This is a genomic window from Streptomyces sp. NPDC048172, assembly GCF_043202595.1.
Classification (GTDB): Bacteria; Actinomycetota; Actinomycetes; order Streptomycetales; family Streptomycetaceae; genus Streptomyces.
In genome coordinates this window covers 1,670,028-1,724,792 of the sequence record NZ_JBIDAT010000001.1, presented here as the reverse complement: position 1 = coordinate 1,724,792, position 54,765 = coordinate 1,670,028, and the positions used below count along the sequence as shown (strand labels likewise).

Sequence of the window (54,765 nt, the reverse complement as noted above, 5' to 3'; positions counted from 1 at the left end):
CCCGTACCGGGTGAGCCAGTGGTCGCTGAGCCAGCGGGCGGCGAGGCGGCGCAGGCGGGCGGTCTTGCTGGGCGGCAGGGCCGCCATGGGATGTTCGAACACTCCGTGGCGGGTCGCGCGGCGTGTCTTGACCTCGCAGACGACGAGCGCGTCGGCGTCGCGTGCGATGAGGTCGATCTCTCCTTCGGCGCATCGCCAGTTCCGCACGAGGACGGCCATGCCCTCTTCTCGCAGCCGGCGTGCGGCCAGGTCTTCTCCATAGCGGCCGATTGCCACTCGGGCGTTCATCCGCACCACCTCCGGCATCGAATGTGCCGGGCCGGGAGGCGGCGCGGGGATCGGCTTTTTTTCCGGGGATAACCCGGCTCCTGTGGATAACTCGCTCACCCTGGCGGGTGAACGTGCAGGAGCCGGGGAGCTTCAGGCATGAACCTGGGCGCCTCAGGCGTGAGCCCGGGCGTCCTGGGCGCTTCAGGCGCCCCAGACGTCATCCCTTGAAGCCCGTGTCCTCCGGAAGGTCGAGGTCGCTCTTGTTGAGCTCCTCGATGTTCACGTCCTTGAAGGTGAGCACGCGCACCTGTTTGACGAACCGGGCGGGCCTGTACATGTCCCACACCCACGCGTCCGCCATCGAGACCTCGAAGAAGACCTCGCCCTGGACCGAGTGCACCTGCATCTCGTAATCGTTGGTGAGGTAGAAGCGGCGATCGGTCTCGATCACGTACTTGAACAGCCCGACGACATCTCGGTACTCCCGGTAGAGCTTGAGCTCCATCTCGGTCTCGTACTTCTCGAGGTCCTCGGCACTCATGGCATGTTCCCCTTCAGCCGTGCGTCCCCCTATTGTGCGTCACCCTGCCCGGTCCCGGGCCGAAGATGACATGCGCCGCGCGATCGGTCCGTACGCGGCTCCGCCGAGGATGAGGACGGCGCCCGCGAGGATCGCGGTCTCGATGAGCCGGAGCGGCCCGGGTTCCGAGGTGCCGCCCGGCAGCGCGGCGAAGCCGGGCGGCTCGGGGAGCGTCCCGAAACCGTTGATGGGCCAGGCCACGGCGTCGACACGCGCCTTCACGGCGGAGCGGGGCACGGCGCCCTTGTCGCCGTCCTCCAGGTGGACGCGCGAGTCCAGCGACTCCAAGCGGTTGTCGCCGAGCAGGAAGAGCTTGTCGCGGGGGATGGCCGTCGGCTCGAAGGCCCGCTGCCCGCCCTTGCTCGTCGAACGCAGATACGGCTCGTCGACGGACTTCCCGTTCACCGTCAGCCTGCCGTCCTTGTCGCAGCAGGCGACCTTGTCCCCGCCGACGCCGACCACCCGCTTGACCATGGGCGACGCGCCCCACACCGCGTCCTGGAAGACGACGACGTCGCCGCGCCGGACCGTGTCGCCGTCCGTACGTTCTGCCAGGACGCGGTCTCCGGCCTTCACGGTGGGGTGCATGGAGTCGGTCGGCACCGTGTACGGCTGGTAGAGCACGGCTCCCCAGATGAAGCCGCCCAGGAAGAGCACACAGCCGAGGGCCACGGCCGCTCCGGACAGCACTCCGCCCAGCCGGCCGCGGCCCTCGCCGCTCCGTACCGCCTCGCTCATCGCCGCACTCCCGGGTCGTCCGTCACGCTCCCGGGGCCCCGCCGAAGCGGGGCCCCGAAGATCTGCGCGCACCCTACCCGCGGGTACCCGACGGCGTCAGCCCTTGTCAGCCGCCGAGACGTCCCTGGCCGTGTCCATGGCCGCGTCGCTGACCTTGTCCCTGCCGAGCTCCCTGGCCGCGTCCTTGCCGAGCAGCCGCCTGCGGCGCCACAGCACCAGCGGGACGGCACCGGCCAGGCCGAGCGCGGCGGGCGCGGCGGCGGCCGCCTGGGCCGAGATGCCCTTCTGGTCGAAGGTGTCCGGCACCGGCAGCATGCCCCAGCGGTTGATCGGCCAGGCCTTGACGATGGCGCGGCCCACGACCTGCTGCTCGGGGACGAAGCCGCCGCCGGGCTGGTTCTGGTGGTACCGCGAGTCGAGCGAGTCCTGACGGTGGTCGCCCATGACCCACAGCTTGCCGTCCGGCACCTTCAACGGCCCGAACGGCTTGTCGCCGCAGGGCGTGTTGCCCGGGTACAGGTACGAGGTCTCGTTCAGGGCCGTGCCGTTGACCTTGACCTTGCCGTTCTCCTTGCACTCGACGGTGTCGCCGCCGACCGCGATGACGCGCTTGATCAGGTCCTTCTCGTTCGCCGAGGGCATCAGGCCGATGAAGCTGAGGCCCTTCTGGACGATGTTCTCCTCGATCTGCGCCTCGGGCAGCCAGCCGCCCGGGTCGTGGAAGACGATGACCTCGCCGCGCTCCGGGGTCGATCCGAACCACGGCGTGAGCTTGTCGACGAGCACCCTGTCGCCCCGCTGCAGGGTGTTCTGCATCGAGTCGGACGGGATGGAGAACGCCTGCACCAGGAACGTCTTGATCAGCAGCGCCAGGATCAGCGCGATGCCGATCAGGATGGGCAGTTCCTTCCAGAAGGAACGCTGCTTCTTGTTCTTGCCCGCGCCGCTCCGTGAGGTCGCGGCGGCGGTTCCGTCCCCGTCAGTCCCGGCGGCCGCGCCACCGGCCGCTCTCTCCACGGCGGGCGGCTCCTTGTCGCCCGTCCCGCCCCGTACGCCGGGACGCTCGTCCTCCGGATCGCCGGAACCGGACCGTGCGCCAACCGCCAAGTCCCCCACATCCACTCCTTACACTGCGCTGCCGCCTGTCCGAGAGCCGGTACAGGCCCACCACTCCCATAACGAGCGGGAGTTCCGCAGAGAACGGGAGTTGTACCACTGGATTGTTACTGGCCCCGGACGCCGAGGCGGGTGCGCCGCGCGCATCCGGTACCGAAGCATATGTCTCGGGTTCTTCCAGCCGCCGCCAGTGCCCGAACGGCCATGCGATCACGACCGCCCGTCCGACGACGAGGTCCTCCGGAATCGTCCCCTTGTCCGGCTCCCGCAGGTGATACCGGGAGTCGGCCGAGTTCGACCTGTGGTCACCCATCACGAATACCCGTCCGACGGGGACCTGCACCTTGAACTTGAGCTGCGAAGGCTTGTTCCCCGGATGCAGGTACGGCTCGTTCAGAGGTTCGCCGTTCACCGTCACCCGGCCCTGCTTGTCGCAGCACCGCACCGTGTCGCCGCCGACCCCGACGACCCGCTTGATCAGGTCCTGCTCGTCGTCGGAGGGCAGCAGGCCTATGAAGGTCAGGAATTCCTTCCCCTGCTTGATGCCGATCGGGGGGTCTTCCTTCTTTTTCTTCTCCTTCTCCAGCCAGCCGCCCGGGTCCTTGAAGACGACGACGTCACCGCGCTCCGGCTTCGAGCCGAACCACGGCGTGAGCTTGTCGACCAGCACCCGGTCGCCGATCTTGATGGTCTGCTCCATCGAGCCGGACGGAATGACGAACGCCTGCACGAGGAACGTCTTGAGCACCAGCGCGATCAGGAGCGCGACCCCGATGAGGATCGGTATCTCCTTGGTCGCCGAGAGCCTGCGGCGGCGCTTGATCCGCTTGGCGGCCCGCCGCCGGTCGGCCCGCCCCTGCCCGGGGCCGCGCAGCGAACGCCGCCCGGTCCCGGTCCCGGCCCCGGTCTCGGCCGGGTCCTCGCCGTCTCCCTCGGCGGGATCGGCGTAGGCGTCCGCCCCGGCCTCCGGCTCCCTCTCCGGTACGGGCGCGTGTACGGGCGCGGGCGCGGGTTCCGGCACAGGCGCGGGCGCCGGTACGGGCGCGGGCCGCTGCGCGTACGGGCCCTGACCCGGACCCGGGCCCGGCTGGGCCGGGTACCCCTGCTGGCCGGGAGGCGCGGAGTAGTCGAAGGGCTCGCTGTAGTCGTAACCGCCGTTGTAGTCGTACGGGCGGCCGTTGCCGTCGTACGTCCCTGCCCCGTTGCCGTTGTACGGGGCCTGTCCGTTGCCGCCGTACGGGCCCTGACCGTTGCCGTTGTACGGCCCCGATCCGTTGCTGTCGTACGGCTCGCCGTAGCCGTATCCGCCTCCCCCGTGCTGCCCGTGCTGCCCGTGCTGCTCATACGTCCCGTACGACTCGTACGACTCATACGCCTCGTACGTCTGCTGCGGAGGCGGCGCGTCGTACGGGACGGGGCCGCCCTGGACCGGGGGGCGGGGGGCCGGGGCCGGGGGCTCGGCGTCGTACTCGCTCGGGACGCCGTACGCGTACCGGCGGGGCGGCCGGGGGCCGGGGCCGGGGCCGGGGGGCCCGGGCGGGCCCTGGTGGCCTCCGGGCGGCCGCTGACCGCGGCGGTCAGCCATGGCGCACCGAGCCCATGCGGCCGAACGGCCAGCCGATCCAGTCGGCGCGGCCGATGACGCGGTCGACGGGGACGGTGCCGCCGCCCGGCTCTCCCAGATGGTCGCGGGAGTCGCTCGACATGGAGCGGTGGTCGCCCATCACCCACAGCCGCCCGCTCGGGACCTCCGTCTCGAAGGGAACGGCAGAGGGTGTGTCTCCGGGGTGCAGATAGCTTTCGTCCACCGGCTCACCGTTCACCTCGATCCTCCCCCGCTTGTCGCAGCAGCTCACCCGGTCGCCCCCGACGCCGATCACGCGCTTCACATAGTCCGACTCGGCGGGCTCGACCAGGCCGGTCACGGCTCCGGCCTTGCGCAGGAGAGTGGTCACAGGGTTCCCCTCGGAGCCCTCTTCCCCCGCGAAATTTCCGGTGCCGTCAAAGACCACAACGTCTCCGCGCCCCGGATGGTTGCCGAACCGGTAGGCGAGCTTGTTCACCATGACCCGGTCACCGACGCGCAGGGTCGGCTCCATCGAAGAGCTCGGAATCAGAAAAGGCTGCACCACAAAGGCGCTGGTCAGCAAGAGGACGCCGACCAGCACAGCGGCGCCGACGCCGACACGAAAGGAGCGCGACCGGCTCTTCCTTCCCTCTTCGGGGTCGGGAGAGCGATCGCGCTCCGGTTCGTCGTGCTGTGCGTCCGTGTCCATCGAGCCGAAGCCTAACCGGCGCCGGAACGGACGCGGCGGGAGATCAGCTCTCGCGCTTCTCCTTGATCTTCGCGGCCTTGCCGCGCAGGTCACGCAGGTAGTACAGCTTGGCGCGGCGGACGTCACCGCGGGTCACGACCTCGATCTTCTCGACGATCGGGGTGTGCACCGGGAAGGTGCGCTCGACGCCGACACTGAAGCTGACCTTGCGGACCGTGAAGGTCTCACGGACACCGGCGCCCTGGCGGCGGATGCAGACGCCCTTGAACTGCTGCACACGAGAGCGGTTGCCCTCGATGACGCGCACGTGCACGTTGACGGTGTCGCCCGGGCGGAAGGCCGGGAGGTCGCTGCGCAGGGACGCGGCGTCGACGCTGTCGAGAAGGTGAGACATGTGTGTCCGCTTTCCTCGCTGATGCCACAGGTCATCAGCGGAATGATCGTGATGATGAGTAAGGAGCCGCCACTCCGTGCGGGCGTTGGTCCCCCTGTGGCAGGGTCGCGCGCCGGACGTGAGGCAGCGGCCTATTCTTCCACGGCCTCCCCGGACAGCCAAAATCGGCCGTCCGTTCCCTGCCGCCAGCCCAGTTCCTCCAGGGTGGCGCGGTCGTGCTTGTCGAACGCCTCGGGGCCGCAGCGCCCGATCAGATCGGGCCGGTGCGCGGTCGTACGGGCGAGGGCCTGGTCGCGGCGCCAGCGGGCGATCTTCCCGTGGTGGCCGCTCACCAGCACCTCGGGGATGTCCCGGCCGCGCCACTCGGGCGGCTTGGTGTAGACGGGGCCTTCCAGGAGGTCGGCCATGGCGCCGGGCGCGAAGGAGTCGTCGCGGTGCGACTCGGCGTTGCCGAGCACCCCGGGGAGCAGGCGCGCGACGGCCTCGACCATGACGAGGACGGGTGCTTCACCCCCGGCGAGCACGTAGTCGCCGATGGAGACCTCGCGGACGTCGAGGCGCTCGGCGTACTCGTCGATGACGCGGCGGTCGATGCCCTCGTAGCGCGCGGGCGTGAAGACGAGCCAGGGCTTGCCGGACAGCTCGACGGCGAGCTCCTGCGTGAAGGGGCGCCCGCTGGGCGTGGGCACGACGAGAACCGGCTGAACCGGCTGACCCGGGCCCTCGGCCCCGCCCTCGGCGGTCCCGGATTCCAGTACGGCGTCCAGGGCCTCGCCCCAGGGGTCGGGCTTCATGACCATGCCCGGGCCGCCGCCGTAGGGGGTGTCGTCGACCGTGTGGTGCCGGTCGTGGGTCCAGGCGCGCAGGTCGTGGACGCGGACGTCGAGGTCGCCGCGGGCGCGTGCCTTGCCCACGAGGGAGACGTTCAGGGGCTCCAGGTACTCGGGGAAGATCGTGACGATGTCGAGTCTCACCGCTGCCTCCGCTGCCTCACAGGCCGCTGTCTCACGGGCCGCCGCCTCACAGCGAGTCGTTCTCGTCGAGGAGACCGGGCGGCGGGTCGATGACGACGCGCTGGGCCTCCAGGTCGATCTCGGGGACGATCTCGGTGACGAACGGGATCAGCGCCTCGCTCCCGTCCTCGCGGCGGACCACGAGCAGGTCCTGGCCGGGTGGGTGGGCGACCTCCTCGATACGGCCGACGGGCGTGCCGTCACGGGTGACCACGTCGAGGTCGGCGAGCTGGTGGTCGTAGAACTCCTCGGGGTCCTCGGGCCGCTCCTCGGGGTCGATCTCGGCGATGAGGAGGGTGTTGCGCAGGGCCTCGGCCGCCGTGCGGTCGCGGACGCCCTCGAAGCGCAGCAGGAGGCGCCCGCTGTGGACCCGGCCGGTCTCGATGGTGAGCGGCCCGGCGGAGGAGGGGTCGGTGGCGAGGACGGCGCCGGGGCCGAGCCGCAGCTCGGGCTCGTCCGTCCTGACCTCGACGGTGACCTCGCCCTTGATTCCGTGAGCGCGGCCGATGCGCGCGACGACTAGCTGCACTGTTGCTACTCCGTGCTCGGTTCCGTGCTCGGTCTGAGCTGCTCATGAGGACTCGGTCCGAGCCGCCCATGAGGAGGGTGCACCGGGGCGTGCCCGTGGACGCGACGACGGGCCGGGGTCGGCGGAATCGCCGTCCCCGGCCCGTGCCGGTGCTGCGTGGTGCGCTTCGGCTTCAGCGGACCTGGTCCACGTCGACGAGGTCGACACGGACTCCACGGCCGCCGAGGGCACCCACGACGGTGCGGAGGGCGCGGGCCGTACGGCCGTTGCGCCCGATCACCTTGCCGAGGTCGTCGGGGTGGACCCGGACCTCGAGAACGCGTCCGCGGCGCAGATTGCGGGAAGCGATCTGCACCTCGTCGGGGTGGTCGACAATGCCCTTCACCAGGTGCTCGAGGGCCTCCTCGAGCATCCTCACGCCTCGGTCGACTCGGAGGACGCCGACGAGTCGGCCTTGTCGCCCTCGTCCGTCTTCTTGTCGGCCTTCTTCGCCTTCGGGGTGATGGCCTCACCCTTCGGCTCGTCGCCGGAGTCCTTGGCGGCGGCCTCGAAGAGGACCTTCTTGTCGGCCTTGGGCTCGGCGACCTTCATCGGCTCCGGGGCCGGGAGGCCCTTGAACTTCTGCCAGTCACCGGTGACCTTGAGGATGGCCGCGACCGGCTCGGTCGGCTGCGCGCCGACACCCAGCCAGTACTGCACGCGCTCCGAGTCGACCTCGATGCGCGAGGGGTTCTGCACCGGGTGGTACAGGCCGATCTCCTCGATGGCACGGCCGTCACGGCGCGTGCGGGAGTCGGCGACGATGATGCGGTAGTGAGGCGAACGGATCTTGCCCAGACGCTTCAGCTTGATCTTGACTGCCACGGGTGTGGTGTCTCCTGGTCTTGACGTGGGTGGGCACGACGCTGCTCCACGTGGGGTTGTGGTGCGCGGGTGTCCGATGGACGCGTCAGCCGGAGGAGAGAGGGGTCCTGTGCGGCTGTCGAGTTCAGCCGTCCATGATGCCACACGCGTGGGTGCCTGCCGAACCGCGCCCCCGCTCCCTCCAGGGCCGCGCCCGGAGGCACGGCCCTGGGGGGAGCGCACACGCGAGGACGCCGCCGGTGCGGGTCAGCCGACCGCCGCGACGGGTTCGGCGGCGGGCTTGCCCTTGGCCTCGACGGGGTTGACGGGATTGACGGGGTCGACCGGGTCGACGGGGATACGGAACGGCTTGCCGCAGGCGCCGCACATGATCGGCGCCTGCGCCAGGACGGAGGGGACGACGCGGACGTTGCGCCCGCAGTCGCAGACGGCCTTGACCCGGACGCCTCCGCCGGAGGAGCCGTGCCGTGCGGCGGGGCCGCGGAAGCTGCGGCCGGTGTCGGTCTCGGTGGCGGCGCTGTAGGCCTTCAGGGCGCGCTGGAGGCGCTCGATGGTGGGGCGGTAACGCCGTCTGGTGTCGGGGGTGAGGACCACCAGGGAGAAGCCGCTGCTGGGGTGCGGCTCCTCCGGGTGGTCCAGACCCAGCTCCTCGGCGATCGCCAGGAAGCGTCGGTTGTGATAGCGGCCGGCGCGCGAGGTGTCCCGGACACCGCGCGCCGCGGCGATTCCGTGGACCGCCTCGTGAAGCAGCCGCTCGAAAGAGAGACCAGCGCCACAGGCGGACGACGACTCTCCGATCAGTGATTCGGGCGCGGCCAGATCTGGCAGCTCGGGGTGGTGCCGTTGAATGTCGGCCCAGGCGGCTGCCAGTTCGGCGGCGAGAACTGGTGGTGTCGTGCTCACGTCGTTCCCAACGAGCAGGAGTGCCCCAGTGTTCCGATTCCAGGGCATCCCAAATAATTTGCACGTACCAGTCAGTTCACACTGATGGGTCTGGACGAGGGCGGGTGCGCAGATCTGAGGAGAACCCTCGCACCCGGCCCAAGCCGGGACGTATCACCAGATCGCCCCGCTGGCGTAGTCCTCGCCCCACGGCGCCCCCGGCGCCCCTGTCGCCCCCGTCTCCTCAGTAGGCGCGGGCGACCACGGCCAGGTTCCCCGGCGCGTCGTCCGTCTCCGGGACGGAGCCGTCCTCGGTGACCAGGCAGCGCACGGTCACCGACCGCTCGGCGAGCTTCTCCTCGCCCTCCGGGCCGAGCACGGACCACGGGATACGGGCCCAGCCTCCGGCGGTCGCCGCCTCGGCGGCCTCCTCGATCGTACGCACGTCGCTCGTGCGGCTCTCGCGCAGCTCCCTCGACTGCCGCAGCAGCAGCGCCTGTTCCTCCTCCAGCAGGCCCGGGAGCAGGCCGGGGAGCGCGTCGGCGCGGACCGGCTCCTTGCCGCCCCGCGCGCGCCGGACGAGCACCGCGGTACCGCCGTGCTCCGGCTCGCGCTCCAGGTCACGGGGCCCGATCTCGATACGTACGGGGACGCCCTTGAGTTCCCGGTCGACGGCGCGGCGGCCGAAGGGGGTGTCGGTCCTGTCGTCGGCCTGGGCGCGGATCCCGGCGGCGCGCAGCGCGTCGGTGACCTCGCGGACCTTGGCGAGCACGGCCTCGTCGCCCTTGACGGCGAGCACGACGGCCTGGACGGGGGCGAGGCGGGGCGGCAGCCGGAGCCCGTCGTCGTCGCCGTGGGCCATGACCATGGCGCCGACCATGCGGGTGGTGCTGCCCCAGGAGGTCTGCCAGACGTACTCGCGGCCGCCCTCGCGGGAGAGGTAGCGGGTGCCGAAGGCGCGGGCGAAGTTCTGGCCGAGCTCGTGGCTGGTGCCCATCTGGAGGGCCTTGCCGTCGCCCATCATCGCTTCGAGGGTGAGGGTGTTGAGCGCTCCGGCGAACCGTTCGCGGGCGGTCTTGCGGCCGGGGACGACGTCGATGCCGAGGACGTTCACCATGAAGTCCTGGTAGACGTCGCGGTGGATGCGCGCCGCGTAGTCGCGCGCCTCCTCGTAGGTCGCGTGCGCCGTGTGGCCCTCCTGCCACAGGAACTCGGAGGTGCGCAGGAAGAGGCGGGGGCGCATCTCCCAGCGGACGACGTTGGCCCACTGGTTGATCAGCAGGGGGAGGTCCCGGTAGCTCTGGATCCAGCGGGAGAAGTGGTCGTTGATGATCGTCTCGGAGGTGGGGCGGATGACCGCGGGCTCCTCCAGCTCCTTGCCGCCGCCGTGGGTGACGACGGCCAGTTCGGGCGAGAAGCCCTCGACGTGCTCCGCTTCCTTCGTCATGTACGACTGCGGGATGAGGAGGGGGAAGTACGCGTTCTGTGCCCCCGCGTCCTTGATGCGGGCGTCCATGCCCTGCTGCATCCGTTCCCAGATGGCGTAGCCGTACGGTCGGATCACCATCGTGCCGCGCACCGGGCCGTTCTCGGCCAGCTCCGCCTTGCCGACCAGCTCTTGATACCAGCGCGGGAAGTCCTCGGAACGGGGCGTGAGGACGGGTGATTTCGCCATGCCGGGCATGGTACGGCCGCATGCGCTGCCCCGGAGCGCCGGTGGGCGCACATGGTGGCAGGGGCGCACAAGAGGAGCGCGGAAGACATCCGGGCGCACCCCCTGGACGCACGGACAGATGCGCTGTTCCCTGGGCATACGGGGGCGGGCACCACCACTCAGGGGATCCCTCCGGAGGATCCCTGCGGAACCCAGACGGCCGCGACAGAGTTCCAGCGGATTGGGGCGTTGCGATGACACCCGCGCTCGTGCACCACCGGCACCGGACCGCGTCTCCGACGGCGGAGCAGACCGCCCGGGCGCGGGACTGGGCGGAGATCCAGGAACGGATGCTGGTCCCGCTCTACGAGGCGGTGTACGAACGGCTGGAGATCGGCCCCGGCACGCGGGTCCTCGGCCTGGGCTGCGGTGCGGGGCTCGCGCTGCTGCTGGCGGCGGAGCGGGGCGCGGTCGTGCACGGGGTGGAGACCGATTCGGCGCGGCTGGAGCTGGCCCGGGAGCGGCTGCTGCCGGAGCCGGAGCGGGGCGCGCGTCCGTGGGAGGCGCGGCTGACCGGGGACGACCCGGAAGAGCGGATTCCGCCGGAGGGCGAGGGGCCCACGCTGGTGACGGCTTTCGACGCGCTGCCGGGCGCGGAGGCGCTGGCCCGTACGGTGGCCGGGCTGGAGCGCGGCACGCCCGTGGTGCTGGCGGGCTGGGGTCCCTCGGAGCGGTGTGCGACGGCGCCCGCGCTGCGGGTGGCGACGCGGCTGGCGGAGCCGGCGGCCGAGCCCGCCTCGGGGTGTGCGCACTGGTGCGGGCGGGACGATCTGGAGGACCTGGCGCGCCGTGCGGGGCTGCGGCTGGACGGTTCGGGCCGGGTCGCGTGCCCGTTCGGGTACGCGGGCATGGAGAGCGCCGTGCGGGGTCTGCTGTCGACGGGTCTCTACGATCCGGCGGTACGGGCGACCGACGAGGAGCAGGTCCTCAAGGAGCTGGTGGAGGCGCTGCATCCGTATCTGCGGGACGACGGGACGCTGTGGATGCCGAACCTGTTCCGGTATGTGATCGCCCGCGCGTGACGCGGCGGGACCCGTCGGCCGCGGGGTCAGACGCCGGTCCACTCCTCCGCGGTCAGCGCGTAGCGCTCGTGGTCGCGCCAGGCGTTGTTGAGGAAGAGCAGGCGGGGTGAGAAGCCCTCGTGGCGGAAGCCGAGGCGGCGGGCCATGGCGAGGGAACGCGCGTTGTCGGGCTGGATGTTGATCTCCAGGCGGTGGAGTCCGAGCCCCTCGGGTCCCTCGGTGAAGCAGCGGTCGACGACGAGTCTCAGTCCCTCGGTCATCCGGCCGGTTCCGGCGTAGGGAAGGTAGCTGTCGTAGCCGAGCGAGGCGTTGCGGAACCGTGCGCGCACGATGTTGGCGACGTTGACGCGTCCGACCAGGCCGCCGTCCTCGCGGTCGAGGACCATGAAGGTGCGCAGCGCGGGGCCCTGGCGGCGCAGCAGGTCGGGGAGGCCGTCGGGCTCCACCGGGTTCCAGGGGCTGAGGTGGTCGGTGGAGCGGACGACGGCGTCGCTGTACATGCGTTCGTCGTCGGGCCTGGGCGGGCGGATGTGGACTCGCGTCGTCGGCACAGTGGACATGGAGGCCATCATCCGCCCTTGGCCCGGAGGGCTCACTTCGGGGGCAGGATGTCCTTGAACTCCTGGGGGAGTTCGAAGTCGCTCGCGTCCTGTCCGGCGCCGGGGAGGCCGAAGGCGCCGCCCTGGCCGCCCTGACCGCCCGCTGCCTTCCGCTCGGCGGCCTCCTGCTCCTCCTGCTTGCGCTTCATCGGGTTGCCCGACTGGCGCTTGCCCTTGGCCTTCTTCTGCTGCTTGCCCTTCTTCCGGCCCGCGCCGCCGGGCATTCCCGGCATGCCCGGCATCCCGGGCATGCCGCCGCCCTGGGCCATCTTGGACATCATCTTGCGGGCCTCGAAGAAGCGCTCCACGAGGTTCTTGACGGCGCTGACGTCCACGCCGGAGCCGCGGGCGATACGGGCGCGCCGCGAGCCGTTGATGAGCGTGGGCTCGGCGCGCTCGCCGGGCGTCATGGACTTGATGATCGCGGCGGTGCGGTCGACCTCGCGCTCGTCGAGGTTGTTGATCTGCTCCTTCATCTGGCCCATGCCCGGCATCATGCCGAGCAGCTTGGAGATGGAGCCCATCTTGCGGACCTGCTCCATCTGGGCCAGGAAGTCGTCGAGCGTGAACTCCTTGGGCCCCTTCGCCAGCTTGGCGGCCATCTTCTCGGCCTCGGCCTGGCTGAAGGTCTGCTCGGCCTTCTCGATCAGCGTGAGCATGTCGCCCATGCCGAGGATGCGGGACGCCATGCGGTCCGGGTGGAACGCGTCGAAGTCGTCCAGCTTCTCGCCGTTGGAGGCGAACATGATCTGCTTGCCGGTGACCTGGGCGACCGAGAGGGCCGCGCCGCCGCGCGCGTCACCGTCGAGCTTGGAGAGCACGACGCCGTCGAAGCCGACGCCGTCGCGGAACGCCTCCGCCGTGGTGACCGCGTCCTGACCGATCATGGCGTCGACGACGAAGAGGATCTCGTCAGGGCTGACCGCGTCGCGGATGTCCGCGGCCTGCTGCATCAGCTCCTGGTCGATGCCCAGGCGTCCGGCGGTGTCGACGACGACCACGTCGTGCTGCTTCTCGCGCGCGTACGTGATCGAGTCCTTGGCGACCTTGACCGGGTCGCCCACCCCGTTGCCCGGTTCGGGCGCGAAGACGGCGACGCCCGCGCGCTCGGCGACCACCGAGAGCTGGTTGACCGCGTTCGGGCGCTGGAGGTCGGCGGCGACCAGCATCGGGGTGTGGCCCTGCTGCTGGAGCCAGCGGCCGAGCTTGCCCGCGAGGGTCGTCTTGCCGGCGCCCTGGAGGCCGGCGAGCATGATGACGGTGGGCGGGGTCTTGGCGAACCGCAGACGGCGGGTCTCGCCGCCGAGGATGCTGATGAGCTCCTCGTTGACGATCTTGATGACCTGCTGCGCCGGGTTCAGCGCCTGGGAGACCTCGGCACCGAGCGCGCGCTCCTTGACCTGCTTGATGAAGGCCCGGACGACGGGCAGGGCGACGTCCGCTTCGAGGAGGGCGATACGGATCTCGCGCGCCGTAGCGTCGATGTCCGCCTCCGAAAGGCGCCCCTTGCCCCGGAGGTTCTTGAAAGTGCTCGCCAAGCGGTCGGAGAGAGTATCGAACACGGCGGTCGCGGGTCCTTAGCGTTGTCGGTCAGGTCGGCATCGACCCCCCAGGGTATCCGCCCTTCGGGGGTACGGTCAGTGCCGGGCTTCTCCGCCGTCGCCGCGGGATCCGCGTCGGGGAGTCACCCCAGCTCCGCCTCCAGCGAGCGTGCCAGACCCGCCGCCTCCTCCGCTGCCAGGGGCGCCCCCTCGGGCCCTGTCACGTAGAACACGTCGACGGCGCTCGCGCCCAGGGTGCTCACCCGCGCGCTGCGCACCCGGACGCCCGCGCCCTCCAGCGCCCGGCCGATGCGGTGCAGCAGCCCCGGGGCGTCCTGGGCGCGGACCTCGATCACCGTGGCGAGCTCCGAGGTGTCCGGCGCGACGGTGACGCGGGGCGGCGGGGGCGGCGTGCCCCGGCGGCGCGGCCCCCGGTGGGCGGCCTCGCGCTCGGCGAGGCGCGCGGCGATCGCGAGGGAGCCGTCGAGCGCCCGTACGAGGTCGGCGCGGAGCCGCGCGGCCTGCGGCAGCGAGCCGTACGCGGCGGCGACCCGCCAGGTGAGCAGCAGCACGGAGCCGCCCGCGGCGTCCGTCACCCCCGGGGACAGCTCCAGCAGCCGCAGGTCCGCCGAGCGAACGGTCAGCCGGTGCAGGGCGAGGACGCCCGCGACGGCGGGGAGCACGCCGGGCTGGTCGGGCAGCGCGATCTGGAGTTCGACACCGACGGGTTCGGCCTCGCCGTCCGGCGCGTGCGCCGCGGCCCCGCGCGCCGCGGCTCCGTCGGCGTGGGCGCGCAGCGCCAGCACGGGTCCTGCCGTGCGCCATGCCTCGATGCCGAGCCGTTCGGCCTCGGCGGTCGGCGCGTACGGGGCGGCCGGGGCCGCGGGCGCGCCGGAGAGGACAGCCCCGGTCCGCGCGACCAGGTCGGCGACGAGCCCGGCGCGCCAGGAGGACCAGGCGGCGGGTCCTGTGGCGCGCGCGTCGGCCTCCGTCAGGGCGTGCAGCAGTTCGAGCGTCTCCGGGCTGCCGACGGCGCGGGCGACCGACCGGAGGGTCGCGGGGTCGTCCAGGTCGCGCCGGGTAGCCGTCTCGATGAGGAGCAGATGGTGGCGTACGAGCGTGGCCAGCGTCTCCGCGTCGGCGGCGCCGAACCCCATCCGGGCCGCGGCGTCCCGCGCGATCGTCGCGCCGGTGACCGCGTGGTCGCCGGGCCAGCCCTTCCCCATGTCGTGCAGCAGCGCGGCGACCAGGAGCAGGTCGGGGCGGTGCACCCGGCGCGCGAGGGCCGAGGCGCGCACGGCCGTCTCGACGAGGTGGCGGTCGACGGTGAACAGGTGCACGGGGTTGCGCTGCGGGCGGCACCGTACGCGTTCCCAGTCGGGCAGCATCCGGGCGACCAGTCCGGCCGCCTCCAGCGCCTCCCACACGGGCACGGTCGCCTCGCCCGCGCCGAGGAGGGTGACGAACTCCTCGCGCGCCTCCTGGGGCCACGGCACCGGCAGGGCGGGCACGGAGCGCGCCATCTTGCGCGCGGCGGGCAGCGCCAGCGGGAGTCCGGCCTGCGCCGCCGCCGCTGCCGCACGCAGCGGTAGCACGGGGTCGCGCTCGGGGCGCGCGCCACGGGCGAGCGCCGCCTCGCCCTCGTGTTCCACCACCCCCTCGGCCAGCGGCGTCCGCTCCCCCGCGCCGGACGCCGACGCCGGTCCGGCCCCCGGGCGCGGGCCCGGGCCCGCGCCCGAAGCCAGCAGTCCGCGCAGCCGCGTACGCCCCCCGCGGGCGCGCAGCACGCGTCCGACCTCGCGCCAGGTGACCTCGCTCGCGTACGAGAGGGCGCGTGCCGCCTCGTAGACGTGGCGCAGCAAGGTGTCGGCGTCCAGCAGGCCGAGCGCGGACGCGACCTGGTCCTGGTCCTGGAGCGCGAGCCTGTCGGTGGCCCGCCCCGTGGCCAGATGCAGCGCGTCGCGGACGTCGAGCAGGGTGCGGCGGGCCTCCTCCAGCCCCTCGCGGGGCGCGTCCGCGAGCCAGGAGGCGGCGACGGCGCGCAGCGCGGTCACCTCGCGCAACCCGCCGCGCGCCTCCTTCAGGTCCGGCTCCAGCAGGAACCGCAGCTCGCCGTGGCGCCGCGCCCGTTCCTCGCCCATCTCGCGCAGTTCGGGCAGCCGCCGGGGCGCCTGCGCGCGCCAGCGCGCGTACGCCGCCGTCCGCAGCCCGTCCGTGAGCGCGGGGTCGCCCGCGAGGTGCCGCGCGTCCAGCAGTCCGAGCTGCACCTTGAGGTCGTCCTCGGCGGCCTTCCGCGCCTCGGCGGGCGTCCGTACCGAGTGGTCGAGGGCGAGCCCGAGGTCCCAGACGGGGTACCAGACGCGGTCGGCCAGCGCCGCGATCCCGCCCCCGGCCGTACGCCCGTCGTGCAGCAGCAGAAGGTCCAGGTCGCTGCGCGGCGACAGCTCCCCGCGCCCGTACCCGCCGACGGCGACGAGCGCGACACCGTCCGGGATCCCGTCCCCGAGGAGCCCCGCCAGCCACGTGTCCGTCAGCCCGGACAGCGCGGCCCGCCGCGACGGCCCGTCCAGCGCGCCCTCCTGGAGGAGCCGCAGCCGCGCGGCGGCGTAACTCTCCTCTGCCGCCCCGGTCTTCTCGGTGGTCATGAAAGCGCCCTTCTGCTGTCGTGCCCCGAAGGGGCGCGGGGAACCGCGCGCCCGGCCACGGCGCTCCCGCAGCCGCGCACGTCCCTCCGCGGCACCCCCGTAGGCACCGCGGAGGAGGGAGCTACAGCGCGTCCGGCCCCCGCTCACCGGTCCGTACGCGGATCGCCGTCTCGACCGGCACCATCCAGACCTTGCCGTCGCCGATCTTGCCGGTGCGGGCCGCCTTGACGACGATCTCCGCCAGCTGCTCCGCGTCCTCGTCCTCGGCGAGGACCTCGATACGGATCTTCGGCACGAGGTCGACCTTGTACTCGGCGCCCCGGTAGACCTCGGTGTGGCCGCTCTGCCGCCCGTAGCCGCTGGCCTCGGTGACGGTGAGGCCCTGGACGCCGAAGGCGCGCAGCGCCTCCTTCACCTCGTCGAGCCGGTGCGGTTTGATCACCGCGGTGATGAGCTTCATGCGTCCACCTTCCTGGAGAGCGGGGCCTGGGCCGCGGGCACGCCGTCACCGGAGTGCGAGCGCGAGGCGGAGACGCCGCCGACGGCGCTGAAGTCGTAGGCGGTCTCCGCGTGGTACGCCTGGTCGAGTCCGGCCGTCTCGTCGTCCTCGTCGGCGCGGAAGCCGATCGTGGCCTGGACGAACCTCGCCAGCAGCCAGGAGACGACGAACGAGAACGCCATCACGGAGAAGGCTCCGACGGCCTGCTTGCCGAACTGGGTGAAGCCGCCCACGCCGTCGATCGCGAGGAAGCCGACGAGCAGCGTGCCGATGACCCCGCCGACGAGGTGGACGCCGACGACGTCGAGCGAGTCGTCGTACCCCAGCTTGTACTTGAGGCTGACCGCCCAGGAGCAGACGGCCCCGGCGACGACGCCGATGAGGAGCGCGCCCATCGCGTTGACGGCGGCGCCGGAGGGCGTGATGGCGACGAGGCCCGCCACGGCGCCGGAGGCGGCGCCGAGGGTGGTGAAGGCGCCGTGCCGGATCCGCTCGTAGACGAGCCAGCCGAGGACGGCGGCGCCGGTGGCGACCTGGGTGTTGACGGCCATGGTGGCGGCGGTGCCGTCGGCGGCGAGGGCCGAGCCCGCGTTGAAGCCGAACCAGCCGAACCACAGCAGCGCGGCCCCGAGGACGACGAGCGGCAGGCTGTGCGGGCGCATCGGGTCCTTCTTGAAGCCCGCGCGCTTGCCGACGACGAGGACGGCCGCGAGCGCGCCGATGCCCGCGTTGATGTGGACGGCGGTGCCGCCCGCGAAGTCGATGACCTCCAGCTCGTAGAGCCAGCCGCCCTCGGCCCACACCCAGTGGGCGACCGGGAAGTACACGATCGTGACCCACAGCGCGATGAAGAGCGTCCAGGCGCTGAACTTCACGCGGTCGGCGAGCGCCCCGCTCATCAGCGCGGGCGTGAGGATCGCGAACATCATCTGGAAGAGGACGAAGGCGAAGACGGGGATGCCGTCCTTGCCGGTCAGGGTGTCGACCGAGATGCCCTTGAGGCCGACGAAGTCGAGGTTCCCGATGACGCCGCCGGTGTCGGGTCCGAAGGCCAGCGAGTAGCCGTAGAGGACCCACAGGACGGTGACGACGCCGAGCGAGACGAACGACATCATCAGCATGTTGAGCGCGCTCTTGACCCGGACCATGCCGCCGTAGAAGAAGGCGAGGCCGGGCGTCATCAGCATCACCAGGGATGCGCTGATCAAGACGAATGCGGTGTCCGCGCCGTTCAATGGACGACTCCTCGGGTCACGACCCGTACAGCCGCTCTCCGTGATCTTCGCGGCGCGGCCCGGGTCCGGCGGGCGGTATGCGCGACAGGTTTCCGAAGGCCGGTTTCCGCCGATGCCGTGCGGTGTTTCGCGTCCGTGACGATGGCCGGGGACGTGTTACGCCGGGATGAACCACGGCCCCACGCCGCGCGCCGGGGAGTACGCTCCGCCGCCTCCCGCAGGGGGGCGGGCGCGCAAAGACCGGCCGCGGCAGATGCCCCGGTTGACCTGGCGTGGGGGGCCGAGTCGGGATCCGAGGGGCCGCTGCCGCGACCGGTTGTCCGCGCGCGGGGTGCGGGGCTAGCCCGCGACCGCCGCCTCGCTCTCCGGCAGCTCCACGCGGAGCCGCTCTCTGAGCTGCACGACGTCGGCGACCTCGCCGAAGTCCTGGACGGCGAAGGCGGCGGTGCGCCGCAGCCGGTTGTTGACCCGCTCCGAGCGCAGCCGCTTCGCGACGTCCATGGCCTCGCCCGCGCGCACCGCGCAGTGCTCGGGCTCGCGCTGGAGGAGGTGGACGCTGGCCATGCCGATCAGGTTCAGCGCGTACGACCTCTGGTGGCCGCCGTCCTCGCTCTCGGTGGACTCGCGCCGGAACAGCTCGACGGCGCGCTCCATGACGGGGCGGGCCAGCGAGGCGTAGGTGGGGCTGCGGCCCGAGGAGTAGGCCAGATCGCGGTACGAGTGCGCGTTCTCCGCGCAGAGCTCGGCCTCGGAGAAGAAGCGGATCCAGTCGGGGTCGCCGTCGGAGCGGTCGATCTCCTCGAAGGTCTCCTCGGCCATGCGGACGGCGCGCTTGCACTTCCCTGGCTGCCCCATGTTCGCGTACGCCCTGGCCTCCATCGCGTACAGCATCGCCTGGGTGCGGGGGGTGGAGCCCTCCCGGCTGCCGTACTGCGCGAGGTGGATCAGCTCCAGCGCGTCCTCGGCGCGGCCGAGATGGATCATCTGGCGGCCCATCTTGCTCAGCACGTACGACCCCAGGGGGCGGTCTCCGGCCTCTTTGGAGGCGTGGAGGGCGAGCACGAAGTACTTCTGCGCGGTGGGCTGGAGGCCGATGTCGTAACTCATCCAGCCCGCAAGCTCGGCCAGCTCGGCGGTGACGCGGAAGAGGCGCCGGGCGACGGATTCGGGGTGCTGCTCCTGGAGCAGGTCGGTGACCTCGTGGAGCTGGCCGACGACGGCCTTGCGGCGGAGCCCGCCGCCGCACTGGGCGTCCCACTGGCGGAACATCATCGTCGTCTGCTCCAGCAGCTCCAGCTCGGGCTCGGAGAGCCGGGGCCCGCGCCGCTGGCCGCCCTGCGCGGGGATGCCCGCGGCGGCGCGCAGCGCCTGGGACCCGGGGCCGCCGGCGGAACCGGCGCCCGGCACTCCGCCGCGCCCGCCGCGGCCCTGCGCGGGCACGGGGGGCCCGCCAAGGCCGCCCACGCGCCCCGGGAGACCGTGACCGCCGGACCCGCCGGACCCGCCGGACGCGCTGCCCGTACCGCCCGGGCCGCCCGCCGCACCCGCTCCCGCCGCGTCGGCGCCGCCGGGGCTGGGCACGAGCCAGCGCTGCATGGGCTCGATCAGCGCGGGGCCAGCCGACATCGCGAGCGAGGTCCCGAGGAAGCCGCGCCGCCCGAGCATCAGGTCGCCGCGCGTGAACTCGCTGATCATGGCGACGGTCTGGGGCCCGGCCCACGGCAGATCGACGCCGGAGGCCGCGGGGGACTTCCGCGCGGGCCGCAGCCCGAGGTCCTCGACGGCGACGACGCAGCCGAAGCGCTCGGAGAACAGCTCGGAGAGGATCCGGGGAATCGGCTCGCGGGGCTGCTCCCCGTCGAGCCAGCGGCGCACCCGCGAGGTGTCGGTGCTGATGTGGTGCGCGCCCAGCTGCCGCGCGCGGCGGTTCACCTGCCGGGCCAGCTCACCCTTCGACCAGCCGCTGCGCACGAACCACGATCCCAGCCGCTCGTTCGGGCACTTGTCGGCCTGCCCTCCCTCACCCACTGGCTAACGCCCCCATCCGCCCCTCCGCGACACCATGCCTCCGGCATACCCACGCCGCTGAGCTTCTCCACTGTGTGCACCGAAAGTAATCCTACGATCACCGGTCACGCGAGGGTGATTTCAGAAACGCCACCATTCGCCACCCCTTCGAATGAACCTTTCCGCGCTCGCACGCGATTGACTTGACACCGTGCAAAGCCAGCGCGGCGCGCCCGCCAACGCCCCAGCGTAGCCCGGCTGTCACCGCGCGCAACGCCGTCGTAACCATCACGAGACGGGACCCGTTGGAGGGGGCATGGGCTTCACGATCGGCGCCATCGGCGGTCTCAGCGGATTCAGGGAGATCAGGGATCTCCGGCCCGGTGCGCGCAGGCGCAGTCGTGCCTCCGCGTGCACGGCCGTCGCGGAGTACACGGGCCTGTGGGGCTGGGACGTGGTGCCCGGCGCCAGGGCGGTGCGCTCCGGCGGTGACCGGCCGGAGTGCTCCTGCGGCGCGAGCGCCTGTCCCGCGCCCGGCGCCCATCCGCTGGACGCGACGCTGGAGGTCCCCGCGGGCGCCACGCTCGACGAGGCGGGCGAGGCGTGGGCCGGGGTGCCCGGCGCGGCGCTGCTGCTGCCGACGGGCCGGTCGTTCGACGTGCTGGAGGTCTCCGAGGCGGCGGGCCGGTGCGCGCTCGTGCGGCTGGAGCGGATGGGGCTGCCGCTGGGCCCCGTGGCGCTGGCGCCGCACGGCCGGGTCTGGTTCTTCGTCGCGCCCGGCGCCGCCGCCGAACTCCCCGAGCTGCTCTACCGGATGGGGTGGGACGACGCGGAGCTGGACCTGCGCGGCCTGGGCAAGGGGGGCCATGTCACGGCGCCGCCCTCCGACCTGGGCGGCCTGGGCCCGGTGCGCTGGCTCCGCCCGCCGACCCTGGAGGGCGCGGGCCGCCCGCCCCAGGCCCGGCTGCTGCTCGGCACGCTCGGCTACGTCTGCCACCGTTCGGCGTCACTGGAGGCGTAGCCCCCGCGGCGTCCGTGCGTACGGGGGGCGGACGGCGCACGACGGCGCCGGGTGCCGGGTCCGCGAAGGAACCCGGCACCCGGCGCCGTCCCGTTGTGTGGGGGGTGTGTGCGAGGGGGCTCAGTCGCCGTCGACCAGCGCGTCGACGAACGCCTCGGGCTCGAACGGCGCGAGGTCGTCCGGACCCTCGCCCAGGCCGACGAGCTTGACCGGGACGCCCAGCTCGCGCTGGACCGCGACGACGATGCCGCCCTTGGCGGTGCCGTCGAGCTTGGTCAGCACGATGCCGGTGATGTCCACGACCTCGGCGAAGACCCGCGCCTGCACGAGCCCGTTCTGGCCCGTGGTGGCGTCGAGGACGAGCAGCACCTCGTCCACCGGGCCCTGCTTCTCCACGACGCGCTTGACCTTGCCGAGCTCGTCCATGAGCCCGGTCTTGGTGTGCAGCCGTCCCGCGGTGTCGATGAGCACGACGTCCGCGTTCTCCTCGGTGCCTTCCTTCACCGCGTCGAACGCGACCGAGGCCGGGTCGCCGCCCTCGGGTCCGCGCACCGTACGGGCGCCGACGCGCTTGCCCCAGGTCTCCAGCTGGTCGGCGGCGGCGGCGCGGAAGGTGTCGGCCGCGCCGAGCACCACGGACTTGCCGTCGGCGACGAGGACGCGGGCGAGCTTGCCGGTGGTGGTGGTCTTGCCGGTCCCGTTGACGCCGACGACGAGCACGACGCCGGGGCGGTCGACGGGGCCCTGGGTCTCGGTGTGGACGACGCGGTCCATGTCGGGGCCGACCAGGGTGAGGAGCTCCTCGCGCAGCAGGGTGCGCAGCTCCTCGGGGGTGCGCGTGCCGAGGACCCGGACGCGCTCGCGGAGCCGCTCCACCAGCTCCTGGGTGGGGCCGACGCCGACGTCGGCGGTGAGCAGGGTGTCCTCGATCTCCTCCCAGGTCTCCTCGTCCAGGTGTTCCCTGGACAGGAGGGTGAGCAGACCCTTGCCGAGGGAGTTCTGCGAGCGCGAGAGCCGGGCGCGCAGCCGGACGAGGCGTCCGGCTGCGGGCTCGGGGGTCTCGATCTCCGGCTCGGCCGGGGCCGGGACCTCGGTGACCGGTGCGCCGGCCTCCGCTTCCCTCGTAGGCAGGCCGACGTCCTCCACGGGCCTGCCGGGTGCCTCGGGCTTGCCCTCCGCGTCCTCGCCGACGTGCGGCTCGGCCGGAGGCGCTGTCTTGGTGGCGGTCGACGCGGGCGACGGGGACTCCCCGGCGCGCGGTGCCGCCTTCTTCTTACGGCCGCTGACCACGAGTCCGCTGATCGCGGCCAGCGCGACGACGGCGATGACTACAACAAGGATGACGATTTCCATAGCGGAACCAGTATCCGCCACCGTCAACACTTCCCGGCCATTCCCTCTTCGCGCGCGCTCCGCTACGGTCCCCGCCCTGTGACCGTGATGACAAGCGTGCGCTTCAATCTCGTCCACCCCGGCTCCGGCCCCGCCGCGCCGCCCGAGCCCCTCGGGGACCGCTACCGCGCGGCGCTCGACATGGCCGCCTACGCCGATGACCAGGGCATCACCTCGCTCGTCGTCGAGGAGCACCACGGCTCCCCCGACGGCTGGCTGCCCTCCCCGCTGCCGCTGGCGGGTGCCTTCCTCGGCCGTACGAGACGGATCGCGGTGTCCGCCTGCGCGGTGCTGGCGCCGCTCTACGATCCGCTGCGGCTGGCGGAGGATCTGGCCGTGCTCGATCTCACGAGTGGCGGCCGGCTGGTGACGGTGGCCGGGATCGGCTACCGGCCCGAGGAGTACACGGCGCTCGGTCTGGACTTCGCGCGCCGCGGGGCGCTCCAGGACGAGGCGCTGGAGACGCTGCTGGCGGCGTGGACGGGCGAACCGTTCACGTTCCGGGGGCGCGAGGTGCGGGTGACCCCGCGCCCGTACTCGCGCCCGCATCCGCCGCTCTTCGTCGGCGGCAGCTCGCGTCCGGCCGCGCGCCGTGCCGTACGCCTGGGGCTGCCGCTCTTCCTGCCCGCGCACCTGCCCGGCCTCAGGGCGTACTACGAGGAGCGCTGCGCCGCGGCGGGCGTCGCCCCGGTGTGTCTGATGCCGCCCGCCGAGATGCCCGCCGTGCATGTGACGGAGGATCCGGACCGGGCGTGGGCCGAGTACGGCGAGCACTTCCTGTACGAGGCCCGGCGGTACGCCGCGTGGCAGACGCCGGACGTGCACTCGCTGATGGCGTCGGGCGCGGGCACGGCGGAGGAGCTGCGGCGCGAGGGCGTCTACCGCTTCCTGACGCCCGACGAGTGCCTGGAGCTGGTCGCGAAGGAGCCCGAGGCGCCGCAGCTGCTGCTGCACCCGCTGGTCGGCGGCATGCCGGTCGAGGAGGGCTGGCGCTCCCTCCACCTGTACGCCGAACACGTGATCCCCCGCCTCCCCTGAGGCGGCGGAGGCGGCAGGGAAACGGCGTTGCCCCGCCCCGCGGGACGCGGGACGGGGCAGCGGCCGTACGAGGAGCCGGGCGGCGGGGGTGGGTTAGCCCATCTCCTCCAACGCCTTGCCCTTCGTCTCCGGCACCCACTTGAGGATGAACGGGATCGAGAGCACGGCGAAGACCGTGTAGAGGACGTACGTGACCGACAGGTTCCACTCCGAGAGGCTCGGGAAGCTCGCGGTGATGGCCCAGTTGGCGACCCACTGCGCGGAGGCGGCGATGCCGAGCGCGGCGGCGCGGATCTTGTTCGGGAAGATCTCGCCGAGCAGCACCCAGACGACGACGCCCCAGGAGAGCGCGAAGAAGAGGGTGAAGGTGTGGGCGCCGACGAGGGCGACCGTGCCCTCCAGGTTGGGCAGGGAGACCTTGTCCCCGGAGCCGGTCTTCGCGGAGAACGCCCAGGCGACCAGGCCGAGCGAGAGCGCCATGCCGACGGAGCCGATGAGCGCGAGCGGCTTACGGCCGATCCGGTCGACGAAGATCATGGCGATGACGGTACCGATGATGTTCACGATCGAGGTCGTGAAGGAGTAGAAGAACGAGCCCTCCGGGTTGATGCCGACGGACTGCCACAGCGTCGAGGAGTAGTAGAAGACGACGTTGATGCCGACGAGCTGCTGGAAGACCGAGAGGCCGATGCCGACCCAGACGATGGGCAGGAAGCCGAAGCGGCCGCCGAGCAGGTCCTTGAACGTGGACCGGTGCTCGCTGCGCATCGCGTGCTCGATCTCGCCGACCCGGTGGTCGAGGTCGGTGTGCTCGCCCTCGACGCCCGCGAGCACCGTACGGGCCTCGGCCTCGCGTCCGGCGGAGATCAGGAAGCGGGGCGACTCGGGGATCGCGAAGGAGAGCAGGAAGTAGCCGACGGCGGGGATCACCATGATGCCGAGCATCCACTGCCAGGCCTCCAGCCCGGCGAGGGTGCCGCGCTGGTCGCCGTCGGCGAGGTTGAGGATGCCCCAGTTGACGAGCTGGGAGACGGCGATGCCCAGCACGATCGCGCCCTGCTGGAAGGAGGCGAGCCTGCCGCGGTACGCGGGCGGGGAGACCTCGGCGATGTAGGCGGGCCCGATGACGGACGCCATGCCGATGGCGACGCCGCCCAGCACCCGCCACAGGGCGAGGTCCCAGAGGGCGAAGGGCAGCGCGGAGCCGACGGCGCTGATGGTGAAGAGGACGGCGGCGATCCGCATGACGGGGATGCGGCCCATCCGGTCGGCGACGCGTCCGGCGATGGCGGCGCCGATGGCGCTGCCGATCAGCGCGGCGGCGATGACCTGCGCGAGCAGGGCCGAGCCGATGTCGAACCGGCCGCGGACCGCTTCCACGGCGCCGTTGATCACGGAGCTGTCGTAGCCGAAGAGGAAGCCGCCCATGGCGGCCGCCGCGGTGATGAAGACGACGCGCCCGAGAGGTGGCGTCTCCACGCCGGCTCCGGACGGCGCGGCGTGCGCTGTGCTGGTCAACTCTCGCTCCTGGGGTACCGGCGGCTCTGCCGGGTGTGGGGGTCGGGCCGCTACAGCTTGAAGCTCTGAGCGGCACATCAGAGCGTATGCCTTCAATTATCGAAGTCAATAGTTCAGAGCCCACCACTCTGAGCGCGCGCATCCGCACGTCGAGTTCATCTTGTGAAGAAGTAAAGGGTGGAGCTCGCTTCGCGTGTGCGCGTGTCAGCTCAGCCGCTGGCTGATGACCTTCGAGACCCCGTCGCCCTGCATCGAGACGCCGTAGAGCGCGTCCGCGACCTCCATCGTCCGCTTCTGGTGCGTGATGACGATGAGCTGGGAGCTGTCCTTCAGCTCCTCCATGATCCGGATCAGCCGCTGGAGGTTGGTGTCGTCGAGCGCGGCCTCGACCTCGTCCATCACGTAGAACGGGCTCGGGCGGGCCTTGAAGATCGAGACCAGCAGCGCGACCGCGGTCAGCGAGCGCTCGCCGCCGGAGAGCAGCGAGAGCCGCTTGACCTTCTTGCCGGGCGGCCTGGCCTCGACGTCCACGCCCGTGGCGAGCATGTCGTCCGGGTCGGTGAGCACGAGACGGCCCTCGCCGCCGGGGAAGAGCCGCGAGAAGACGCCCTCGAACTCCCGCGCGGTGTCGTGGTACGCCTCCGTGAACACCTGCTCGACGCGCTCGTCGACCTCCTTCACGACCTGAAGCAGGTCGGCGCGCGTCTTCTTCAGGTCCTCCAGCTGCTCGCTGAGGAACTGGTGCCGCTCCTCCAGCGCCGCGAACTCCTCCAGCGCCAGCGGATTGATCTTCCCCAGCTTCTGGTACGCGCGCTCCGCCGCCCTCAGCCGCTTCTCCTGCTCGGCACGGACGAACGGCACCGGCCTGTTCCGCGGGTCCTCCGGGTCCTCCGGGAGCTCCTCGTCCTCGGCGGGCGGGGACGGCGGTACGAGCTGGTCGGGGCCGTACTCGCCGACCAGCCCCGCGGGCTCGACACCCAGCTCCTCCAGGGCCTTGGTCTCCAGCTGTTCGATGCGCATCCGCTTCTCGGCGCCCAGGACCTCGCCCTTGTGCACCGAGTCGGTGAGCTTGTCCAGCTCGTCCTTCAGCTCCCGGCCCGCGCCGCGCTCGGCGACCAGCGCCTGCTCGCGCTCGGCCTTGGCCCGCTCGGCGCTCTCGCGCTCCTCCTGGGCACGCTCCAGGGACGCCTCGATGTGCGCGAGGAGCTGCCGCGCCCCGGAGGCGACGGCCTCGGCGACCTCGGCCTCGTACCGCATCCGCGCCCGCCGCTGCTCCGCGCGCTGGCGCGCGTCCCGTTCGGCGCGCGCCGCACGGTCGAGTGAATCGGCCCGCCCCGCGAGGGACTTGACCCGCTCCTCGTGCGTACGTACCTGGAGGCGGGCCTCCATCTCCGTCTGCCGCGCGTTGGCGCCGTCGGCCGAGAGCCGGTCCCGCATGGAGGTGTCGGGCTCCACCTCGTCCTCCGCGGACTCCTCGGCCACGGCCAGCCGTTCGGCGAGCTCCTCGGCCTCCTCGGTCGCCCGTGCGAGGGCCTCCTCGGCCTTGGTGACGGCGGCGGCGGAGCGTTCCGCCTCGCCGCGCGCCGCGCGCGCCTGCCCGCCGAGGGTGCCGAGGCGGCCCGCGACCTTCGACTTCTCGCGCTCGGCCGCGCTGCGCCGCTGGGCCAGCTCCTCCATGGCCGCCGCGCACGACTTCCGGTGCTCCTTCGCCCGTTCCTGCGCCGCGGCCAGCGCCTCGCACCGCACCTCCAGCTCGGCGAGCTCGGCGGCGGCCTCGTCCACCGCGGCCTGGGCCTCCAGCAGGCTCGGTGCCCCCGCCGAACCGCCCTGCGCCAGATGGGCGCCGAGGGTGTCGCCCTCGGCCGTGACGGCGGTCAGTCCGGGCCGGGCCCTGATCAGGTCCTCGGCGTCCTGGAGCGTGTCGACCACCACGACGTCCCGCAGCAGGGCGCCGAGCGCGGGCCGCAGCGCCTCGGGCCCGGTCACCAGATCGACGGCCCGGTGCGCGCCGCCCTCGACGGGCGGCCCGGCCGTACGGGACGGGGAGTCGTCCGCCGTTCCGTCCGCCGCGCCCAGCAGCAGCGTCGCGCGCCCCGCGTCGTCCTTGCGGAGCAGCCGGAGGGCCTCGGCGGCCGTCCCGGGGTCGGCGACGGCCACCGCGTCGGCGGCGGCGCCGAGCGCCGCCGCCACGGGAACCTCGTACCCCGGCGTCACGGAGAGGAGTTCGGCCGCCGGGCCGAGGAGCCCGGAGAGACGATCCTTCGCGCCCAGCAGCGCGCCCGTGCCGTCCTTGCGGCGCAGCCCGAGGGCGAGCGCGTCGTGCCGGGCCGAGGTCGCCGCGCGCTCGCGCTCGGCGGACGTCGACTCCTCGCGGGCCGCGCTCAGCGCGGACTCGGCCTCGGCCAGCTCCGCCTTCGCGGCCTCGTGCCGCCGCCCCAGCTCGTCCTCGCCCTCGCCCGCGCCGTCGACCTCGGCCTGGAGCGCCTCGTACTCCCCCTGCGCCTCGGCCGCGCGCTCCAGCGCCTCGTCGCGCGCCGCCGCGAGCCGGTCGATCTCGGACTGCGCGGAGGAGGCGCGGCTGCGTGCCGTGCCGACCTTGCCGCGCAGCCGTTCGAGCCCCTCGCGCCGGTCGGCGAGCGCCCGCGCCTCGTCCCTTATCCGGCGCTCCTCCCCGGCCAGCTGCCGCTCCAGCTCGGAACGGTGCGCGACCGTCTCGTCCAGCGCGGTGGCGGCGGCCTCCAGCGCGGCCTCCAGCTCCGCCTCCTGCTCGCGGATCCGGGCGGCCTCGCGCTCCATGTCCTCCGGTTCGCGCCCGCGCCGTTCCTCGGCGGGGGCCGCCCCGGCGTGCTGGACGCGCTGGTCGGCCAGGCCGATGGTGCCGCGTACGCGCTCGGCGAGCTGGGAGAGCTCGATCCAGGTCTGCTGGGCGCGCTCCAGCCGCGGCGTGAGCGTCCTGACCTGCTGTTCGAGCTCTGCCTCGCGACGCAGGGCCTCCTTCAGCTCGGCCTCGGCGGCCTCCTTGCGCTGCTTGAGCGCGGCCTCGTCGGCGACCTCGGTGTTCAGCGCGTCGCGCAGGGAGACCAGGTCGTCGGCGAGGAGCCGCAGCCGCGCGTCGCGCAGATCGGCCTGGATGACCTGCGCCTTACGGGCGACGGCGGCCTGCCGTCCCAGCGGCTTGAGCTGGCGGCGCAGTTCGTCGGTGAGGTCCTGGACGCGGGCGAGGTTGGCCTGCATCGCGTCGAGCTTCCGCAGCGCCTTCTCCTTGCGCTTGCGGTGCTTGAGGACGCCCGCGGCCTCCTCGATGAAGGCGCGGCGCCCGGTCGGGTCGGCGTGCAGCACCCCGTCGAGCTGGCCCTGTCCGACGATGACGTGCATCTCGCGGCCGATGCCGGAGTCGGAGAGCAGCTCCTGGATGTCGAGGAGGCGGCAGGTGTCCCCGTTGAGCTGGTACTCGCTGCCGCCGTTGCGGAACATGATCCGCGTGATGGTGACTTCCGCGTAGTCGATGGGCAGCGCGCCGTCGGCGTTGTCGATCGTGAGCGAGACCTCGGCACGGCCCAGCGGCGGCCGCCCGGTGGTCCCGGCGAAGATCACGTCTTCCATCTTGCCGCCGCGCAGCGACTTGGCGCCCTGCTCGCCCATGACCCAGGAGAGCGCGTCCACGACATTGGACTTCCCGGAGCCGTTCGGGCCGACGACGCAGGTGATGCCGGGCTCGAAGCGCAGCGTCGTGGCGGAGGCGAAGGATTTGAATCCCCGCAGTGTCAGGCTCTTGAGATGCACGCGTCCGGACTCTACTGAGGATGCCCCGGCGATGTCGCGCCGACTGTCCCGCCGGGCCCGCATTTCCGCGCGCTCCCCGGGCACCCGGGGCTCAGGTCCGGCACGAGGGGGCGCTCAACGTGCCACGTGTGCGCGGGGGTTGCCACGGGCCGTGGGAAGCGGAGGGGTTTCACCCGGAGAAGCGAGGGGCACATCAGACGGTAAGCGAAGCCGGGGTGGCCGGGGAGAAACGACGAAGGGACGCCGAAGCGTCCCTTACAGATTTCTCTTGAGGCCAGCTTCGCGCCACCCGTCCCGTGACGGGGATCAGGTGAGCGCGGGCTCCGCTGTGGGTACGTCGATGCTTTCGAGCAGCGAGTCGTGCCGTGCGGCGGCGGACAGAGCGTCGTTCTCGGCCTGAATCCGGACGATTTCGGATTCGAGGTCCTGGACACGCTGCTGAAGCCGTCGCATCTCGGCGAGAACTCGGGGGTCGGAGCCGCCGACGTAACCGAGAAGCGCCTTTGCCATGATGGATGGTCCTCCACACTGAGTGACCGACCGAAGCGGTGGTGGGTCGAGGGGGAATCGCACCCGCAGTGTCTGCTCTGGACTTTTGCTAAAGGTTCTCTGGATCAAACAGCTCAGGTGCGCGGGGATTCCAGAGTCTCACCAAAAGGTTTGACGGTCAACACGATCACACCCAGCATCCCGGGCTCGCGGGGACTCTACGGCGTCCGGCGCCGGAGTCCGCTGCCCGCAGGGGCTGAGGAAGATCCATCGTGGCTCACTTGTGGCCGCAGCTTTGCACGGCGGATGGCGATTGGCAACCGTTTTGGATCACCGGATCGCGAACCCTCGGTAACCACCGCGCGGGGCGTCCCAGATCTCGGTCACACCCTCGACCCTGCCAGGGGTGTCGTCGCCGCAGAGCCACTCCAGCAGCTGCTCGCAGTGCCCCTTGCGCCCCTCGGCCACCACCTGGACCCTCCCGTCACCGAGATTCAGCGCGAAACCGACGAGCCCGCCGATGCGGAGCGCCGCGGCGCGCGTGAACCAGCGGAACCCGACGCCCTGGACCTCGCCCCGCACCCACGCCGTCAGCCGCGCGGCGTCGTCGGGGCCGCCCCCGCCCGGGGAGGCGTCGGGGGCCGGATCCGGGGTCTCGTCGCTGCGCTGCGTGCTCGGGGTCATGGGGTGCACGCTATCCGGACATTTCTGCGGGCAGCACATCCGCCCCGGCCGTGATGCCGTACATTGCCCGTCAACCCGCCTCACACGTAAGGGTGAAGGCGCGGTGACCGCAGTGACCACCGAGCAATGTGAGGACTGCAGAGATGGGCCGCCACCGACGTACGCCTTCGGCTCCCGCCCCCTCCCCCGTCCACCCCGGCCACGCCGCACACGCGGCCCACGCCGAGCCCGCTCCCACGGAGGTCGGCCCGCGGCACCGGGGGGAGCACCGCAAGCGGGGGGCGGCGCCCGTACGGACGGGTCTGCTCGGCGCCTCGGCGGCGATGGCGATGGGCGCGGTGGCCGTGGCCTCCGGCCTCATACCCGGGCCCGGCGGGCTCGGCGGCCCGCGCGGCGACCGGGTGCAGGCGGACGGGCCCACCGAGGTCGAGTCGCCGGACCTGCCCTCGGCCCCCGCCTCCGAGCGCGCCTCGGACGAGGAGTCGGCGAGCCGCGGCGACCACCGCGACGACGGTCCCACGAGCATCCCCTCCCAGCGCCACGAGCGGCCCGAGCGCTCCCAGAAGCCGGCCGAGCCCTCCGCCACCCCCTCCCGGGGCGGCGGCGAGGCGGAGAAGCCGCGCGAGACCGAACGCCCGTCCACCGGCACCCCCGACCGTACGGAGCGCCCCGGCAGCCCCTCCGGCAAGGAGAGCGGCGGCTCAGGCTCCGGTCCGGGCTCCGGCTCCGGCTCAGGGAGCGGCGGCGGGAACGGCAGCGGCAGCGGGGGCGGCGCGACGGCCTCCACCACGCCGGACCCGGAGACGGCCGCCGAGCGCGAGGTGCTCGCCCTCGTCAACCAGGAGCGCGCCAAGGCGGGCTGCCGCCCCGTCAAGGCCGACCCGGAACTCGCGGACCTCGCCGGGGACTTCAGCGAGGACATGGCACGGCGCGGCTTCTTCGACCACAACACCCCCGACGGCAAGACCCCGTGGGACCGCGCGGAGAGCCGCGGCATCAGCGGCCTGGGCGGCGAGAACATAGCCCGCGGCCAGGCCAACGCGCAGTCCGTCATGGACTCCTGGATGCAGAGCCCCGGCCACAAGGCCAACATCGTCAACTGCGACTACCGCACCCTGGGCGTCGGCGCGCACTTCGCCGAGGGCGGCCCCTGGTGGACCCAGGACTTCGGCTTCTAACGCTGCTGGCGCTGGCGCCGGCGCTCTAGCGGGCGACCGCGGGCCGGGGCGCGCGCTGGCAGCGCGGGCAGAAGTAGCTGGAGCGGTTCATCCACGCCCGGCGGCGCATCGGGGTGCCGCACCGGCGGCAGGGCTCGTCCTCGCGCCCGTAGGCGTCGAGGGAGCGCTCGAAGTAGCCGGACTCGCCGTTGACGTTCACGTAGAGGCTGTCGAAGCTGGTGCCGCCCGCCGCGAGGGCCGCGTTCATCACGTCCCGCACATGGGAGACCAGTTCGGCGGTCTGCTTGCGGGTGAGGGTGGCGGTGGGCCGCTCGTAGTGCAGCCGGGAGCGCCACAGGGCCTCGTCCGCGTAGATGTTCCCGACGCCGCTGATCAGCGACTGGTCGAGGAGCGCCCGCTTCACGGTCGTACGGCGGCAGCGCAGGGCCGCGTGGAACGCCGCCTCGTCGAACGCGGGGTCGAGCGGGTCGGGGGCGATGTGCGCGATGACGTCCGGCAGGCCGTCGGCGTCGTCCTCGCCGGGGTGCAGCGAGAGTCCGCCGAAGGTGCGCTGGTCGACGAAGCGCAGTTCGCCGCCCTCCGTGTCCTCGAAGGCGATCCGGATCCGCAGATGCTTCTCGTCGGGGGTGCCCGGGGGCTGGATGAGGAGCTGGCCGCTCATCCCGAGGTGCGCGAGGACGGAGAAGCCGTCGTCGCCGAAGGGCAGCCAGAGGTACTTGCCGCGCCGCCGTGCCGGGCCGATGCGCCGGCCGGCCAGCCGCGCCGCGAAGTCCGCGGGACCCGCGGTGTGCCGCCGGACGGCCCGCGGGTGCAGCACCTCGGCCGCCGCGACGGTCCGCCCGCTGGCCCACCGCTCCAGGCCCCGCCGTACGACCTCGACCTCGGGCAGCTCGGGCATGGGGCTCCTCCGGAGGGGCGGTACGGGCGGGGGGGGGAGAGCGTGCGGACAGGCGTGCCCGCCCGGGGCGTACCCGGGCGGGCGGTGCGCGTTCCGTCAGCGCGGGGCGGGCGACTCCGTCGAGGGCTCGCCCCCGGAGCCGGAGCCGGAGCCGGAGGCGGCGTCCTTGTCCGCCGTCTCGCTCCGGGCGGAGATCTCGCGCCAGGCGGCCTCCGCCGCCTGCTGCTCGGCCTCCTTCTTGCTGCGACCTGTGCCGGTGCCGTACGCGACACCACCGACGCGGGCAGCAGCCGTGAAGGTCTTCTCGTGGTCCGGGCCGGTCTCCGTGACCAGGTACTCCGGGACGCCCAGGGACTCCGCCGCGGTCAGCTCCTGGAGACTGGTCTTCCAGTCGAGGCCCGCGCCGAGGTTGGAGGAGCGCTCGATGAGCGGGTCGAAGAGGCGGTGCACCAGCTCGGAGGCCGCGCCGAGGCCCTGGTCGAGGTAGACCGCGCCGATGACGGCCTCCAGCGTGTCCGCGAGGATCGACGCCTTGTCGCGTCCGCCGGTGCCCTCCTCGCCCCTGCCGAGGCGGATGAAGGCCCCCAGGTCGAGGCCGCGCGCGACGCCCGCGAGCGCCCGGGAGTTGACCACCGCGGCGCGCAGCTTCGCGAGCTGGCCCTCGGGGAGGTCCGGGTGCATCCGGTAGAGCGTGTCCGTGACGACGAGGCCGAGGACGGAGTCGCCGAGGAATTCGAGTCGTTCGTTGGTGGGCAGCCCGCCGTTCTCGTACGCGTACGAGCGGTGCGTCAGCGCACGCACCAGAAGGGCGGACTCAAGGTGATACCCGAGCCGCCCTTCCAGGAGCGTGTGGGACGAGGCCGCATCCACCAGGTCCGGATTCTCGCTGCCGCGCTTGCGCGAGGGAGTCTCCGGAGTGCTGGCGTCTGACATGAAGCCTGTCACCCGCCGATCAGACCTCGAGGACCTGACGCTTGTTGTAGGTGCCACAGCTCGGGCACGCGATGTGCTGCTGCTTCGGCTCGCGGCAGCGCTCGCACGTCACCAGGGTCGGGACCGCAGCCTTCCACTGCGACCGGCGGTGGCGCGTGTTGCTGCGCGACATCTTCCGCTTCGGAACAGCCACGGCTACTTCTCCTGTGAGTCGTCCCCGCCGGAGCGGGGCTTGTCCTTCTCGCCGTCCTCGATGGTCTCGGCGAGTCCCTGCAGTGCCGCCCAACGGATGTCGACGGCGTCTTCGTGCCCATGGTCGGGGTCGTCCGCCAGCCGTGCCCCGCACTCGGGGCACAGGCCGGGGCAGTCCTCCCGGCACACCGGCTGCAGCGGCAGTGCGAGCACCACCGCGTCCCGCAGCACGGGTTCGAGGTCGAACAGGTCGCCCTCTAGGAAGAGCGTGTCCTCCTCCTCGGCGTCGTCGCCGGTCTCCGCCTTGGGGCGGCTCCGGTCGTCGGCGTCGGGGTAGGAGAACATCTCCTGGAAGTCCGCCTCGGCTACCTGCCGCAGCGGCTCCAGACACTTTACGCACTCCCCCTCCAGCGGCGCACGGGCGGTGCCTGTGACAAGCACCCCTTCCATGACCGATTCGAGGCGGAGGTCCAGCTCGATCGTCGCCCCGTCCGGAACCCCGATGAACTCGATGCCGAGATTCCCTGGGGACTCCACCTCGCGGGAGAGCCGCTTCATCGCGCCAGGACGCCGCCCCAGCTCACGCGTGTCGAACACGAGAGGGGCGCGGTGGTCGAGGGGGGCGTTCAGAGCTTCCTGCTTTCTACGGGTGGGGCTTGGTCACGGACGTACTCGCGACCGAAGAGACAGAATACTGGACGCACCCGCCATGGCCCAATCCGGGCCATGGCGCCTCAGTGACCCTGGTCGTGGCGGCGTTCGAACTCCCGGACCTGATCGAGGTCGATCATGCTCGTGTCGAACAGGCTCGTCTCGTCCAGCTGCGGCGCCTGCGGGGCCTGCGGGGCGGGCTGCTGGTGCGGGTACTGCTGCTGGTGCTGCTGGCCGTAGTACGGCTGCTGCTGCGGCTGCTGCTGGTAGTACGCCGCGTCCGGCTGCTGTCCGTAGTAGCCGTCGTGCTGCGAGTAGCTGTACGGATCGGCCGCCGCCGCGGGCTGCTGCGCGTAGTACGGGTCGGCCATGGGCTGCTGCTGCGGGGGCGGCGGCGGGGCCTGGGGCTGCGGGGGCGCGACGGGGGCGGCGTGCGGCTGAGGCTGCTGGGGCGGCTGCGCCTGCTGGTGCTGAGGCTGGTACTGCGGCTGCTGCTGCGGTTGGGGCTGGGCCTGCTGCTGGGGCTGCGGCTGGGCCGTGCCCGGGTCGGCCAGGTCCGCGAGGAAGTCCGCGTCGCTGGTGTGGCCCGCGTAGGGGTCCGTGCCGTCCTGGGCCGCCATGTGGGCCGCCAGCTCGTCCGAGGGCTCGTGGCCGCGCAGCTTCAGGCGGCCCCGGCCGACGGCCTCCAGCGTCTTGGCGAGCACCGCCGAGACGGAGCCGAGCCGGGCGTCGACGTACGCGTCCGCGCGCTGCTGGAGCTCGCGGGGGTCGGCCGTGCGCTCGGGGGCGTCCTGCGCGTACTCCTCGTGCCAGTGCTCCGCGCCCGGGCCGCTGCCCAGCAGCTTCTCGCGGCCGCGGTCGACCGAGCCGATGGTCTTGCTGAGCACGACCTCGAAGTTGGCGAGCTTGCTGTCGACGTAGTCGTCGGCCTGCTCGCGGATCTCGGCGGCCTCCTGGCGGGCCTCGGCGAGGATGCGGTCGGCCTCGTCCTGCGCCCGGCGCGCCACCTCGGTGCCGGAGACCAGGGAGCCGCGCTCCGCCTGGGCCGAGTCGATGATGCGCTGGGCCTCCTGGCGGGCCTCGGCCACGACCTGGTCGCGGTCGCCGAGGACCTCGCGGGCCTGGGCGAGCGAGCCGGGCAGGGCGCCGCGCACCTCGTCGAGCATGGCGAGCAGTTCGGCCCTGTTCACCACGCAGGAGGCGGACATGGGCATCGAGCGCGCACCGTCGACCGTCGCCACGATCTCGTCGAGTTTCTGCTGTACGTCCACGGGGGTGACTGTACGGCCCGGGGGCGCGGGCCCGTGAGCGGAACCCGGAAGGAGGGCGCCCGCGGGCTACTCCGGCTTCGTCAGCCGTCCGGCCAGCGCGGTGTGCACGGCCTCGGGGACGAGGTGGGAGACGTCGCCGCCCCAGGTGGCGACCTCCTTGACGAGGCTGGAGGAGAGGAAGCTGTAGGTCGGGTTGGTCGGGACGAAGAGGGTCTCGACGCCGGAGAGCCCGTTGTTCATCTGGGCCATCTGCAGCTCGTAGTCGAAGTCGCTGACCGCGCGCAGCCCCTTGACGATGGCGGGGATCTCGCGCTCCTTGCAGAAGTCGACGAGAAGGCCGTGGAAGGCCTCGACCTGGACGTTGCCGAAGCTCTCGGTGACCTCGTGGATGAGGTCGATGCGCTCCTCGACGGTGAAGAGCCCGCGCTTCGACTTGTTGATCATGACGGCGACGTAGACGACGTCGTACAGCTTGGAGGCGCGGGCGATGATGTCGAGGTGTCCGTTCGTGATCGGATCGAAGGACCCGGGACAGACTGCACGTCGCACTGGCGTTTCCTCGCTCTCCAGAGGCGTCACGATCGTCATGACGGTTGGGGATCTTCTCGTTCGGCGGCGCGACCGTACCAAAGCGTTCCCTCGCCGTAGCGACGGGACCTCAGCCCCTCGAAACCCTCCGGCCAGCGGAAATCGCCGCCCCTGGTCCTGCGCTCAACGGTGGCGAGCGCGTCATCGGTGAGCCAGCCCCGCGCGCGGAGTGTGAGCAGGATCTCCCGGAGATCGTCGTCCAGGACGGCATAGGGCGGGTCGAGGAACACCAGACCGTACGGCTCGGCGGGCGGTTCGCCCGCGACGATCTGCTCGGCCCTGCCCGCGCGGACCTCGGCGCCGGGGAGGCCGAGGGCGCGGACGTTCTCCTTGAGCGTGCGGACGGCGCGCGGCTCGGCGTCGGCGAGCAGGACGTGCGCGGCGCCGCGCGAGAGGGCCTCCAGGCCGACCGAGCCCGAGCCCGCGTACAGGTCCATCACCCGCAGCCCCTGCCAGCCGTGGGCGCCGCCGAGCTGGGACTCCCAGCTGGAGAAGAGCCCCTCGCGGGCGCGGTCGGAGGTGGGGCGGGTGCCGTTGCCCGGCGGGACGGCGAGGCGTCGCCCGCCTGCGGCTCCGGCGATCACGCGGGTCATGGGGTGGGGTCCTCCGGTACAGGTGTGACGACAAGGGGTGTTGGCGTCCGATTTCCGCGAGCGCCGGGCTCTTCCGGGTGCCCATACTCACGTCCTGTCCCACGGACGTCCGTCCAGGAATCGAGGATCCCATGACCCCTGTGCCGCCGCTCAACGACCGCTGCCGCGCGCTGCGCGCCCTGCACGAGGAGGGCACGCTCGTGCTGCCGAACGTCTGGGACGCGGCGAGCGCCGCGCTCGTCGCCGCGTCCGGCGCGCGGGCCGTCGCCACGACCAGCGGCGGCGTCGCCTGGTCGCTGGGCCGCGCCGACGGGCAGGCGCTGACCCGCGAGGAGGCGGCGGCGGCCGTCGCGCGTATCGCCGCCGCCGTGGACGTGCCGGTGACGGCCGACGTCGAGGGCGGGTATGGGCCCGCGCCGGAGGACGTGGCCGCGACGGTCGCGGCGGTGGCGGGCGCGGGCGCGGCCGGGATCAACCTGGAGGACTCCCGGGCGCCGGGCGGCCCGCTGTTCACCCCCGCCGAGCAGGCGGAACGGCTGCGCGCCGCGCGTACGGCCGCGGTGGAGGCGGGGGTTCCGGACCTGGTGGTCAACGCCCGTACGGACGTCGTGCTCTTCGGGATCGGGGAGCCGGAGAGCCGCCTCGACGCCGTACGGGAGCGGGCCGCGGCCTATGCGGAGGCGGGCGCCGACTGCCTGTTCGTCCCCGGGCTGCTGGACCTGGAGGCGCTCTCCGCGCTCGCCGCGGAGGGGCCGCTTCCGGTGAACGCGATGGCGGTGCCGGGCGGTCCGGACGTCGCCGCGCTGCGCGCCGCGGGCGTACGCCGGGTGTCGACGGGGACGGCGCTCGCGCAGGCGGCGTACGGCACGGTACGGCGCGCGGCGGCGGAGGTGCTGGACAAGGGGACGTACGGGGAGTGCGAAGGGGGCCTGGAGTACGGCGAGTTGAACGGGCTCTTCGCCACGGGCCCCGCCGGCCCCGCGGACTGAGGCGCCGGGGCCGCGCGCCGCTCAGCCCTTGTCGAGGTACTCCTCGCGCTCCTCGTCCAGCAGCGCGTCCAGCGCGGTGCGCAGCTCGGGGTGGCCGGTCAGCTCGGGGTCGGCGGCGACCAGCGCCGTGGCCTCGTCGCGGGCCTCGGCGATCACGTCCTCGTCCTCGATGACGGCGAGCATCCGCAGCGAGGAGCGCACTCCGGACTGGGCCTGGCCCAGGACATCGCCCTCGCGGCGCTGCTCCAGGTCGATCCGGGACAGCTCGAACCCGTCGAGCGTCCCGGCCACGGCCTCCAGGCGGGAGCGCGCGGGGCTCGCCTCCGGCATCTCGGTGACCAGCAGGCAGAGCCCGGCGGCCGAGCCGCGGCCGACGCGGCCGCGGAGCTGGTGGAGCTGGGAGACGCCGAAGCGGTCGGCGTCCATGATCACCATGCCGGTCGCGTTCGGCACGTTCACCCCGACCTCGATGACCGTCGTGGCCACGAGGACGTCCACGTCACCGGCGGCGAAGGCGCGCATCACCTCGTCCTTGGCCTCGGGCTGCATCCGCCCGTGCAGGGGCTCGACGCGCAGCCCGGACAGGGGCCCGGAGGTGAGCTGCCCGGCGATGTCCAGCACGGCGAGCGGGGGGCGCTTCTCCTCCTCGTCCTCCGGGGACTCCGGGGAGTCCGCCGACTCCCCGGAACTCCCGGACTTCTTGGCGCTCGCGGGCCCCTCCTCGTCCCCGATGCGCGGACACACGACGTACGCCTGGTGGCCGCCCTCGGCCTCCTCGCGCAGCCGCTCCCACGTGCGCGCGAGGAAGTGCGGCTTGTCCTTGGCGGGGACGACGTGGGTGGAGATCGGGGAGCGCCCGGCCGGGAGCTGGTCGAGGACGGAGGTCTCCAGGTCCCCGAAGACGGTCATGGCGACCGTGCGCGGAATCGGCGTCGCGGTCATGACCAGCAGGTGCGGGGGCTGCTTGCCCTTGGAGCGGAGCGCGTCGCGCTGCTCGACGCCGAAGCGGTGCTGCTCGTCCACGACGACCAGGCCCAGGTCGTGGAACTGGACCTTGTCCTCGATCAGCGCGTGCGTCCCGATGACGATCCCGGCCTCGCCCGTCACCAGGTCGAGCAGGGCCTGGCGGCGGGCGGCGGCGCCCATGGAGCCGGTGAGCAGCACGACCTTGGTGCCCTGCTCGGCGCCGCCGAGCATGCCGCCCTCGGCGAGCTCGCCCATCATCTCGGTGATGGAACGGTGGTGCTGCTGGGCCAGCACCTCGGTGGGCGCCAGCATCGCGGCCTGCCCGCCCGCGTCGACGGTGGCGAGCATGGCCCGCAGCGCGACCATGGTCTTGCCGCTGCCCACCTCGCCCTGGAGGAGGCGGTGCATGGGGTGTTCGGTGGCGAGGTCGGCGAAGATCTCCTGGCTGACCTGGCGCTGGCCCTCGGTGAGGGTGAACGGCAGCTTCGCGTCGAACGCATCGAGCAGCCCGCCCTCGACGGGCTTGCGGGGCGCGGCGGGCAGCGCGGACTCCGCGGCGCGGCGGCGGGCCAGCGCGACCTGGAGGACGAACGCCTCGTCCCACTTGAGCCGCTGGCGGGCGTCCTCGATGTCCGCCTTGGTGCGCGGCTTGTGGACCTTGAGGAGGGCCTCGGGGAGGGTGATCAGCCCTCTCTCCGTGCGGACCGGCTCGGGCAGCGGGTCGATCAGGCCGCGCCAGCCGGTGGCCTCCAGGGTGCTCAGCACCATCTGCACGGCCTGGGCGATCTTCCAGGACTGGAGCTTCGCGCAGGCCGGATAGAGCGGCAGGAGCTGGAAGCGGGCCAGGTCCTCGCTGTCGGTGTCCTCGTCCAGCAGCATGTAGTCGGGGTGGGCGAGCTGGAGCTTGCGGTTGAAGACGCCGACCTTGCCCGCGAACATGCCGCGCCTGCCCGGCAGCAGCTTCTGCTGCGCGCCCCAGACGGCCTTGCCGAAGAAGACGAGCTGGAGCCTGCCGCTGCCGTCGGTGAGGGTGACCTCCAGGCGCTGGCCCCTGCCGTGGTTGAACTTGTGCACGCGGGCGTCGGCGACCTGCGCGACGACCGTGACGTGCTCCTCCAGCGGGAGTTCGGACAGCTTGGTCATCTCGCCCCGCTCGGCATACCGCCGCGGATAGTGGTGCAGCAGATCGCCGACGGTGCGCAGGCCGAGCTGGTCGGCCATGACCTTCGCTGTGGTGCCACCGAGGAGCTTCTTCAGCGGCTCCTGGAGGGGTTCGGGGTGGGTTTCGGCATGAGCGGACACAGGGCCATCCTGCCGGACGCGTGTGACAACGGGTGTGACAACGGCCGTGACACCGGAGGTCCGGCGGCGGTTCCCCGGCACGCCGTCCGGCCTATTCGACGCCGACGAGCAGCGGGGAGGCCTGCCGCCGCCCCTCGTAGACCACGGTGTCGACGGCGAGGTGGGCGCGGCGCACGTACTCCTCCAGCAGCCCGGCGAGCCCCTCGGGCGCCTCCTCGCCGAGGACGAGGGTGACCATCTCGCCGCCTCCGGCGAGCATCCGCGCGAGGACGTCCATGGCGATCTGGCCGATGTCGGCGCCGATCACGGCGACGTCGCCGTCGACGAGTCCGAGCACGTCACCGGCCTGGCAGATGCCCGCCATCGTCCAGGACTGGCGTTCGGCGAGGGTCACTTCGCCGTAGCGGGTGGCTCCGGCGGCGGACGTCATGGTGACCACGTCCTCGTCGAAGCGGCGCTCGGGCGCGTGCACGGCCAGCGCGGCGAGGCCCTGGACGGCGGCGCGGGTGGGGATGACGGCGGCGCGTACGCCCTCGGCGCGCGCCTCCTCGACGGCGCGGGCCGCGGAGGGGTGGAACTCGGTGCCGTTGGGCAGGACGAGCACCTCGCCCGCGCCCGTCGCGCGGATGGCGGCGAGCAGCGTCTCGCCGCGCGCGGCGTCGGCGGAGGGCACGACGGTGGCGCCCGCCTCCTCGCAGAGCCCGGCGAGTCCGTCGCCGGGCACGACGGCGACGACGGCGCGGCCGCGCTCCGGCCCGGCCGGTGCGCCGGGGGCGGCGCCGTCCCCGGCGGCGGCGAGGTGCGTGACGCGGATGCGGTACGGGCGTCCCGCGGCGATCCCGGCCTCGACGGCGGCGCCCGCGTCGGGCGTGTGCACGTGGACGCTCCACAGGTCCTCGCCGCCGCCGATGACGAGCGAGTCGCCGAGGGCGTCGAGGGCGGCGCGGAGTCCGTGGAGGTCCGCGCGGCCGTCCGTCTCCAGGAGATACATCACCTCGAAGACGGAGGCGGCGGCCCCGGATCCACCGGCCAGGGGGGCCGCGCACGGAGCGTCGGCAGGCTCCGTGACGGGCTCGGCGACGGGCTCGGCGGCGGGCTCAGCGGCGGCGTTGCCCAGCGCGGTGGAGAGTGCCGACAGGAGGGTGACGAGGCCCGCGGCGCCCGCGTCGACCACGCCCGCCTCGCCGAGGACGGCGAGCTGTCCGGTGGTGGCCTCCAGCGCGGCGCGGGCGGCCCGCTCGGCGGCGGCGGCCTGGCCACGCGCGCCGCCGTCCCCGGCCGCGATGCCGTCCCCGGCCTCCGCGGCGCCGTCGGCCGCCGCCGCGGCGACCGTCAGCATCGTGCCCTCGACGGGGTGCGCGACCGCCTCGTACGCGCTGTCCGCCGCGCGCCGCAGGGCGTGGGCCAGCGACGGGGCGCCGGGCGCTCCGAGGCCGCGCAGGTACTGGGCGAGAATGGTCCCCGAGTTGCCGCGCGCGTCCAGCAGCGCGGCGTGCGCCATGGCGCGCAGCAGGTCCTCGGCGGTCGCCGTCGGCTCTTCCCCGTCCGCCTCGGCAGCGCGGGCCGCCGCCTCGAACGTGAGGCACAGGTTGGTGCCGGTGTCACCGTCCGCGACGGGGAAGACGTTGATCGCGTCGATCCCGGCGCAGGCGGCGCCGAGCGCCTCGCGGCCGAGGGCGCACCAGCTCCGTACCGCTGCGGGATCGAGCGCGTACGGCATGGGCGGGGCTCCTCGGCGGCTCGGGGGGTGGTGTCCGCAGGCTAGTCCCGGGAAGGGCTCGGGCCCAGGTCGGGGGCGGGTGCGGGGGTCCGGGTTTCCCTGTTCGAAGGGCGCCGTTGTATGCTGCTCCGGTTGCCTGATCTGGATGGTCCTGTGGACGTTCCCGGTCCGGCACTCTCCCTGGCAAAGCCGGTCGTTCTGATCATGCGTCGCCGGGATTCACCGTACGTGTATCTGAAGTCTTTGGAGTGACCCGTGGCTGCGAACTGCGACGTCTGCGGCAAGGGGCCGGAGTTCGGCAACAACATCTCCCACTCGCACCGCCGCACCCGCCGTCGCTGGAACCCGAACATCCAGCGCGTGCGTGCCGTGGTCGGCGGGACGCCGAAGCGCCTCAACGCCTGCACCTCGTGCATCAAGGCCGGCAAGGTCTCGCGCTGACGTCCTAGACGTCGCTGCGCGGCCATCTCGCCGGTCGCTGGAACACACGAAAGACCGGCCCGTTCCGACGGGCCGGTCTTTCGTGCGTCCGGGGGCGCGCACAGCGCGTCCGGGTCCGTGCGCGCTCAGTCGCGGAAGCGCCGGCGCCAGCGCCAGCCGTGATCGACGGGCCCGAGGCCGTCCCCGAGCGGGAAGCCCGCCGCTATGGCGCCCGTGGTGTACTCCTTCGCGGCCCGCGCCGCCTCCGGTACGGACTGCCCCTTCGCGAGCTGCGACGCGAGCGCGCTGGCGAGGGTGCAGCCGGTGCCGTGGGTGTGGCGGTTGTCGTGCCGGGGGGCGCGCAGCCAGTGCTCCTCGTCGCCGTCGGTGAGCAGGTCGGCCGCCTCGGCGGAGCCGTGCAGATGGCCGCCCTTGATCAGCGCCCAGCGCGGCCCGTGCCCGAGCACGGCCGCCGCCGCGCGCCGCATCCCGTCCTCGTCCTCCACGTGTACGCCCGTGAGCTGCGCCACCTCGTCCAGGTTCGGGGTGACGACGGTGGCCGTCGGCAGCAGCCGGGTGCGGACCGAGTCGAGGGCCTCGGCGGCGAGGAGGGAATCGCCGTGCTTGGAGACGCCGACGGGGTCGACGACGACGGGCGCGTCCGTACCGGCGAGGAGTTCCGCGACGGTCTCGACGAGCGTCGCGGAGGCGAGCATCCCGGTCTTGACGGCCTGCACACCGATGTCGTCGACGACGCTGCGGTACTGGGCGCGTACGGCCTCGGCGGGCAGCTCCCAGTAGCCCTGCACGCCCAGGGAGTTCTGCGCGGTGACGGCCGCGACCACGCTCATGCCGTGGGTGCCGAGCGCGAGCATCGTCTTCAGGTCGGCCTGGATGCCCGCTCCCCCGCCCGAGTCGGATCCGGCGACGGTGAGGACGAGGGGCAGGCGGGAGGGCGGAGCGCTGCGACGCGGTGTGTCCATGGCCACGACCGTACTCAGAAGGTGCCGGTCAGCCGTCCGACGGGTCCCCGAAGTGGTCCCAGCCGCCCGCCTTGTCCCAGGGCGCGCCGTCGACGGTGACCTGCGGGAGCGCGGAGGGGGAGCGGACCTCGCCGATGACGCGCCAGCGCGCGGGCAGCTTCTGGTCGGAGGGGAAGGTGGCCACGATCGCGTGGTCCTCTCCCCCGGTGAGCACCCACTGCAGCGGGTCGACGCCGACGGCGGTGCCGATGTCCGACATCTGCGCGGGGATGTCGAGCGCGGCCGAGCGGATGTCGATACGTACCTTGCTGGACTCGGCGATGTGCCCGAGGTCGGCGACGAGTCCGTCGCTGACGTCGGTCATCGCGGTGGCGCCGAGCCCGGCCGCCGCGGGGCCCGCGTGGTACGGCGGTTCGGGGCGGCGGTGGGCCTCGACGAAGGCGCGGGGCGAGCGGAACCCGCGGGAGAGCACGGCGTGTCCGGCGGCGGACCAGCCCAGCCAGCCGGTGACGGCGACGACGTCGCCGGGGCGTGCGCCGGCGCGGGTCACGGGCTCCCGGTTGCGCAGGTCGCCGAGCGCGGTGATGGAGACGGTGATGCTGTCGCCGCGCGCGACGTCGCCGCCGACGACGGCCGCGGCGGCCACCTGCGCCTCGTCGCGGATGCCGTCCATCAGCTCCGTGGGCCAGTTGGCGGGGAGTTCGGCGGGGACGACGAGACCGAGGAGGAGCGCGGTCGGCACGGCGCCCATGGCGGCGACGTCGGCGAGGTTCTGCGCTGCGGCCTTGCGCCCGACGTCGTACGCTGTAGACCAATCGCGGCGGAAATGACGTCCTTCGACGAGAATGTCCGTGCTGGCGACGACCCGGCGGTCGGGAGCCGCGACGACGGCCGCGTCGTCACCGGGGCCGATCCGTACGGCGGGGGTGGAGGTCAGCCGGGAGGTCAGCTCCCGGATGAGGCCGAACTCCCCCAACTCCCCCACGGTGCCCGGGGTCCGGCCCCCGGCGTAGCCGTAGGAGGGCTCCGCGCCGGAGGGTCCGGAGGCGGAGGACCCTGGCGCGGTGCCGCCGGTCAGATCGCGCATTGCTGTGCCCCTTTGCATATCTCTGGTTCGGTCACTTCGCTCGTCATCCGTGTGCACCGCCGCTCAAGACGCCGTCAACGCGCCGTGACCGACGGTGGTGCGGGGCTCCCGGCGGGTGAGGGGACGCGGTACGGTGGCGTCTCTTTCTCGCCCCGCATGATCCTCGTAGCCCCCCTGGAGGTTCCGTGGTACAGGCGTACATCTTGATCCAGACAGAGGTCGGCAAGGCATCGACGGTCGCCGACGTGGTCTCCAAGATCCCCGGTGTGATCCAGGCCGAGGACGTCACAGGTCCGTACGACGTGATCGTGCGCGCCCAGGCGGACACGGTCGACGATCTGGGCCGCATGGTGGTCGCCAGGGTCCAGCAGGTGGACGGCATCACCCGCACCCTGACCTGCCCCATAGTCCACCTCTAGGCCACCCGTATGCTCGCCCGGTGAGCACTTCGCACCGCCGGGACACTGCTCCCCTCGCCGCCGCCGTCCTGGCGGTGACGCTGCCGTTGATCATTTCGGCCTGCTCACTCAGCGACGACAGCGCGGGCCCGGCGGTTCCCAGCCCCTCGGGGGAGGCGGCCAGGGCGTGCCGGGCGCTCCATGACGAACTGCCGAAGCGCGTGGACGGGCAGGAGCGCGAGACCCTCGATCCGGAGTCCCCCTACACGGCCGCGTGGGGGGACCCCGCGATCGAGCTGCGGTGCGGGGTCGCCCGGCCGGAGAAGCTCACGCCCGGCAGTGAAGAGTACAACCCCACTTCCGACGCGGCGGAGGTGAACGGGGTTTCCTGGCTGATCGAGGAGCGGGACGGGGGGTACCGGTTCACGACCACGGACCGCGCCGCCCACGTGGAGTTGACGGTCCCGGACGCGTACGCGCCGGAGGTCGGCGCGCTGACGGACCTCGCCCGCGGGGTCCGGAAGGCGGTACCGAAGAAGTCCGGTTAGCCCCGCTCCCGGCCCCGGAATCCGTCAGCGCAGGCCCGTGCTGCGGCGCAGGGCCGACTGGACGAGGCGGTCGACCAGCTCGGGGTAGCCGACGCCGGTCTCCTCCCACATCCGCGGGTACATGGAGATGGGCGTGAAGCCCGGCATCGTGTTGACCTCGTTGATGACGAACCGGCCGTCCTCGCACAGGAAGAAGTCGGCGCGCGCGAGCCCCTCGCAGGAGAGCGCCTCGAAGGCGGCCACGGCCAGCTCGCGGACGCGGGCCGTCTCCTCCTCGCTAAGCGGCGCGGGCACGATGCCGGAGGCCGAGTCGATGTACTTGGCCTCGAAGTCGTAGAAGTCGTGGGCGCTGACCGGCGGGATCTCGGCGGGGACGCTCGCACGGGGCCCGTCCTCGAACTCCAGCACCCCGCACTCGATCTCCCGGCCGCGCAGCAGCGCCTCCACGATGATCTTCGGGTCGTGGCGGTGGGCCTCCGCGATGGCCTCGTCCAGCGCGTCGGGCCCGTCCACCTTGGTGATGCCGAACGAGGAGCCCGCGCGCGCCGGCTTCACGAAGACGGGCCAGCCGTGCTCCTGAGCAAAGTCCGCGATCCGCTGCCGGGCGGCGCCCGGATCGGCCGCCCACTCCCGCGGACGCACCGTCACGTACGGGCCCACGGGCAGCCCGAAGGAGGTGAAGGTCCGCTTCATGTACTCCTTGTCCATGCCGACCGCCGAGGCCAGCACGCCCGAGCCCACGTACGGCACACCGGCCAGGTCGAGCAGCCCCTGGAGCGTGCCGTCCTCGCCGTAGGGCCCGTGCAGCACGGGGAAGACGACGTCGACCTCGCCCAGGGCCTTGGGCACGGCGCCGGGTTCGGTGTGGACGACCTCGCGGCTGTCGGGGCCCAGCGGGAGCACCACGGCGCCGGTGTCGGACTCGGCCAGCTCGTCGGCGCTGGGCAGCTTCCGCTCCTCGATCGCCATCCGGGCCGGGTCGTCGGCCGCCAGGGCCCAGCGGCCCTCGGAGGTGATGCCGATCGGCATGACCTCGTACGCGTCGCGGTCGAGGGCGCTGAGCACGGCCCCGGCCGTGACGACGGAGATCGCGTGCTCGGAACTGCGTCCGCCGAAGACGACGGCGACGCGGGGCTTACGGGAGGGGCTGTGGCTGCTCATATCGTGGGGACTTTACCCGGAGGAGAGGCTTCAGGCGCGCTCGGGCTTGGCGCTGCGGGACATGAGTTCCTTGAGCGCGACGAGCGGGGGCTTGCCGTCGTGGACGATGCCGACGACGGTCTCGGTGATGGGCATCTCCACGCCGTGCCGCCGCGCGAGGTCGAGCACGGACTCGCAGGACTTGACGCCCTCGGCGGTCTGCCTGGTGACCGCGATCGTCTCCTGGAGCGTCATGCCGCGGCCCAGGTTCTGGCCGAACGTGTTGTTCCGGGAGAGCGGCGAGGAGCAGGTCGCGACGAGGTCGCCCATCCCCGCGAGCCCGGCGAAGGTGGGTGCGTCGGCGCCCATCGCGAGGCCCAGCCGGGTCGTTTCGGCGAGCCCGCGGGTGATGAGCGAGGCCTTCGCGTTGTCGCCGAGGCCCATGCCGTCCGCGATGCCGACGGCGAGCGCAATGACGTTCTTGACGGCGCCGCCCAGCTCGCAGCCGACGACGTCGGTGTTGGTGTAGGGCCGGAAGTACGGGGTGTGGCAGGCGCTCTGGAGGCGGCGCGCGGCGTCCTCGTCCGCGCAGGCGACGACGGCGGCGGCGGGCTGCCGCTGGGCGATCTCACGGGCCAGGTTGGGCCCGGTCAGCACGGCCACCCGGTCGGCGGGGACCCCGGCGACCTCCTCGGCGACCTCGCTCATCCGCTTCGCGGTGCCGAGTTCGACGCCCTTCATCAGGGAGACCAGCACGGTGCCGGGGTGCAGCAGCGGGGCCCAGGACTCCAGGTTGCCGCGGAGCGTCTGGGAGGGGACGGAGAGCACGGTGAACTCCGCGCCGTCGGCCGCCTCGGCCGGGTCGGTGGTCGCGTGCACGGCCGCGGGGAGTTCGGTGTCGGGGTGGTAGTCCGGGTTGCGGCGCTCGGTGTTGACCGCGTCCACGACCTCGGCGCGGCGCCCCCACAGGGAGACGTCGCAGCCCGCGTCGGCGAGCACCATCGCGAAGGCCGTGCCCCAGGAGCCGGTGCCGAATACGGCGGCTTTCGTCACGCGTTCTTCTCTTCCTTCTTCTCTTCCTCGTGCTGACCCTCCGGGGGCTGAGCCTCGGGCTGTCCCTCGCGGGCGGCACGCCTGCTCTCCGCGCGCTTCCGCGCGGCCTTGCGGGGGTCGAACCGCTCAGCGGGCGCCTCCTCCCCGCGGATCCCGGCGAGCTGCGCGGTGACGGCGTCCATCATGACGTCGGTGACCTCGCGCAGCACCTCCGTCGTCGGCTCCTTGTCGTAGTACGCCGACAGGTCGATGGGCGGCCCGGCCTGCACCGTGAAGGTCTTGCGGGGGAAGAAGCTGAGCTGCTTGAACTTCGCGTACGGCGGGACCGCGAGGTTGGCTCCCCACTGGGCGACGGGGATGACGGGGGCCTTCGTCAGCAGCGCGACGCGGGCAGCGCCCGACTTGCCGCCCGCCATGGGCCACATCTCGGGGTCACGGGTGATGGTGCCCTCGGGGTAGAAGGCGACGCACTCGCCCTTCTCGATGGCGTCGACGGCGGCGCGGAAGGCTCCCACGGCGTCGGCGGACTCGCGGTAGACGGGAATCTGGCCCGTCCCGCGCATCACGGTCCCCACGACGCCGCCCTTGAACAGCGCGTTCTTCGCCAGGAAGCGCGGCACACGTCCGGTGTTGAACTGGTAGTGCGCGTAGGAGAGCGGGTCGAGATGGGAGTTGTGATTGACGACGGTGATAAAGCCGCCCTCTGCGGGAATGTGTTCCATTCCCCGCCAGTCCCGCTTGAAGAGCACCACGAGCGGCGGTTTCAGCAATACCGCTGCGAGGCGGTACCAGAAGCCGACTTTATGGCGGGACACTCGGACACCATCTCCTTTTGGCGCTATGGACAACCGCACAAGTGTCGCCGCAGGGCGCCGCTCTGTCGAGCACACTGTCCGCCCCCGCTGTCGTGCACACCGTAACCCCACCGCCGTCCGGGTGCCCCGCGCGCAGGCGAGAATGGGGCCGATGCAGTCACAAGTGACGTCAGCGGCGTGGACCGCCGTGGTGCCGCTGAAGCCTCTGGCACGGGCCAAGAGCAGGCTCGGCGCGTCCGTGGGCGACGCGGCGCTCCCGGATCTCGCTCTGGCGTTCGCGCAGGACACGGTCGGCGCGGTCCTGGCGTGTCCCGCCGTGCGCGGTGTGGTCGTTGTCACGGACGATCCCCTGGCCGCCGCCGCGCTCTCGGCGCTCGGCGCGCGCACGGTCCCCGACGCCCCGGCCGCCGGGCTCAACGCGGCGCTGGCCCACGGCGAGGCCGTGGCGCGCGCCGCCGATCCGGGAACGGCGCTCGCGGCGCTCAACGCGGACCTTCCCGCGCTCCGTCCCCGCGAATTGCTCGACGTTCTCGAATGGGCGTCCCGATTCCCCCGCGCCTTTCTCCCCGACGCCGCCGAAATCGGCACGACGCTGTTGTCCGCCATGCCGGGCGCTCGACTCCTTCCCGCATTCGGCGGCCTCTCGCGGGCCCGTCACCGCGCCTCGGGCGCCGTCGAGATCGGGCTTTCCGGAGTGGAGAGCGTGCGCCAGGACGTCGATACGGGCGAGGACCTGGTGGCCGCGCGGAAACTCGGGGTGGGCCGCCATACCGCCGCGCTGCTCGCGGCCCCGTGCGGACCGGGCAGGCCCGGCGGGGGCGGCAGGGGGCTGAACGCGCCGTCGAACGCGCCTTGAGCGGGCGTCGGCCCGGGCCCGTGGCGGGCGGGTAGGCTGCCGCGCATGCAGGCCACGGCGTACACGTATGACCCCGAGTCCCGGTCAGGGAGCGTGCTGCTCGACGACGGGAGTCCGCTGGAGTTCGGGAGCGCGGCCTTCGAGGCGGGCGGCCTGCGGCTGCTGCGGCCCGGCCAGCGCGTGCGGATCGAGGTGGAGGGCGAGGGCGAGGCCCGCCGGGTCACGCTGGTGACGCTCCAGACCTTCTGAGCTGCCCGTTCCCCGCGAATCCCTGGGAATCCCGGGGAATCGCCGGGAAACCCCTGGACAACGGCCGCGGGCCGGGCTCCCCCGAGGGAGCCCGGCCCGGCGCCGTTCCTGGCCGCTGGTGCGCGAGGTGAGACCGTTTCCGCGGCTCAGCGCCTGCGGGAAGTGGTCTTCTTGGCGGTGGTCTTGCGGGCCGCCGTCTTCTTCGCCGGGGCCTTCTTCGCGGTGCTCTTCTTGGCCGGCGCCTTCTTGGCGGTGGCCTTCTTGGCGGCGCCCGTGGCCTTCTTGGCCGGGGTCGCCTTCTTGGCCGCGGTGGCCTTCTTGGCCGCGGTCGTCTTCTTGGCCGCCGTGGTCTTCTTCGCGGCGGTGGTCTTCTTGGCCGCCGTGGTCTTCTTCGCGGCGGCGGTGGTCTTCTTCGCCGCCGTGGTCTTCTTGGCGGTCGCCTTCTTCGCCGACGCCTTCTTGGTGGCGGCCTTCTTGGTGGTCGTCCCACCGGACAGGCTGCCCTTGGGGGCCTTCTTGACCGCGACGTCGTTCTTCGGGAGCTTCTTGGCCCCGCTCACCAGGTCCTTGAAGCCCGCGCCGGCGCGGAAGCGCGGCACCGAGGTCTTCTTGACCCGGACCCGCTCCCCGGTCTGGGGGTTACGGGCGTACCGGGCCGGACGGTCGACCTTCTCGAACGAGCCGAAGCCGGTGACGGAAACCCTCTCGCCACTGACTACCGCGCGGACGATCGCGTCCAGAACGACGTCGACCGCGTCCGCGGCCTGCTGACGTCCACCGAGCTGGTCTTGGATTGCTTCAACGAGCTGCGCCTTGTTCACGTCTTCCCCTTCGGAGACATTGCCGGAACGAATGTGTTCAAGCTTTTTCGCACGTTAGGCAGATATATACCGCAAATCAAACACGAAACGGGCGAATCACCCTTGTGCCGCAACGAACTCGACCGTCATCGAGTTCCGTCGGCGTGCACATCTCCCCCGCCCGGCGGGAATCGCCCCTCGTCGATGTCGCTCATCAGACGCTCCAGACGCCGTTCCGCGGCGGCGAGATCGTGCTTCGAAGCCGCCGTGATGACCAGCAGCTTCCGGGTAAGCGCCACCCGTGCGCCCTCGGGGACTTGCGGTGAGCGCACAACGGCGTGCGCCTCTTTCAAGAGGGCGGCGAGTCGGTCGTAGAGCTCCAGTTGACCGTCGCGTTCCATGCGGTGATTGTGCCATCTGGGGTGAGTTGTCGCTTCCAGCGGGGGGAGTACCGGGCCTGGTGACGTCAACTCGGCCTGTGGGGGCCCGAGTTGACGTGCCGCGGCGCGTCCCGTGCGGCGGGTCGCGAGCGGCACCGTTCCCTAGTACGAAAGGAACTGGCCCTCAAGACTAATTCACGTCAACATCGTGCGCTCCCTCTGTCCCGCAGAGCGCACCGCCCGGCTCCCCCGCACAGCACCGCGCCCCCGCCGGACGGCGGGGGCGCGGTGGGTGTCTGAGAAGGGCTCAGGCGGTGAGCGTGCGCGGCTTGAAGGCGGCGCGCGAGCCCTCGAAGTCCGCGATCGCGTCCTCGTTCTTCAGGGTGAGGCTGATGTCGTCGAGCCCCTCCAGCAGCCGCCAGCGGGCGTTCTCGTCCAGCTCGAAGTCCGCGTCGACGCCCGGCGCCAGCACCTTGCGCCGAACGAGGTCCACGGTCACCTCGGCGGCCGGGTCGGCCTCCGCCAGCTTCCACAGCGCGTCCACCGTCTCCTGCGGGAGGACGACGGTGAGCAGGCCGTTCTTCAGCGAGTTGCCCCGGAAGATGTCGGCGAAGCGGGAGGAGATCACGGCCTTGAAGCCGTAGTTCTGCAGGGCCCAGACGGCGTGCTCGCGGGAGGAGCCGGTGCCGAAGTCGGGGCCCGCGACCAGCACGGTGGCCCCCTCGTACGCGCTCTGGTTGAGCACGAAGTCCGGGTCCTTGCGCCAGGCCTCGAAGAGCCCGTCCTCGAAGCCGTCGCGGGTGACCTTCTTGAGCCAGTGCGCGGGGATGATCTGGTCCGTGTCGACGTTGCTGCGGCGCAGCGGGACGGCACGGCCCGTGTGCGTGGTGAAGGCTTCCATCGTGCTCAGACTCCCGCGGTCTCTCGTACGTCGGACAGGTCGGCCGGCGAGGCCAGGTGCCCCAGGACCGCCGTGGCGGCGGCGACCTGCGGGGAGACCAGGTGGGTGCGGCCGCCCTTGCCCTGCCTGCCCTCGAAGTTGCGGTTGGAGGTCGAGGCGGCCCGCTCGCCCGGCTGGAGCTGGTCGGGGTTCATGCCCAGGCACATCGAGCAGCCCGCGTGCCGCCACTCGGCGCCCGCCGCGGTGAACACCTTGTCGAGCCCCTCCTCGACGGCCTGGAGCGCCACCCGGACGGAGCCGGGGACGACCAGCATCCGCACGTCGTCGGCCACCCGGCGCCCGTCCAGCACCGCGGCCGCCGAACGCAGGTCTTCGATACGGCCGTTGGTGCACGAGCCCACGAAGACCGTGTCGACCGTCACCTCGCGCAGCGGCTGGCCCGCGCTCAGGCCCATGTACTCCAGGGCCTTCTCCGCGGCGAACCGGGCGCTGGCGTCCTCGAAAGAGGCCGGGTCCGGCACCGAGGCGGTCAGCGGCGCGCCCTGTCCCGGGTTGGTCCCCCAGGTCACGAACGGGGCCAGCTCGGAGCCCTCGATGACGACCTCGTGGTCGAAGACGGCGTCGTCGTCGGTGCGCAGCGTCCTCCAGTACGCGACGGCCGCGTCCCAGTCCTCGCCGTTCTCGCCCTTCGGGGCGTGCTCGCGGCCCTGGACGTACGCGAAGGTCGTCTCGTCCGGCGCGATCATCCCGGCGCGGGCCCCGGCCTCGATCGACATGTTGCAGATGGTCATGCGGGCCTCCATCGAGAGCTTCTCGATGGCCTCGCCGCGGTACTCGATGACGTACCCCTGGCCGCCGCCGGTGCCGATCTTCGCGATGATGGCGAGGATCAGGTCCTTGGCGGTGACGCCCTCGGGCAGCTCGCCGTTCACGGTGACCGCCATGGTCCTGAACGGGGCCATCGGCAGCGTCTGGGTGGCCAGCACGTGCTCGACCTGGGAGGTGCCGATGCCGAACGCGAGCGCGCCGAACGCGCCGTGCGTCGAGGTGTGGCTGTCGCCGCAGACCACGGTCATGCCGGGCTGGGTGAGGCCGAGCTGCGGCCCGACCACGTGCACGACGCCCTGCTCGACGTCGCCCAGCGGGTGCAGCCGGACGCCGAAGTCCGCGCAGTTCTTGCGCAGGGTCTCCAACTGGGTGCGCGAGACCGGGTCGGCGATGGGCTTGTCGATGTCGAGGGTCGGGGTGTTGTGGTCCTCGGTCGCGATGGTGAGATCGGTGCGCCGCACGGCGCGGCCCGCCTTGCGGAGGCCGTCGAACGCCTGCGGGCTGGTCACCTCGTGCAGGAGGTGGAGATCGATGAAGAGAAGGTCCGGCTCGCCTTCCGCGCGCCTGACGACATGGTCGTCCCAGACTTTCTCCGCGAGTGTGCGTCCCATCGCTTTCCCTTCGGCCGGCGTCGGTGCCGACCACATGTCGAGATCAGTGCCGCCGCGGCTGGCGCGGCGCCCGTCTCCCAAGGTTGGCGGGTCGCGGAGAAAATTGAACTTGCGTTTCACACTTTGAGACGCAAGTATCGACGCATGGACAACTCTAGTGGCGTCGGCGTTCTCGACAAGGCTGCTCTGGTACTGAGCGCTCTGGAGTCCGGTCCGGCCACCCTCGCCGGGCTGGTCGGAGCGACCGGTCTCGCGCGCCCCACGGCGCACCGGCTCGCGGTGGCCCTTGAGCACCACCGCATGGTGGCCCGCGACATGCAGGGCCGTTTCATACTCGGCCCGCGGCTGGGCGAGCTGGCCGCGGCGGCGGGCGAGGACCGGCTGCTGGCCTCCGCGGGCCCCGTGCTCACCCACCTGCGGGACGTGACAGGCGAGAGCGCGCAGCTCTACCGCCGCCAGGGCGACATGCGGATCTGCGTGGCCGCCGCCGAGCGGCTCTCCGGCCTGCGGGACACCGTGCCCGTCGGCTCGACCCTCCCCATGAAGGCGGGCTCGGCGGCGCAGATCCTGATGGCCTGGGAGGAGCCCGAGCGGCTGCACCGCGGCCTCCAGGGCGCCCGCTTCACGGCGACGGCGCTCTCGGGCGTACGGCGCAGGGGCTGGGCCCAGTCGATCGGCGAGCGCGAGCCGGGCGTGGCCTCGGTCTCGGCCCCGGTGCGGGGCCCCTCGAACCGGGTGGTCGCGGCCGTCTCCGTCTCCGGCCCGATCGAGCGGCTGACCCGTCACCCGGGCCGCATGCACGCCCAGGCGATCGTCGACGCGGCGGCCCGTCTGAGCGAGGCGCTGCGGCGGCCCAACTGAGCGGCGGGGCCCGCCTCTTAGGAGGCGCGTCGCGAGGCGCTCCTGAGACGTTCGGGTGCGCTGTTCCCCCGGGTGGCGACCGGCGCCGTGCCGTACGCCGCGGCCAGGCCGTACGGGGGCATGTCGACGTAGACGCACTCGAAGCCGTCGCTGGGCACGCGGTAGGTCTCGTGCCAGATCCCGACGCTCCCCCGGCTCTTGCGCACCTGGCGGTTGAACGCGGCCCAGACCGGGCGGTGTTCGCGGCCGGGCGCGCTCGCGTAGGCGAAGAGCTCCTCGGTCGAGCGCCAGTGCTGCACCACCGCGAAGTCCCGCGGCCCGCCCAGCGCGAAGCGCGCCCCGAGCAGGCCCGCGGCCGGACCGGCGCGCAGCTCCCGCTCTCCGAGCTGAGCGCGCGCAGCGGCGTGCCGACGGCGACGATCAAGTTCTACCTGCGCGAGAAGCTCCTCCCGCCCGGCGAGCGCGTCAGCGCGACCCAGGCCGCCTACGGCGAGGACCACCTGCGGCGGCTGCGCCTCGTACGGGCGCTGATCCAGGTCGGACGGATGCCGGTGGCCACGGCGCGCGAGGTGCTGGCCGCCGTCGACGACGAGAGCCTGGACCAGCACTCCCGGCTCGGCGTCGCCACCTGGGCCCTGCCGGGCCCCGCGCCGGTCCAGGGCGAGGAGCGCGACGAGGAGTCCCTGGAGACCGCCAGACGGGACGTCGGCGCCCTGCTGGAGCGGCTGGGCTGGTACGAGTGCGAGCCCGGCACCCCGGCGTACGACACCCTCGTGGAGGCCGTGGCCGCGCTCGTACGCCTCGGCTACCCCTGCGACATCCCGCACCTGGCCCGCTACGCGCACGCGGCGGCGGACGTGGCGGAAACGGACCTGGAGCTGCTGCGGGGCCTGGAGAACGCCACCGAGCAGGTCGAGGCGGGCGTCGCCCTCACGGTCCTCTACGAGCCCGTCCTGCTGAGCCTGCGCCGCCTGGCCCAGGCCGAGGAGTCGTCCCGCCGCTTCGGGACGCCGCCGCGGGAACGCCCGGCGCCGTAGTTCCGGCACCGGGCGTGGATTGTGCGTGTGCGCATGCTGTCACTCAGAGCACCGTGTCGCCCCCGGTGGTCACCGGGTAGCGCTCGACCTTGAGCAGGAAGTTCTGGATGCCGAAGTCGACGCCGTTCTGCCGCTTCACCTGGACCTTGACGGTGGCGTCCCGGCGGACGACGTCGTCGTCGAAGTGGAACGCGCGGACGACGGTGACGCTGCGCCACTCGCCGGGCATCGCGGCGAAGGTGCGGTGGTTGTCGCTCTGCGGGTGGCCGGGCTGGCCCCCGAAGAGGATGTCGAACTGCGTGATCCCGCCCCAGTCGTCCTTCTTGGCGAGGATCTCGGCCGTGAAGGTGGCGACGAACAGCGCCCCGTAGCTGGGCGTGCCCTTGCCGACCTCCGCCGGGATCATCATTCCCGGCACGTCCGTCCACTGGTCCGTGGCGGGGCGCGCGGGCCGTCCAGCGCCAGAACCGGTCAAAGAGCGCACGACAAAGGCCCCGCACCTGCTGGTGCGGGGCCTTGTGATCGAGTACCCCCGACCGGATTCGAACCGGCGCTACCGCCTTGAGAGGGCGGCGTGCTAGGCCGCTACACAACGGGGGCCTCTGCTCGATCCCGGTCCGGAGACCAGGATCCGTACCCCCGACCGGATTCGAACCGGCGCTACCGCC

Annotated in this window: 56 protein-coding genes and 2 tRNA genes (2 of these 58 running past the window's edge); 12 read left to right on the top strand and 46 right to left on the bottom strand. The window is 72.6% G+C overall.

Features of this window, described 5'->3' with window-relative positions; translation table 11 throughout:
- The 13 genes from ACGF3A_RS07970 to proS form a co-directional block, all read right to left on the bottom strand.
- Positions 1 to 288, bottom strand: the 5' portion of a protein-coding gene (locus ACGF3A_RS07970; RefSeq protein WP_393726864.1) for a YraN family protein. Its footprint begins 96 nt before the window's first position; only the first 288 of its 384 coding nucleotides appear in the window; the start codon lies at positions 286 to 288; its stop codon lies beyond the left edge, outside the window.
- 199 nt (positions 289 to 487) lie between these two features.
- Positions 488 to 811 carry a DUF2469 domain-containing protein gene (locus ACGF3A_RS07965; protein WP_393726862.1) on the bottom strand — a complete coding sequence of 108 codons (324 nt, stop codon included), beginning with the start codon at positions 809 to 811 and terminating at the stop codon, positions 488 to 490.
- A gap of 39 nt (positions 812 to 850) precedes the next feature.
- Positions 851 to 1,588 carry a signal peptidase I gene (gene lepB, locus ACGF3A_RS07960; protein ID WP_393726860.1) on the bottom strand — a complete coding sequence of 246 codons (738 nt, stop codon included), beginning with the start codon at positions 1,586 to 1,588 and terminating at the stop codon, positions 851 to 853.
- Between the two features lie 96 nt (positions 1,589 to 1,684).
- Complete coding sequence (gene lepB / locus ACGF3A_RS07955; protein ID WP_393726858.1) at positions 1,685 to 2,605, bottom strand: signal peptidase I; 921 nt, start codon at positions 2,603 to 2,605, stop codon at positions 1,685 to 1,687.
- Complete coding sequence (gene lepB / locus ACGF3A_RS07950) at positions 2,568 to 4,289, bottom strand: signal peptidase I (RefSeq protein ID WP_393726856.1); 1,722 nt, start codon at positions 4,287 to 4,289, stop codon at positions 2,568 to 2,570. Before lepB (ACGF3A_RS07950) ends, lepB (ACGF3A_RS07955) begins: the two co-directional genes overlap by 38 nt.
- A complete protein-coding gene (lepB, locus tag ACGF3A_RS07945; RefSeq protein ID WP_393726854.1) occupies positions 4,282 to 4,980 on the bottom strand; it encodes a signal peptidase I in 699 nt (232 codons plus the stop codon). Before lepB (ACGF3A_RS07945) ends, lepB (ACGF3A_RS07950) begins: the two co-directional genes overlap by 8 nt.
- Positions 4,981 to 5,023: 43 nt before the next feature.
- Entirely contained in the window at positions 5,024 to 5,374 is a 351-nt protein-coding gene (rplS, locus tag ACGF3A_RS07940) for a 50S ribosomal protein L19 (RefSeq protein ID WP_393726852.1), read from the bottom strand.
- Positions 5,375 to 5,505: 131 nt separating this feature from the next.
- Entirely contained in the window at positions 5,506 to 6,348 is an 843-nt protein-coding gene (trmD, locus tag ACGF3A_RS07935) for a tRNA (guanosine(37)-N1)-methyltransferase TrmD (RefSeq protein WP_393726850.1), read from the bottom strand.
- Positions 6,349 to 6,394: 46 nt separating this feature from the next.
- Positions 6,395 to 6,916: a ribosome maturation factor RimM gene (gene rimM, locus ACGF3A_RS07930; protein ID WP_393726848.1), complete on the bottom strand. Its 522-nt coding sequence runs from the start codon at positions 6,914 to 6,916 to the stop codon at positions 6,395 to 6,397.
- Between the two features lie 172 nt (positions 6,917 to 7,088).
- Positions 7,089 to 7,328, bottom strand: a complete 240-nt coding sequence (locus tag ACGF3A_RS07925; RefSeq protein WP_209237778.1) for an RNA-binding protein — start codon at positions 7,326 to 7,328, stop codon at positions 7,089 to 7,091.
- 2 nt (positions 7,329 to 7,330) lie between these two features.
- Complete coding sequence (rpsP, locus tag ACGF3A_RS07920; protein WP_393726845.1) at positions 7,331 to 7,780, bottom strand: 30S ribosomal protein S16; 450 nt, start codon at positions 7,778 to 7,780, stop codon at positions 7,331 to 7,333.
- Positions 7,781 to 8,026: 246 nt separating this feature from the next.
- The gene (locus ACGF3A_RS07915) at positions 8,027 to 8,731 is read right to left on the bottom strand and encodes a hypothetical protein (protein ID WP_393726843.1); all 705 of its coding nucleotides are present in this window, start codon (positions 8,729 to 8,731) and stop codon (positions 8,027 to 8,029) included.
- A gap of 175 nt (positions 8,732 to 8,906) precedes the next feature.
- The gene (gene proS / locus ACGF3A_RS07910; protein ID WP_393726841.1) at positions 8,907 to 10,337 is read right to left on the bottom strand and encodes a proline--tRNA ligase; all 1,431 of its coding nucleotides are present in this window, start codon (positions 10,335 to 10,337) and stop codon (positions 8,907 to 8,909) included.
- 233 nt (positions 10,338 to 10,570) lie between these two features.
- Between proS and ACGF3A_RS07905 the strand changes: the two genes are divergently transcribed.
- The gene (locus ACGF3A_RS07905) at positions 10,571 to 11,398 is read left to right on the top strand and encodes an SAM-dependent methyltransferase (protein ID WP_393726839.1); all 828 of its coding nucleotides are present in this window, start codon (positions 10,571 to 10,573) and stop codon (positions 11,396 to 11,398) included.
- A gap of 26 nt (positions 11,399 to 11,424) precedes the next feature.
- Here the strand turns inward: ACGF3A_RS07905 and ACGF3A_RS07900 are convergent, their stop codons facing one another.
- The 6 genes from ACGF3A_RS07900 to ACGF3A_RS07875 all read right to left on the bottom strand — a co-directional run bounded on the left by ACGF3A_RS07900 (position 11,425) and on the right by ACGF3A_RS07875 (position 19,945).
- Positions 11,425 to 11,958: a GNAT family N-acetyltransferase gene (locus tag ACGF3A_RS07900; protein WP_393726837.1), complete on the bottom strand. Its 534-nt coding sequence runs from the start codon at positions 11,956 to 11,958 to the stop codon at positions 11,425 to 11,427.
- 32 nt (positions 11,959 to 11,990) lie between these two features.
- Positions 11,991 to 13,559 carry a signal recognition particle protein gene (gene ffh, locus ACGF3A_RS07895; RefSeq protein WP_393726835.1) on the bottom strand — a complete coding sequence of 523 codons (1,569 nt, stop codon included), beginning with the start codon at positions 13,557 to 13,559 and terminating at the stop codon, positions 11,991 to 11,993.
- Positions 13,560 to 13,681: 122 nt separating this feature from the next.
- Positions 13,682 to 16,183, bottom strand: a complete 2,502-nt coding sequence (locus tag ACGF3A_RS07890; protein WP_393726833.1) for a [protein-PII] uridylyltransferase — start codon at positions 16,181 to 16,183, stop codon at positions 13,682 to 13,684.
- Positions 16,184 to 16,304: 121 nt separating this feature from the next.
- Entirely contained in the window at positions 16,305 to 16,643 is a 339-nt protein-coding gene (locus ACGF3A_RS07885; protein ID WP_393726831.1) for a P-II family nitrogen regulator, read from the bottom strand.
- The gene (locus ACGF3A_RS07880; protein ID WP_393726829.1) at positions 16,640 to 17,917 is read right to left on the bottom strand and encodes an ammonium transporter; all 1,278 of its coding nucleotides are present in this window, start codon (positions 17,915 to 17,917) and stop codon (positions 16,640 to 16,642) included. The genes ACGF3A_RS07885 and ACGF3A_RS07880 overlap by 4 nt, the downstream gene beginning before the upstream one ends.
- Before the next feature lie 339 nt (positions 17,918 to 18,256).
- On the bottom strand, positions 18,257 to 19,945 hold the full coding sequence (locus ACGF3A_RS07875) for a hypothetical protein (RefSeq protein WP_393726827.1): 1,689 nt from the start codon (positions 19,943 to 19,945) through the stop codon (positions 18,257 to 18,259).
- 295 nt (positions 19,946 to 20,240) lie between these two features.
- Here ACGF3A_RS07875 and ACGF3A_RS07870 point away from each other — a divergent pair, with 295 nt between their 5' ends.
- Positions 20,241 to 20,945, top strand: coding sequence for a bifunctional DNA primase/polymerase (locus ACGF3A_RS07870; protein WP_393726825.1), 705 nt, complete (start codon positions 20,241 to 20,243; stop codon positions 20,943 to 20,945).
- Positions 20,946 to 21,065: 120 nt separating this feature from the next.
- Here ACGF3A_RS07870 and ftsY read toward each other — a convergent pair whose 3' ends face one another.
- Entirely contained in the window at positions 21,066 to 22,298 is a 1,233-nt protein-coding gene (gene ftsY / locus ACGF3A_RS07865; RefSeq protein ID WP_393726823.1) for a signal recognition particle-docking protein FtsY, read from the bottom strand.
- An 87-nt stretch (positions 22,299 to 22,385) separates the two neighbouring features.
- Between ftsY and ACGF3A_RS07860 the strand changes: the two genes are divergently transcribed.
- On the top strand, positions 22,386 to 23,375 hold the full coding sequence (locus ACGF3A_RS07860; protein ID WP_393727220.1) for an LLM class flavin-dependent oxidoreductase: 990 nt from the start codon (positions 22,386 to 22,388) through the stop codon (positions 23,373 to 23,375).
- A gap of 93 nt (positions 23,376 to 23,468) precedes the next feature.
- On the opposite strand, the gene ACGF3A_RS07855 is transcribed toward ACGF3A_RS07860, so the two are convergent.
- The 4 genes from ACGF3A_RS07855 to ACGF3A_RS07840 form a co-directional block, all read right to left on the bottom strand.
- The gene (locus ACGF3A_RS07855) at positions 23,469 to 24,893 is read right to left on the bottom strand and encodes a sugar porter family MFS transporter (protein ID WP_393726821.1); all 1,425 of its coding nucleotides are present in this window, start codon (positions 24,891 to 24,893) and stop codon (positions 23,469 to 23,471) included.
- A 204-nt stretch (positions 24,894 to 25,097) separates the two neighbouring features.
- On the bottom strand, positions 25,098 to 28,676 hold the full coding sequence (gene smc / locus ACGF3A_RS07850; protein ID WP_393726819.1) for a chromosome segregation protein SMC: 3,579 nt from the start codon (positions 28,674 to 28,676) through the stop codon (positions 25,098 to 25,100).
- 306 nt (positions 28,677 to 28,982) lie between these two features.
- Positions 28,983 to 29,186, bottom strand: coding sequence for a hypothetical protein (locus ACGF3A_RS07845; RefSeq protein WP_393726817.1), 204 nt, complete (start codon positions 29,184 to 29,186; stop codon positions 28,983 to 28,985).
- Positions 29,187 to 29,495: 309 nt separating this feature from the next.
- On the bottom strand, positions 29,496 to 29,759 hold the full coding sequence (locus tag ACGF3A_RS07840) for an acylphosphatase (protein ID WP_393727218.1): 264 nt from the start codon (positions 29,757 to 29,759) through the stop codon (positions 29,496 to 29,498).
- 233 nt (positions 29,760 to 29,992) lie between these two features.
- On the opposite strand from ACGF3A_RS07840, the gene ACGF3A_RS07835 reads away from it, so the two are divergent.
- Positions 29,993 to 31,027, top strand: a complete 1,035-nt coding sequence (locus ACGF3A_RS07835) for a CAP domain-containing protein (protein ID WP_393726815.1) — start codon at positions 29,993 to 29,995, stop codon at positions 31,025 to 31,027.
- 25 nt (positions 31,028 to 31,052) lie between these two features.
- Here the strand turns inward: ACGF3A_RS07835 and mutM are convergent, their stop codons facing one another.
- The 7 genes from mutM to rsmD form a co-directional block, all read right to left on the bottom strand.
- Positions 31,053 to 31,925: a bifunctional DNA-formamidopyrimidine glycosylase/DNA-(apurinic or apyrimidinic site) lyase gene (gene mutM, locus ACGF3A_RS07830; protein WP_393726813.1), complete on the bottom strand. Its 873-nt coding sequence runs from the start codon at positions 31,923 to 31,925 to the stop codon at positions 31,053 to 31,055.
- 96 nt (positions 31,926 to 32,021) lie between these two features.
- Positions 32,022 to 32,858: a ribonuclease III gene (gene rnc, locus ACGF3A_RS07825; protein WP_393726811.1), complete on the bottom strand. Its 837-nt coding sequence runs from the start codon at positions 32,856 to 32,858 to the stop codon at positions 32,022 to 32,024.
- A gap of 19 nt (positions 32,859 to 32,877) precedes the next feature.
- Positions 32,878 to 33,051 carry a 50S ribosomal protein L32 gene (gene rpmF, locus ACGF3A_RS07820; protein WP_274044114.1) on the bottom strand — a complete coding sequence of 58 codons (174 nt, stop codon included), beginning with the start codon at positions 33,049 to 33,051 and terminating at the stop codon, positions 32,878 to 32,880.
- A gap of 2 nt (positions 33,052 to 33,053) precedes the next feature.
- Positions 33,054 to 33,647, bottom strand: a complete 594-nt coding sequence (locus ACGF3A_RS07815) for a YceD family protein (RefSeq protein ID WP_393726808.1) — start codon at positions 33,645 to 33,647, stop codon at positions 33,054 to 33,056.
- Between the two features lie 137 nt (positions 33,648 to 33,784).
- On the bottom strand, positions 33,785 to 34,972 hold the full coding sequence (locus tag ACGF3A_RS07810) for a cell division initiation protein (protein ID WP_393726806.1): 1,188 nt from the start codon (positions 34,970 to 34,972) through the stop codon (positions 33,785 to 33,787).
- A gap of 66 nt (positions 34,973 to 35,038) precedes the next feature.
- The gene (coaD, locus tag ACGF3A_RS07805) at positions 35,039 to 35,521 is read right to left on the bottom strand and encodes a pantetheine-phosphate adenylyltransferase (RefSeq protein ID WP_393726804.1); all 483 of its coding nucleotides are present in this window, start codon (positions 35,519 to 35,521) and stop codon (positions 35,039 to 35,041) included.
- 35 nt (positions 35,522 to 35,556) lie between these two features.
- Positions 35,557 to 36,153, bottom strand: coding sequence for a 16S rRNA (guanine(966)-N(2))-methyltransferase RsmD (gene rsmD / locus ACGF3A_RS07800; protein ID WP_393726802.1), 597 nt, complete (start codon positions 36,151 to 36,153; stop codon positions 35,557 to 35,559).
- 131 nt (positions 36,154 to 36,284) lie between these two features.
- On the opposite strand from rsmD, the gene ACGF3A_RS07795 reads away from it, so the two are divergent.
- Positions 36,285 to 37,142: an isocitrate lyase/phosphoenolpyruvate mutase family protein gene (locus tag ACGF3A_RS07795; protein ID WP_393726800.1), complete on the top strand. Its 858-nt coding sequence runs from the start codon at positions 36,285 to 36,287 to the stop codon at positions 37,140 to 37,142.
- A 21-nt stretch (positions 37,143 to 37,163) separates the two neighbouring features.
- Here ACGF3A_RS07795 and recG read toward each other — a convergent pair whose 3' ends face one another.
- A complete protein-coding gene (gene recG, locus ACGF3A_RS07790) occupies positions 37,164 to 39,410 on the bottom strand; it encodes an ATP-dependent DNA helicase RecG (RefSeq protein WP_393726798.1) in 2,247 nt (748 codons plus the stop codon).
- 91 nt (positions 39,411 to 39,501) lie between these two features.
- The gene (locus ACGF3A_RS07785) at positions 39,502 to 41,130 is read right to left on the bottom strand and encodes a DAK2 domain-containing protein (RefSeq protein WP_393726796.1); all 1,629 of its coding nucleotides are present in this window, start codon (positions 41,128 to 41,130) and stop codon (positions 39,502 to 39,504) included.
- A 255-nt stretch (positions 41,131 to 41,385) separates the two neighbouring features.
- On the opposite strand from ACGF3A_RS07785, the gene rpmB reads away from it, so the two are divergent.
- A complete protein-coding gene (gene rpmB / locus ACGF3A_RS07780; RefSeq protein ID WP_016470082.1) occupies positions 41,386 to 41,571 on the top strand; it encodes a 50S ribosomal protein L28 in 186 nt (61 codons plus the stop codon).
- Between the two features lie 125 nt (positions 41,572 to 41,696).
- Here rpmB and thiD read toward each other — a convergent pair whose 3' ends face one another.
- Positions 41,697 to 42,533, bottom strand: a complete 837-nt coding sequence (thiD, locus tag ACGF3A_RS07775; RefSeq protein ID WP_393726793.1) for a bifunctional hydroxymethylpyrimidine kinase/phosphomethylpyrimidine kinase — start codon at positions 42,531 to 42,533, stop codon at positions 41,697 to 41,699.
- Positions 42,534 to 42,561: 28 nt separating this feature from the next.
- Positions 42,562 to 43,620, bottom strand: coding sequence for a thiamine-phosphate kinase (locus ACGF3A_RS07770; RefSeq protein ID WP_393726791.1), 1,059 nt, complete (start codon positions 43,618 to 43,620; stop codon positions 42,562 to 42,564).
- A 185-nt stretch (positions 43,621 to 43,805) separates the two neighbouring features.
- Here ACGF3A_RS07770 and ACGF3A_RS07765 point away from each other — a divergent pair, with 185 nt between their 5' ends.
- Together ACGF3A_RS07765 and ACGF3A_RS07760 are read left to right on the top strand one after the other, a co-directional pair.
- On the top strand, positions 43,806 to 44,039 hold the full coding sequence (locus ACGF3A_RS07765) for an Lrp/AsnC ligand binding domain-containing protein (protein WP_344534190.1): 234 nt from the start codon (positions 43,806 to 43,808) through the stop codon (positions 44,037 to 44,039).
- 20 nt (positions 44,040 to 44,059) lie between these two features.
- The gene (locus ACGF3A_RS07760) at positions 44,060 to 44,566 is read left to right on the top strand and encodes a DUF3515 domain-containing protein (protein ID WP_393726789.1); all 507 of its coding nucleotides are present in this window, start codon (positions 44,060 to 44,062) and stop codon (positions 44,564 to 44,566) included.
- Between the two features lie 24 nt (positions 44,567 to 44,590).
- On the opposite strand, the gene ACGF3A_RS07755 is transcribed toward ACGF3A_RS07760, so the two are convergent.
- The 3 genes from ACGF3A_RS07755 to ACGF3A_RS07745 are packed head-to-tail and all read right to left on the bottom strand — an operon-like array spanning position 44,591 to position 47,574.
- A complete protein-coding gene (locus ACGF3A_RS07755; protein WP_393726787.1) occupies positions 44,591 to 45,727 on the bottom strand; it encodes a D-alanine--D-alanine ligase family protein in 1,137 nt (378 codons plus the stop codon).
- Between the two features lie 30 nt (positions 45,728 to 45,757).
- Positions 45,758 to 46,759 carry an NAD(P)H-dependent glycerol-3-phosphate dehydrogenase gene (locus ACGF3A_RS07750; RefSeq protein ID WP_393726785.1) on the bottom strand — a complete coding sequence of 334 codons (1,002 nt, stop codon included), beginning with the start codon at positions 46,757 to 46,759 and terminating at the stop codon, positions 45,758 to 45,760.
- Complete coding sequence (locus tag ACGF3A_RS07745; RefSeq protein ID WP_393726783.1) at positions 46,756 to 47,574, bottom strand: lysophospholipid acyltransferase family protein; 819 nt, start codon at positions 47,572 to 47,574, stop codon at positions 46,756 to 46,758. The genes ACGF3A_RS07750 and ACGF3A_RS07745 overlap by 4 nt, the downstream gene beginning before the upstream one ends.
- Before the next feature lie 151 nt (positions 47,575 to 47,725).
- On the opposite strand from ACGF3A_RS07745, the gene cofC reads away from it, so the two are divergent.
- Together cofC and ACGF3A_RS07735 are read left to right on the top strand one after the other, a co-directional pair.
- Entirely contained in the window at positions 47,726 to 48,430 is a 705-nt protein-coding gene (gene cofC / locus ACGF3A_RS07740) for a 2-phospho-L-lactate guanylyltransferase (protein ID WP_393726781.1), read from the top strand.
- A gap of 45 nt (positions 48,431 to 48,475) precedes the next feature.
- Positions 48,476 to 48,679: a hypothetical protein gene (locus ACGF3A_RS07735; protein WP_393726779.1), complete on the top strand. Its 204-nt coding sequence runs from the start codon at positions 48,476 to 48,478 to the stop codon at positions 48,677 to 48,679.
- Positions 48,680 to 48,825: 146 nt separating this feature from the next.
- Here ACGF3A_RS07735 and ACGF3A_RS07730 read toward each other — a convergent pair whose 3' ends face one another.
- The 4 genes from ACGF3A_RS07730 to leuC all read right to left on the bottom strand — a co-directional run bounded on the left by ACGF3A_RS07730 (position 48,826) and on the right by leuC (position 52,199).
- On the bottom strand, positions 48,826 to 49,500 hold the full coding sequence (locus ACGF3A_RS07730) for an HU family DNA-binding protein (protein WP_393726777.1): 675 nt from the start codon (positions 49,498 to 49,500) through the stop codon (positions 48,826 to 48,828).
- 125 nt (positions 49,501 to 49,625) lie between these two features.
- Positions 49,626 to 49,880, bottom strand: coding sequence for a hypothetical protein (locus tag ACGF3A_RS07725; RefSeq protein WP_393726775.1), 255 nt, complete (start codon positions 49,878 to 49,880; stop codon positions 49,626 to 49,628).
- Positions 49,881 to 50,166: 286 nt separating this feature from the next.
- Positions 50,167 to 50,760 (bottom strand): 3-isopropylmalate dehydratase small subunit, encoded by a 594-nt coding sequence (gene leuD / locus ACGF3A_RS07720; protein ID WP_393726773.1) that lies wholly within the window; start codon positions 50,758 to 50,760, stop codon positions 50,167 to 50,169.
- Between the two features lie 5 nt (positions 50,761 to 50,765).
- Positions 50,766 to 52,199: a 3-isopropylmalate dehydratase large subunit gene (leuC, locus tag ACGF3A_RS07715; protein ID WP_393726771.1), complete on the bottom strand. Its 1,434-nt coding sequence runs from the start codon at positions 52,197 to 52,199 to the stop codon at positions 50,766 to 50,768.
- Positions 52,200 to 52,343: 144 nt separating this feature from the next.
- On the opposite strand from leuC, the gene ndgR reads away from it, so the two are divergent.
- Positions 52,344 to 53,060, top strand: a complete 717-nt coding sequence (gene ndgR, locus ACGF3A_RS07710) for an IclR family transcriptional regulator NdgR (RefSeq protein ID WP_344534200.1) — start codon at positions 52,344 to 52,346, stop codon at positions 53,058 to 53,060.
- A 17-nt stretch (positions 53,061 to 53,077) separates the two neighbouring features.
- Here ndgR and ACGF3A_RS07705 read toward each other — a convergent pair whose 3' ends face one another.
- On the bottom strand, positions 53,078 to 53,560 hold the full coding sequence (locus tag ACGF3A_RS07705; protein ID WP_393726769.1) for a monooxygenase family protein: 483 nt from the start codon (positions 53,558 to 53,560) through the stop codon (positions 53,078 to 53,080).
- Between ACGF3A_RS07705 and ACGF3A_RS07700 the strand changes: the two genes are divergently transcribed.
- Positions 53,447 to 54,097 (top strand): MerR family transcriptional regulator, encoded by a 651-nt coding sequence (locus ACGF3A_RS07700; RefSeq protein ID WP_393727216.1) that lies wholly within the window; start codon positions 53,447 to 53,449, stop codon positions 54,095 to 54,097. The genes ACGF3A_RS07705 and ACGF3A_RS07700 overlap by 114 nt on opposite strands.
- Positions 54,098 to 54,140: 43 nt before the next feature.
- Here the strand turns inward: ACGF3A_RS07700 and ACGF3A_RS07695 are convergent, their stop codons facing one another.
- The 3 genes from ACGF3A_RS07695 to ACGF3A_RS07685 all read right to left on the bottom strand — a co-directional run.
- Positions 54,141 to 54,572, bottom strand: a complete 432-nt coding sequence (locus ACGF3A_RS07695; RefSeq protein ID WP_393726767.1) for a hypothetical protein — start codon at positions 54,570 to 54,572, stop codon at positions 54,141 to 54,143.
- 52 nt (positions 54,573 to 54,624) lie between these two features.
- Positions 54,625 to 54,697: transfer RNA gene (locus ACGF3A_RS07690), tRNA-Glu, on the bottom strand.
- Positions 54,698 to 54,731: 34 nt separating this feature from the next.
- A tRNA-Glu gene (locus tag ACGF3A_RS07685) sits at positions 54,732 to 54,765 on the bottom strand (it continues 39 nt past the right edge of the window).

Excerpts from the sequence above, each read along its gene's own strand:
- ACGF3A_RS07965 (WP_393726862.1), bottom strand. The coding sequence starts at position 811 with ATGAGTGCCGAGGACCTCGAGAAGTACGAGACCGAGATGGAGCTCAAG.
- lepB (WP_393726860.1), bottom strand. The coding sequence starts at position 1,588 with ATGAGCGAGGCGGTACGGAGCGGCGAGGGCCGCGGCCGGCTGGGCGGA.
- lepB (WP_393726856.1), bottom strand. The coding sequence starts at position 4,289 with ATGGCTGACCGCCGCGGTCAGCGGCCGCCCGGAGGCCACCAGGGCCCG.
- lepB (WP_393726854.1), bottom strand. The coding sequence starts at position 4,980 with ATGGACACGGACGCACAGCACGACGAACCGGAGCGCGATCGCTCTCCC.
- rplS (WP_393726852.1), bottom strand. The coding sequence starts at position 5,374 with ATGTCTCACCTTCTCGACAGCGTCGACGCCGCGTCCCTGCGCAGCGAC.
- ACGF3A_RS07925 (WP_209237778.1), bottom strand. The coding sequence starts at position 7,328 with ATGCTCGAGGAGGCCCTCGAGCACCTGGTGAAGGGCATTGTCGACCAC.
- ACGF3A_RS07915 (WP_393726843.1), bottom strand. The coding sequence starts at position 8,731 with ATGCCCTGGAATCGGAACACTGGGGCACTCCTGCTCGTTGGGAACGAC.
- proS (WP_393726841.1), bottom strand. The coding sequence starts at position 10,337 with ATGGCGAAATCACCCGTCCTCACGCCCCGTTCCGAGGACTTCCCGCGC.
- ACGF3A_RS07905 (WP_393726839.1), top strand. The coding sequence starts at position 10,571 with ATGACACCCGCGCTCGTGCACCACCGGCACCGGACCGCGTCTCCGACG.
- ACGF3A_RS07900 (WP_393726837.1), bottom strand. The coding sequence starts at position 11,958 with ATGTCCACTGTGCCGACGACGCGAGTCCACATCCGCCCGCCCAGGCCC.
- ACGF3A_RS07890 (WP_393726833.1), bottom strand. The coding sequence starts at position 16,183 with ATGACCACCGAGAAGACCGGGGCGGCAGAGGAGAGTTACGCCGCCGCG.
- ACGF3A_RS07885 (WP_393726831.1), bottom strand. The coding sequence starts at position 16,643 with ATGAAGCTCATCACCGCGGTGATCAAACCGCACCGGCTCGACGAGGTG.
- ACGF3A_RS07870 (WP_393726825.1), top strand. The coding sequence starts at position 20,241 with ATGGGCTTCACGATCGGCGCCATCGGCGGTCTCAGCGGATTCAGGGAG.
- ftsY (WP_393726823.1), bottom strand. The coding sequence starts at position 22,298 with ATGGAAATCGTCATCCTTGTTGTAGTCATCGCCGTCGTCGCGCTGGCC.
- ACGF3A_RS07860 (WP_393727220.1), top strand. The coding sequence starts at position 22,386 with ATGACAAGCGTGCGCTTCAATCTCGTCCACCCCGGCTCCGGCCCCGCC.
- ACGF3A_RS07845 (WP_393726817.1), bottom strand. The coding sequence starts at position 29,186 with ATGGCAAAGGCGCTTCTCGGTTACGTCGGCGGCTCCGACCCCCGAGTT.
- ACGF3A_RS07835 (WP_393726815.1), top strand. The coding sequence starts at position 29,993 with ATGGGCCGCCACCGACGTACGCCTTCGGCTCCCGCCCCCTCCCCCGTC.
- mutM (WP_393726813.1), bottom strand. The coding sequence starts at position 31,925 with ATGCCCGAGCTGCCCGAGGTCGAGGTCGTACGGCGGGGCCTGGAGCGG.
- rnc (WP_393726811.1), bottom strand. The coding sequence starts at position 32,858 with ATGTCAGACGCCAGCACTCCGGAGACTCCCTCGCGCAAGCGCGGCAGC.
- rsmD (WP_393726802.1), bottom strand. The coding sequence starts at position 36,153 with ATGACCCGCGTGATCGCCGGAGCCGCAGGCGGGCGACGCCTCGCCGTC.
- ACGF3A_RS07795 (WP_393726800.1), top strand. The coding sequence starts at position 36,285 with ATGACCCCTGTGCCGCCGCTCAACGACCGCTGCCGCGCGCTGCGCGCC.
- ACGF3A_RS07785 (WP_393726796.1), bottom strand. The coding sequence starts at position 41,130 with ATGCCGTACGCGCTCGATCCCGCAGCGGTACGGAGCTGGTGCGCCCTC.
- thiD (WP_393726793.1), bottom strand. The coding sequence starts at position 42,533 with ATGGACACACCGCGTCGCAGCGCTCCGCCCTCCCGCCTGCCCCTCGTC.
- ACGF3A_RS07770 (WP_393726791.1), bottom strand. The coding sequence starts at position 43,620 with ATGCGCGATCTGACCGGCGGCACCGCGCCAGGGTCCTCCGCCTCCGGA.
- ACGF3A_RS07755 (WP_393726787.1), bottom strand. The coding sequence starts at position 45,727 with ATGAGCAGCCACAGCCCCTCCCGTAAGCCCCGCGTCGCCGTCGTCTTC.
- cofC (WP_393726781.1), top strand. The coding sequence starts at position 47,726 with ATGCAGTCACAAGTGACGTCAGCGGCGTGGACCGCCGTGGTGCCGCTG.
- ACGF3A_RS07735 (WP_393726779.1), top strand. The coding sequence starts at position 48,476 with ATGCAGGCCACGGCGTACACGTATGACCCCGAGTCCCGGTCAGGGAGC.
- ACGF3A_RS07725 (WP_393726775.1), bottom strand. The coding sequence starts at position 49,880 with ATGGAACGCGACGGTCAACTGGAGCTCTACGACCGACTCGCCGCCCTC.
- leuD (WP_393726773.1), bottom strand. The coding sequence starts at position 50,760 with ATGGAAGCCTTCACCACGCACACGGGCCGTGCCGTCCCGCTGCGCCGC.
- leuC (WP_393726771.1), bottom strand. The coding sequence starts at position 52,199 with ATGGGACGCACACTCGCGGAGAAAGTCTGGGACGACCATGTCGTCAGG.
- ndgR (WP_344534200.1), top strand. The coding sequence starts at position 52,344 with ATGGACAACTCTAGTGGCGTCGGCGTTCTCGACAAGGCTGCTCTGGTA.